This window comes from Kitasatospora sp. NPDC059827, from assembly GCF_042731675.1.
GTDB lineage: Bacteria > Actinomycetota > Actinomycetes > Streptomycetales > Streptomycetaceae > Kitasatospora.
On sequence record NZ_JBHWIV010000002.1, the window covers coordinates 1 to 51434 of the forward strand.

General features: G+C 74.5%; 46 protein-coding genes and 2 pseudogenes. 20 read left to right on the top strand and 28 right to left on the bottom strand.

The features are described 5' to 3' along the window. Positions 1–91: 91 nt before the first annotated feature. On the bottom strand, positions 92–916 hold the full coding sequence (locus tag ACFV8H_RS01215) for an MOSC domain-containing protein (protein ID WP_380395988.1): 825 nt from the start codon (positions 914–916) through the stop codon (positions 92–94). A 135-nt stretch (positions 917–1051) separates the two neighbouring features. Between ACFV8H_RS01215 and ACFV8H_RS01220 the strand changes: the two genes are divergently transcribed. Both ACFV8H_RS01220 and ACFV8H_RS01225 read left to right on the top strand, forming a co-directional pair. Then, entirely contained in the window at positions 1052–1723 is a 672-nt protein-coding gene (locus ACFV8H_RS01220) for a TetR/AcrR family transcriptional regulator (protein WP_380395989.1), read from the top strand. Positions 1724–1896: 173 nt separating this feature from the next. After that, positions 1897–2421: a universal stress protein gene (locus ACFV8H_RS01225; RefSeq protein WP_380395990.1), complete on the top strand. Its 525-nt coding sequence runs from the start codon at positions 1897–1899 to the stop codon at positions 2419–2421. Positions 2422–2466: 45 nt separating this feature from the next. Here ACFV8H_RS01225 and ACFV8H_RS01230 read toward each other — a convergent pair whose 3' ends face one another. Then, positions 2467–3177: an alpha/beta hydrolase gene (locus ACFV8H_RS01230; protein ID WP_380395991.1), complete on the bottom strand. Its 711-nt coding sequence runs from the start codon at positions 3175–3177 to the stop codon at positions 2467–2469. 227 nt (positions 3178–3404) lie between these two features. Continuing rightward, entirely contained in the window at positions 3405–4241 is an 837-nt protein-coding gene (locus ACFV8H_RS01235; RefSeq protein ID WP_380395992.1) for an IclR family transcriptional regulator, read from the bottom strand. Between the two features lie 330 nt (positions 4242–4571). Here ACFV8H_RS01235 and ACFV8H_RS01240 point away from each other — a divergent pair, with 330 nt between their 5' ends. From ACFV8H_RS01240 to ACFV8H_RS01250, 3 genes are read left to right on the top strand one after another with little or no spacing between them, the layout of a single operon-like run. Further along, positions 4572–5879 carry an extracellular solute-binding protein gene (locus ACFV8H_RS01240; RefSeq protein WP_380395993.1) on the top strand — a complete coding sequence of 436 codons (1308 nt, stop codon included), beginning with the start codon at positions 4572–4574 and terminating at the stop codon, positions 5877–5879. Between the two features lie 28 nt (positions 5880–5907). After that, complete coding sequence (locus ACFV8H_RS01245; protein ID WP_380395994.1) at positions 5908–6888, top strand: carbohydrate ABC transporter permease; 981 nt, start codon at positions 5908–5910, stop codon at positions 6886–6888. Between the two features lie 5 nt (positions 6889–6893). Then, a complete protein-coding gene (locus ACFV8H_RS01250) occupies positions 6894–7745 on the top strand; it encodes a carbohydrate ABC transporter permease (RefSeq protein WP_380396156.1) in 852 nt (283 codons plus the stop codon). 18 nt (positions 7746–7763) lie between these two features. Here ACFV8H_RS01250 and ACFV8H_RS01255 read toward each other — a convergent pair whose 3' ends face one another. Continuing rightward, positions 7764–8399: an alpha-ketoglutarate-dependent dioxygenase AlkB gene (locus ACFV8H_RS01255; protein WP_380395995.1), complete on the bottom strand. Its 636-nt coding sequence runs from the start codon at positions 8397–8399 to the stop codon at positions 7764–7766. Positions 8400–8583: 184 nt separating this feature from the next. Between ACFV8H_RS01255 and ACFV8H_RS01260 the strand changes: the two genes are divergently transcribed. Continuing rightward, the gene (locus ACFV8H_RS01260) at positions 8584–9105 is read left to right on the top strand and encodes a universal stress protein (protein WP_380395996.1); all 522 of its coding nucleotides are present in this window, start codon (positions 8584–8586) and stop codon (positions 9103–9105) included. Positions 9106–9137: 32 nt separating this feature from the next. Here ACFV8H_RS01260 and ACFV8H_RS01265 read toward each other — a convergent pair whose 3' ends face one another. From ACFV8H_RS01265 to ACFV8H_RS01320, 12 genes and pseudogenes are all read right to left on the bottom strand, one after another. Beyond that, the gene (locus tag ACFV8H_RS01265) at positions 9138–10805 is read right to left on the bottom strand and encodes an amidohydrolase (RefSeq protein ID WP_380395997.1); all 1668 of its coding nucleotides are present in this window, start codon (positions 10803–10805) and stop codon (positions 9138–9140) included. Beyond that, positions 10802–11644, bottom strand: coding sequence for a PaaX family transcriptional regulator C-terminal domain-containing protein (locus ACFV8H_RS01270; protein WP_380395998.1), 843 nt, complete (start codon positions 11642–11644; stop codon positions 10802–10804). The genes ACFV8H_RS01265 and ACFV8H_RS01270 overlap by 4 nt, the downstream gene beginning before the upstream one ends. Before the next feature lie 135 nt (positions 11645–11779). Further along, positions 11780–12532 carry an Asp/Glu racemase gene (locus tag ACFV8H_RS01275; RefSeq protein WP_380395999.1) on the bottom strand — a complete coding sequence of 251 codons (753 nt, stop codon included), beginning with the start codon at positions 12530–12532 and terminating at the stop codon, positions 11780–11782. Between the two features lie 16 nt (positions 12533–12548). Then, the gene (locus ACFV8H_RS01280; RefSeq protein WP_380396000.1) at positions 12549–13472 is read right to left on the bottom strand and encodes a fumarylacetoacetate hydrolase family protein; all 924 of its coding nucleotides are present in this window, start codon (positions 13470–13472) and stop codon (positions 12549–12551) included. A 14-nt stretch (positions 13473–13486) separates the two neighbouring features. Further along, on the bottom strand, positions 13487–14620 hold the full coding sequence (locus ACFV8H_RS01285; RefSeq protein WP_380396001.1) for a cupin domain-containing protein: 1134 nt from the start codon (positions 14618–14620) through the stop codon (positions 13487–13489). 13 nt (positions 14621–14633) lie between these two features. Further along, on the bottom strand, positions 14634–15602 hold the full coding sequence (locus ACFV8H_RS01290; protein WP_380396002.1) for a carbon-nitrogen hydrolase family protein: 969 nt from the start codon (positions 15600–15602) through the stop codon (positions 14634–14636). 9 nt (positions 15603–15611) lie between these two features. Next, a complete protein-coding gene (locus tag ACFV8H_RS01295; RefSeq protein WP_380396003.1) occupies positions 15612–17990 on the bottom strand; it encodes an FAD-dependent monooxygenase in 2379 nt (792 codons plus the stop codon). Then, the gene (locus ACFV8H_RS01300) at positions 17987–18427 is read right to left on the bottom strand and encodes an acyl-CoA thioesterase (protein ID WP_375886190.1); all 441 of its coding nucleotides are present in this window, start codon (positions 18425–18427) and stop codon (positions 17987–17989) included. The genes ACFV8H_RS01295 and ACFV8H_RS01300 overlap by 4 nt, the downstream gene beginning before the upstream one ends. Positions 18428–18439: 12 nt before the next feature. Next, positions 18440–20038 (bottom strand): annotated as a pseudogene (locus ACFV8H_RS01305) (AMP-binding protein); the annotation flags it as partial. Between the two features lie 254 nt (positions 20039–20292). Continuing rightward, on the bottom strand, positions 20293–21441 hold the full coding sequence (locus tag ACFV8H_RS01310) for a hypothetical protein (protein ID WP_380396004.1): 1149 nt from the start codon (positions 21439–21441) through the stop codon (positions 20293–20295). A gap of 378 nt (positions 21442–21819) precedes the next feature. Further along, positions 21820–22317 (bottom strand): GNAT family N-acetyltransferase, encoded by a 498-nt coding sequence (locus ACFV8H_RS01315; RefSeq protein ID WP_375885858.1) that lies wholly within the window; start codon positions 22315–22317, stop codon positions 21820–21822. Beyond that, the gene (locus tag ACFV8H_RS01320) at positions 22314–23678 is read right to left on the bottom strand and encodes a DUF6271 family protein (protein WP_380396005.1); all 1365 of its coding nucleotides are present in this window, start codon (positions 23676–23678) and stop codon (positions 22314–22316) included. Before ACFV8H_RS01320 ends, ACFV8H_RS01315 begins: the two co-directional genes overlap by 4 nt. Before the next feature lie 437 nt (positions 23679–24115). Between ACFV8H_RS01320 and ACFV8H_RS01325 the strand changes: the two genes are divergently transcribed. From ACFV8H_RS01325 to ACFV8H_RS01355, 7 genes are all read left to right on the top strand, one after another. Then, positions 24116–25315, top strand: coding sequence for a peptidoglycan-binding protein (locus ACFV8H_RS01325; RefSeq protein WP_380396006.1), 1200 nt, complete (start codon positions 24116–24118; stop codon positions 25313–25315). 226 nt (positions 25316–25541) lie between these two features. After that, on the top strand, positions 25542–26168 hold the full coding sequence (locus ACFV8H_RS01330; RefSeq protein ID WP_380396007.1) for a DUF2269 domain-containing protein: 627 nt from the start codon (positions 25542–25544) through the stop codon (positions 26166–26168). Between the two features lie 70 nt (positions 26169–26238). Beyond that, a complete protein-coding gene (locus tag ACFV8H_RS01335) occupies positions 26239–27246 on the top strand; it encodes an MsnO8 family LLM class oxidoreductase (RefSeq protein WP_380396008.1) in 1008 nt (335 codons plus the stop codon). A gap of 652 nt (positions 27247–27898) precedes the next feature. Then, positions 27899–28282, top strand: a complete 384-nt coding sequence (locus tag ACFV8H_RS01340; protein WP_375886195.1) for a hypothetical protein — start codon at positions 27899–27901, stop codon at positions 28280–28282. 44 nt (positions 28283–28326) lie between these two features. Then, positions 28327–29418, top strand: a complete 1092-nt coding sequence (locus tag ACFV8H_RS01345) for a hypothetical protein (protein WP_380396009.1) — start codon at positions 28327–28329, stop codon at positions 29416–29418. Positions 29419–29500: 82 nt separating this feature from the next. Further along, entirely contained in the window at positions 29501–29896 is a 396-nt protein-coding gene (locus tag ACFV8H_RS01350; protein ID WP_375885869.1) for a roadblock/LC7 domain-containing protein, read from the top strand. Between the two features lie 130 nt (positions 29897–30026). After that, positions 30027–30401 carry a hypothetical protein gene (locus tag ACFV8H_RS01355; protein ID WP_375885872.1) on the top strand — a complete coding sequence of 125 codons (375 nt, stop codon included), beginning with the start codon at positions 30027–30029 and terminating at the stop codon, positions 30399–30401. A gap of 29 nt (positions 30402–30430) precedes the next feature. On the opposite strand, the gene ACFV8H_RS01360 is transcribed toward ACFV8H_RS01355, so the two are convergent. The 7 genes from ACFV8H_RS01360 to ACFV8H_RS01390 all read right to left on the bottom strand — a co-directional run bounded on the left by ACFV8H_RS01360 (position 30431) and on the right by ACFV8H_RS01390 (position 36943). Next, positions 30431–30892, bottom strand: a complete 462-nt coding sequence (locus ACFV8H_RS01360) for a DUF6188 family protein (RefSeq protein WP_380396010.1) — start codon at positions 30890–30892, stop codon at positions 30431–30433. After that, positions 30873–32111, bottom strand: coding sequence for an NUDIX domain-containing protein (locus ACFV8H_RS01365; protein ID WP_380396011.1), 1239 nt, complete (start codon positions 32109–32111; stop codon positions 30873–30875). Before ACFV8H_RS01365 ends, ACFV8H_RS01360 begins: the two co-directional genes overlap by 20 nt. A gap of 200 nt (positions 32112–32311) precedes the next feature. Then, positions 32312–33196, bottom strand: a complete 885-nt coding sequence (locus tag ACFV8H_RS01370; protein ID WP_380396012.1) for an SGNH/GDSL hydrolase family protein — start codon at positions 33194–33196, stop codon at positions 32312–32314. Next, complete coding sequence (locus ACFV8H_RS01375; RefSeq protein ID WP_380396013.1) at positions 33171–34367, bottom strand: glycosyltransferase; 1197 nt, start codon at positions 34365–34367, stop codon at positions 33171–33173. Before ACFV8H_RS01375 ends, ACFV8H_RS01370 begins: the two co-directional genes overlap by 26 nt. After that, positions 34364–35689, bottom strand: coding sequence for a glycosyltransferase family 4 protein (locus ACFV8H_RS01380; protein ID WP_380396014.1), 1326 nt, complete (start codon positions 35687–35689; stop codon positions 34364–34366). Before ACFV8H_RS01380 ends, ACFV8H_RS01375 begins: the two co-directional genes overlap by 4 nt. 108 nt (positions 35690–35797) lie before the next feature. Continuing rightward, positions 35798–35986 carry a YegP family protein gene (locus ACFV8H_RS01385; RefSeq protein ID WP_375885888.1) on the bottom strand — a complete coding sequence of 63 codons (189 nt, stop codon included), beginning with the start codon at positions 35984–35986 and terminating at the stop codon, positions 35798–35800. 123 nt (positions 35987–36109) lie between these two features. Further along, entirely contained in the window at positions 36110–36943 is an 834-nt protein-coding gene (locus ACFV8H_RS01390; RefSeq protein WP_380396015.1) for a helix-turn-helix transcriptional regulator, read from the bottom strand. 160 nt (positions 36944–37103) lie between these two features. Between ACFV8H_RS01390 and ACFV8H_RS01395 the strand changes: the two genes are divergently transcribed. The 3 genes and pseudogenes from ACFV8H_RS01395 to ACFV8H_RS01405 all read left to right on the top strand — a co-directional run. Beyond that, complete coding sequence (locus ACFV8H_RS01395) at positions 37104–37838, top strand: SDR family oxidoreductase (protein ID WP_380396016.1); 735 nt, start codon at positions 37104–37106, stop codon at positions 37836–37838. A 206-nt stretch (positions 37839–38044) separates the two neighbouring features. Further along, on the top strand, positions 38045–39451 hold the full coding sequence (locus tag ACFV8H_RS01400) for a hypothetical protein (RefSeq protein ID WP_380396017.1): 1407 nt from the start codon (positions 38045–38047) through the stop codon (positions 39449–39451). A gap of 14 nt (positions 39452–39465) precedes the next feature. Then, positions 39466–40683: pseudogene (locus ACFV8H_RS01405) on the top strand (MFS transporter); the annotation flags it as partial. Positions 40684–40791: 108 nt separating this feature from the next. Here the strand turns inward: ACFV8H_RS01405 and ACFV8H_RS01410 are convergent. Further along, complete coding sequence (locus ACFV8H_RS01410) at positions 40792–41460, bottom strand: TetR family transcriptional regulator (protein ID WP_380396018.1); 669 nt, start codon at positions 41458–41460, stop codon at positions 40792–40794. Between the two features lie 130 nt (positions 41461–41590). Between ACFV8H_RS01410 and ACFV8H_RS01415 the strand changes: the two genes are divergently transcribed. Then, positions 41591–42499, top strand: coding sequence for an SDR family NAD(P)-dependent oxidoreductase (locus tag ACFV8H_RS01415; protein WP_380396019.1), 909 nt, complete (start codon positions 41591–41593; stop codon positions 42497–42499). A gap of 81 nt (positions 42500–42580) precedes the next feature. Here ACFV8H_RS01415 and ACFV8H_RS01420 read toward each other — a convergent pair whose 3' ends face one another. Both ACFV8H_RS01420 and ACFV8H_RS01425 read right to left on the bottom strand, forming a co-directional pair. Continuing rightward, the gene (locus ACFV8H_RS01420; protein ID WP_380396020.1) at positions 42581–43228 is read right to left on the bottom strand and encodes an HNH endonuclease family protein; all 648 of its coding nucleotides are present in this window, start codon (positions 43226–43228) and stop codon (positions 42581–42583) included. A 249-nt stretch (positions 43229–43477) separates the two neighbouring features. Then, a complete protein-coding gene (locus ACFV8H_RS01425; protein WP_380396157.1) occupies positions 43478–44941 on the bottom strand; it encodes an amino acid permease in 1464 nt (487 codons plus the stop codon). 401 nt (positions 44942–45342) lie between these two features. On the opposite strand from ACFV8H_RS01425, the gene ACFV8H_RS01430 reads away from it, so the two are divergent. Continuing rightward, positions 45343–45567, top strand: a complete 225-nt coding sequence (locus ACFV8H_RS01430; RefSeq protein WP_380396021.1) for a hypothetical protein — start codon at positions 45343–45345, stop codon at positions 45565–45567. A 51-nt stretch (positions 45568–45618) separates the two neighbouring features. Here ACFV8H_RS01430 and ACFV8H_RS01435 read toward each other — a convergent pair whose 3' ends face one another. After that, complete coding sequence (locus tag ACFV8H_RS01435) at positions 45619–47724, bottom strand: MMPL family transporter (protein ID WP_380396022.1); 2106 nt, start codon at positions 47722–47724, stop codon at positions 45619–45621. Positions 47725–47837: 113 nt separating this feature from the next. Continuing rightward, the gene (locus ACFV8H_RS01440) at positions 47838–48782 is read right to left on the bottom strand and encodes a deoxyribonuclease IV (protein ID WP_380396023.1); all 945 of its coding nucleotides are present in this window, start codon (positions 48780–48782) and stop codon (positions 47838–47840) included. Between the two features lie 305 nt (positions 48783–49087). On the opposite strand from ACFV8H_RS01440, the gene ACFV8H_RS01445 reads away from it, so the two are divergent. Both ACFV8H_RS01445 and ACFV8H_RS01450 read left to right on the top strand, forming a co-directional pair. After that, positions 49088–50167, top strand: coding sequence for a nitrous oxide reductase family maturation protein NosD (locus ACFV8H_RS01445; protein WP_380396024.1), 1080 nt, complete (start codon positions 49088–49090; stop codon positions 50165–50167). Between the two features lie 87 nt (positions 50168–50254). Beyond that, positions 50255–51289, top strand: coding sequence for a methyltransferase (locus ACFV8H_RS01450; RefSeq protein ID WP_375885920.1), 1035 nt, complete (start codon positions 50255–50257; stop codon positions 51287–51289). Positions 51290–51434: the final 145 nt, after the last annotated feature.

Here is a 51434-nt window from a genome sequence, read left to right on the forward strand (position 1 = left end):
GGTATGGGCTGAGTCCACGTGGGGCTGTGCCCGGTTCCGCCGGGGCCCGGGGGTATCCTTCCGCCGGGCCACCGTCGTACCGGGACCCGCGTCACAGCTCGGACGGCCCCCAGTCGCCCACCGCCAGCTCGTCCCCCACCTGCACGGTGCCCGGGCGCAGTACGGCGAACTTGCTGCCGAGCGCCACCCCGCCGACCGCCGCCCGGCGGTACCGCGCCAGGGTGCGCAGCGGTTCCGGGCCCGCCTTGGCGCCGGTCGACTGGTCCACCAGCGTCACCGCGCAGCGGATCGCCAGCTTGGTGTAGCCGAACTCGGCGCCGCCGACGCGGAAGCGGCGCAGCAGGTCCTCGGTGTGCGGATCCGGCCAGCCGTCCACCACCAGGTTCGGGCGGAACCGCTCCACCGGCAGCGGGGCGACGCCTTCGCCGGTGCGCGCGTTGAAGTCGTCCAGGGTCGCCCGGGAGAGCAGGTGCATCGCGCTGCTGTCGGCGAAGCCCGAGGTCCCCGGGGTCAGCCCGTCGGTCGCCCGGTCGTGCTCCGGCGGCACCCGGACCAGCCGGCTGGGCGCGCCCAGCACCCGGGACAGCCAGGCGGCCACCTTCCCGCCCTGGTCGACGGCCGGGTACGGCACGCCGAACAGTTCGACCTTGCGGCGCGGGCCCGCGGTGTCCACGGCGAAGGCCACCGGCTCCACCCCGGGCGCGGCCAGCGACAGCCGGGCGCCGCCCTCCGCCACCGCCGGGCGGACCGTCGCCAGCAGCGGATCCCGCCGCTGGGAGCGGAACACGCCGTCCTGGTCCACCACCATGAACTCCCGGTCGTGCGCGAGCCCCGCCGCGGTGACCTCCGCCCGCTCCGTGCGCACCCCGGCGCAGCCCTTCACCGGGTAGTACCGGAGTTCCGTCACCGTCGCCATGTCGCCCCCGTGGTCCGCGGCCGCTCGGGCCGCTCTTCTCCTCGCCCCCGTAGGGTAGTTGCAGGGCGGGCGCGGAACGGACCGGCCGTCGTGCCGGTGAACACCCGGCGGCCGTGCGGTTGCTAGGGTCTGCCCATGGCACCGAGCAGCGCGAACCCCCCGGGACGGCTCCGGCGCGACGCGCAGCGAAACCGGGACCAGCTGCTCGCCGCCGCCCGCGAGATGTTCTCCCGGCACGGCCTCGACGTCCCGCTGGACCAGATCGCCAAGGAGGCCGGCGTCGGCAACGCCACCCTCTACCGGCACTTCCCGACCCGCGAGGCGCTGATCGCCGAGGTCTTCGCGGACGCCGGAACCGGACTCGCCGAAGCCGGGCGGGAGGCGCTCGCCGCCGAGGACGCCTGGACCGGCCTGGAGGGCTACTTCGAGCGGATCTTCGCCCTCGTCGCCGCCGACCGCGGCATCAACGACCTGGTCACCCAGGCCATCCCGGTCATCCCCGGCATGATCGAGATCAGCCGCGGGCACGCCGCCACCGTCACCGCGCTGATCGCCCGCGCCCAGGAGCAGGGCACCATGCGGCGCGACGTGGTCACCATGGACCTGCTCTTCCTGCTCGGCCCGCTCTGCCGCGCCCTGCCCGCCGCCACCGAGCTGCGCCCCGACCTCTGGCGCCGCTACCTCGCCCTGCTGCTGGACGGCTTCCGCGCGCGGGCCGCCCACCCGCTGCCGGTCCCGCCGATCGGCGAGGAGCACCTGGACCGGATGTTCGCGGACCTGTGGGAGGCCGGGGCCCCGGAGGCCTGACCGCCCCCGCCCTCCCCCCGCCTCCCTGCCCTCCTGTCGGCATCAGGGACGCGTACGGAACGCCGGGTGGGGCGTCAGGACCGTGTCAACGGGTACGGGCGGGCTCGGGTGCGCCGGTTAGCTGGGGTGATCCGCCCGGGGGCGGCGGCGCGGACGGAGAGGCGGGGCGGGGGATGGCGGACACGGGTGCGGGCGACGGCCGGATCGTGGTCGGCGTCAGTGGGTCGCTCGGCAGCCTCGCGGCCCTGCACCACGCGGTGGCCGAGGCCCGGCGGACGGACGCCGAGGTGCTCGCGGTGCTGTGCTGGACCCCGCCGGGGGAGGAGCTCGGGTACCGCCGCTCGGTCTGCCCGCCGGTGGTCGGCGCCGGCCGGGACGCGGCCGTCACCCGGCTGCGGCAGGCGCTCGACGAGGCCTTCGCCGGGCGGTACGCCGGAGCCCGGCTGCGCTGCCAGGCCGTGCGCGGCGAGACCGCCCACACGCTGCTGCGCTGCGCGGACCGGCCGGGCGACGTCCTGGTGCTCGGCGCCGGACGGGAGCGGGGCTGCCTCTCCCGGCTGATCCGGCCGTCGGTCACCGCCTACTGCGTCCGGCACGCGGCCTGCCCGGTGCTCACCGTGCCGCGCCCGCCCCTGCAGCGGGACCTGGAGGCGCTGGAGCGCGGCTACGGCCTGCGGGACCTGGTGGCGGGCAACTAGCGGGCAACTGGCGCGCGGAGTAGGGCTGTTGGGCAGCGCCAGGCCCTACCGGAGCCCGGCCGCCCGGGCGAGGAGTGCGGCGGTCTGCCGGCCGGCCGCCAGGGTGGCGGGGTCGGTGGCGGGCAGGCAGCGGTTGGCCCCGGGGTCGTAGGCGGTCATCACCACGCCGGCGTGGTCGGTGGGGAGTTCGAGCAGTTCGGCGGTCGGCACGACCGCGTGCAGCTGATGGGTCAGCCAGCCGGGCACCACCTCGTCCGCCGTGCCCAGCACCAGCAGGACCGGCACCGGGGACGGGCCCGCCGCCAGGTGGTCGAGCGGGACGTCCCCGGTGGTGGCCGCCGGGCGGCCGTACGCGGAGGCGATGCCGACGGCGGCGGTGGGGCGCAGCTCGGCCGGGGTGTCCGGGTGGGTGGCCACCGCCACGGCCTCCCGGCCGCCGAGCGACCAGCCGGCGAGCACGAAGCGGTCCGGATCCCCGCCGTACGCCGCCGCGTTGCGCCGGGCGAAGGCCAGCGAGGCGAGCAGTTCGGCGCGGCCGCCGTCCGCCCGGTCGGAGCGCCAGTCCGGGACGAGGACCAGCAGGCCGAGTCCGGCGGCCTCCTGGGCGAGGGTGTGCAGCACGTCGCGCTCGTCGGGGCCCGAGCCGTGCCAGAGCAGGACGACGGGGGCGGGCCCGGAGTCGGTGGCGGTGGGGCGGTGGACGTCCAACAGCCGTCCGTCCGCGTACGGAACGGCCTCCGGTCGCGCGGTCGTCATGCCGGGTTCGCCTCCGATTCGATGGGTGGTCACGGAGCTGCTACTGTACTTCCTGTCGCGAGGGAGATGATCTCTCGTCAGGCGTCAGCGGTGCTACCAGAGCACGTCCTACTTTCAGTAGGAAGAGTCCGTGCGATCCGGGCCTGGCGCTCCACGGTTCGGACGGGGTCCGGCACCTTCACGGGTGCCGGGCCCCGTTCGCGTTTCCGCCCGCGGGGAGCGGGAGTTCAGGACGGCTGGCGGTCGGAGCCCAGTTCGCGGGAGATCCGCAGGCCGGCCTGGGCGACGACCGGGCCGAGGGCGCGGACCCGGGCGGCCGTCATCCGGGAGGTGAGGCCGGAGACGGACAGGGCCGCCGTGACCTCGCCGGTGTGGTCGAAGATCGGCGCGGCCACGCAGCGCACCTCGGGTTCGTTCTCCCGGTCGTCGATCGAGTAGCCGCGGGCGCGGATCCGGGCGAGGTCGGCGCGCAGCCGGGTCTCGTCCGCGATGGTCCAGGCGGTGACCGGGCGCAGGCCGGCCGCGACCACCTCGGTGACCGCCTCCTCGGGCAGCCAGGCGAGGATCGCCTTTCCGGTGGCGGTGCAGTAGGCGGGCGCCCGGCTGCCGACCCGGGAGGCCATCCGGACGTTGGTCTCGTCCTCGACCTTGTCCAGGTAGACGATCCCGGGTGCCTGCCAGACGGTCAGGTGGACGGTCTCGCCGGCCTCGCGCTGGAGCCGGCGCAGGTGTTCGGCGGCGACGCTGCGCAGGTCGAGGGTGGTCAGGTAGGCCTGGCCGAGCCGGAGCGAGCCGTGGCCGAGGCGGAACCAGCCGGTCTCGCGGTCCCGTTCGAGCAGGTGCTCGTCGAGCAGCGGGCCGGCCAGTCGGAGCACGGTGCTCTTGTTGAGGCCCAGGGCGTCGGCGAGTTGGGCTAGCGGTACGCCGCGCCCGTCGCCGTGGTCGCGGACGTGGCCGAGGACGGCGAGTGCGCGGCGCAGCGAGGAGGACTGGTTGCGCTCGGTCGTGGGCTTCGACGCGGGCGCGGCCGCCGTCGTGGGCTGCTGGGGCGACGTCTCCGTCATGGGTCCGTTCCCTGGTCCGGGTTCTGCTGGCGTGGCCCCCGCACGTCGGCGGGGGTGGTCAGAACGTACCCCTTCGGGCCCGGGTCGGCGCATCCTCGATACAACGTTGTGCAGTGCAAAACTTCGTGAACCACCTCTTGTTGGGCCCGATCGCCCACGCCTAACGTCCCTGCCATCGAGCAGGCGGCGTCGCCCACCCGAGGCGCTGCGCCCTGCCGTCACCCCCACCACTTCACCCACCATCGGCCCCGGTCAGGGCCTGCTTCGACGCGCCCGTCCCCCGGCGGGGAGCGTCTCGGCGGCAGCTGTCGGGAGGGGAGGTCTCCACCCATGCGACTCACCAGTCGGGCCGCCGCGGCCGTCGCGCTCGCCGCCTGCTGCCTCGCCGCCACCGCCTGCGCCCCGGGCACCGCGGTGCCGGCCGGCGACAAGGCCGACGACCGCACCGGCACCCTCCAGGTGTGGCTGTACAACGAGGCGGGCAACGCGGCCAAGGAGGCCGTGGTGGCCAAGGCCGTCAACGAGTTCCAGGCCTCCCACCAGGGCGTCACGGTGAAGGTCGGTTACATCGACACCGACGCCTCGGCCCGCGCGGCCAAGATGAAGGGCGCCTTCAACGACCCCAACAGCGCCCCCGACCTGGTCGAGTTCGGCAACACCGACCTGCCCGGCTACGTCGCCGCCGGCGGACTGGCCGAGATCGGCGCCGAGTTGGACACGTGGCAGGCCAAGGGCGACCTCGACCCGGCGATCGCGGGGACGGCGGTGGTCGACGGCAAGACCTACGGCCTGCCGTGGTGGGTCGGCGTGCGTGCCCTGTACTACCGCACCGACCTGTTCACCGAGGCCGGGCTCAACCCGCCCACGTCGTACGCCGAACTGGTCGCGGCCGGTGCGAAGATCCACGCCGCGGACCCGGACACCTTCGGCATCGCGGTCGGCGGCAAGTACACCTTCGGCGCGCTGCCCTTCGTCTGGGACGCGGGCGGCGACATCGCCGCCAAGAACGGCACGGCCTTCAAGGCCGCCATCGACTCGCCCGCCGCGCAGGCCGGGATCAAGCGCTACACCGACCTGTTCGGCCCGGACGGCTGCCCCGCCCAGCAGTGCGCGGACCTGACCGGCGGCAAGACCGTCGACCTGTTCGCGGCCGGGAAGTCGGCGATGGCGATCCTGGTCAACTCCAACCGCGGCAAGGTGGAGGCGGGCGCGGTCAAGGGCAAGTACGGCGTGGTGCCGCTGCCCGGGGAGAAGGCCGGCTCGATCGCCCCCGCCTTCGCGGGCGGCAACAACCTCGGGGTGATGAAGGCGGCCAAGCACCGCACGCTGGCGGTGGAGTTCGCGAAGCTGCTGGCGAGCCCGGCCTACCAGGCGCAGATGTACGACGCGATGGGCAACCTGCCGACGCTCAAGTCGGTCAGCGCCGAGGTCGGGGCGAAGGACGCCTTCCTCAAGCCGTTCACCGACACCATCGCCGCCGGCACCCGCTTCGTGCCGCTGGACCAGGCGTGGGCGCAGATCGACGCCCAGGCGGTGATCCCGACCATGCTGCAGCAGGTGGTCACGGGCAAGGCGGACGTGGCCAAGGCCTCCGCCGACGCCGCGGCGCAGATCAACTCGGCCTTCGCCGCGCACTGACCCGCCGAGCAGAGAGCAGGTCCCGCACGTGTCCGCATCCACCACGACCGCCCCGTCGGCGCCGGCCTCCCCGCGGCGGCGCCGTGGGGGCAGGGCGCCGGCCGCACCCCCGGGCGGCCGGCGCCGACGGCCCCCGCTGCTGCTGCTCCTGCCGGCCGCGGTCATCCTGGTCCCGCTGGTGGCCTACCCGATCTACCAGCTCGGGCTGTTGTCCGTACTGGACTTCGGGCAGGCCCAGGCCTCCGGCGGCGTCCCGACCTCCTTCGTCGGCCTCGGCAACTACGCGAAGATCCTGGCGGACGGCCAGTTCTGGACGGTGCTGGTGCAGACCGTCGGCTTCGCCGCCTTCTGCGTGGTCGCCACCCTGGCCGTCGGCGCGACCCTCGCGGTGCTGCTGACCAGGGTCGGCCGCTGGCCGCGGCTGGTGCTGACCACGGCGGCGATGGCCGCCTGGGCGGCGCCCGCGATGACCGGTTCGACGGTGTGGAGCTTCCTGTTCGACACCAACCTCGGGCTGGTCAACCACACCCTGGTGCGGCTCGGACTGAGCGGCTTCCACGAGTTCAACTGGTTCTACGACAAGTGGACGGCGTTCCTGATCGTCGGCGCCGTGGTGGTGTGGCACTCCTACCCGTTCGTCATGGTCACCCTCTACGCGGGCATCCGGGCCATCCCGGAGGAGGTCATGGAGGCCGCCGCCCTGGACGGCGCCGGCACCTGGACCACCTTCCGCCGGATCACCGCGCCGATGCTGCGGCCGATCCTGACCATCGTGGTGATCCAGTCGGTGATCTGGGACTTCAAGGTCTTCACCCAGATCTACGTGATGACCGAGGGCGGCGGCATCGCCGGCCAGAGCCTGGTGCTCAACGTGTACGCGTACCAGAAGGCCTTCGCCTCCTCGCAGTACGGGCTGGGCGCGGCGATCGGCGTGATCATGCTGCTGATCCTGGTGGTCCCGACGGTCCTGTACATCCGCAGCCTGCGACGGACGGGGAACGAGCTGTGAACGCCCTGCGCAACCCCCGCGGCCGGTGGCGGCTCGCGGCGAACAGCGGTGCCGTGGTGCTGGCGGTGGTCACCGCCTTCCCGATCTTCTGGATGGTGCTCTCGGCCTTCAAGCCCAAGGGCGAGGTGCAGTCGCTGGACCCGAGGCCGTGGACCGCCCACCCGACGCTGGACAGCTTCCGGCAGGTGCTCAGCGTGGACGGCTTCGGCCGGTACTTCGTGAACAGCCTGGTGGTCGCGCTGTCGGTGGTGGTGCTGTCGGCGGTGGTGGTCTTCCTGGCCGCCGTGGCGGTGACCCGGTTCAGGTTCCGGTTCCGCACCACGATCATGGTGATGTTCCTGATCGCCCAGATGATCCCGGTCGAGGCGCTGACCATCCCGCTGTTCTTCATGTTCCGCGACGCCGGCCGGTTCGCCCCGGGCGTCGGCCTGAACACCCTGGCCTCGCTGGTGCTGGTGCAGCTGGCGTTCTCGCTGCCGTTCGGGATCTGGATGATGCGCGGCTTCGTCGCGGCCGTGCCGGTCTCGATCGAGGAGGCCGCGCAGATCGACGGGGCGAGCCGGACCCGCATCCTGTGGCGGATCCTGCTGCCGCTGGTGGCCCCGGGCCTGGCCGCGACCAGCGTGTTCTCCTTCATCGCGGCGTGGAACGACTTCGTCTTCGCGAAGACCTTCATCATCAGCGCCAGCCAGAACCAGACGCTGCCCTCCGCGCTGCTGGTGTTCTTCAAGCCGGACGAGAACGACTGGGGCGGGATCATGGCGGCGTCCACGCTGATGACGGTGCCGGTGCTGGTGTTCTTCATCGCGGTGCAGCGCAGGCTGGTGTCCGGGCTGGCCGGCGCGGTCAAGGACTGATGAGCGAGGGGGTGGCCCTCAGGCGACCCCGTACGGGCGGAACTGGATGCTGATCCGCGGGCCGACCGGGCGGGCGGTCTTCGGGATCGCGTGCTCCCAGGTGCGCTGGCAGGAGCCGCCCATCACCACCAGGTCCCCGTGGCCGAGCGGCCGGCGGACGACGGCGCCGCCGCCGTACCGGGGCCGCAGCGCGAGGACGCGCGGCTCGCCCACGGAGAGGATCGCCACCATGGTGTCCTCCCGGGCGCCGCGCCCGATCCGGTCGCCGTGCCAGGCCACGCTGTCCCGGCCGTCCCGGTAGTAGCAGAGCCCGAGGGTGCGGAAGGGCTCGCCCAGCTCCGCCGCGTAGTGCCGGCTCAGCGCCGACCGGGCCAGGCCGAGGACGGGGTGCGGCGGTTCGGCGTCGGCGCCGTAGGAGGCGAGCAGCCGGGGGACGTCGACGGTCCGCTCGTACATCTCGCGCCGTTCGGCCCGCCAGGGGACGTCGGCGGCCAGCTGTTCGAACAGCCGGTCGGCGCCGTGCAGCCAGCCGGGCAGCACGTCCAGCCAGGCGCCGTCGCCGAGGAGCAGGCGCTGGACGCCGTCGAGCGGGCCGAGCCGGGGGTCGGCGGCTTCTTCGAACAGCGAGGGCTGGAGGTGGACGGTGCCGGGCATGGGGCCAGCGTACGCCGTGAATCGAACAGGTGCTCGAATTATCTGGACAGGGCCGACCTGGGCGTCCAGTCAGGGCGATTGCAAGGCGATATTCAGTGAATGCCTTTGATTTGTAGGTTCGTGCGACGCTGTGGCAGCATAATCGCAGACACTGGATAGGCTTCACATCGGAAAGCGAAGGATCATGTCGGACGGCGCCCGCGTCATCGTCGGAGTCAGCGGCTCCCTGCACAGCCTGACCGCCCTGCACCGGGCGGCGGAGGAGGCCCGGGCCCGAGGAGCCGTCCTCGTCCCGGTGCTGGCCTGGACCCCGGTCGGCGGCGAGCGCAGCTACCGCGCCCGGCCCTGCCCGCCGCTGCTCCGTGCCTGGCAGGACGCCGCCGGGGCCCGGCTGGAGAGCGCCCTCGGCCAGGCCTTCGGCGGCCTGCCGATCGGCCTGTCGGTGCAGCCGCTGGTGATGCGTGGCGAGCCCGGCCCGGTGCTGACCGCACTGGCCGACCGGCCCGGCGACCTGCTGGTGATCAGCGCCGGCCGGCACGGCTCGCTGCGCGGCCGCCTGCGCCGACTGCTGCGCGGCTCGGTCGCCCGCCACTGCCTCGACCACGCACGCGGCGGCGTGCTCGTCGTCCCGCCGTCCACCCTGCACGAGGACCTGCGCGCCCTGCACCGCGGCGACATCGACCTGCGGGAGCTCATCGCGGCCTGACGGTCCATCAACTGCCGTGCACGGTCGGGCCGTCATCCCCCGTGCACGGTTCGGCCCCCGATCACCGTACGGAGCGGCAGCAGCCCGCGCAGTTCCGCCGTCGGGCAGTGCAGCGGGTCGACCGGCCACAGCGTCAGGTCGGCGAGCGCCCCCGGCCGCAGGCTGCCCCGCTCGGCCTCCTCGCCGGTCAGCCGGGCGGCGTTCACGGTGTGCAGCGCGATCGCCTCGGCCCGTCCGATCGCGTGCTCGGGGCCGACCACCCCGGCCGTGGTGCCGCGGGTCGTCATGCCCCACACCGACACCATCGCGCCGTACGGGCCGACCGGGAAGTCCGATCCGGCCGACAGCTGCGCTCCCTCGTCCAGCCACTCGCGCAGCGGGAACAGCGCGGCGGTGCGCTCCTCGCCCCAGGCCCGCTGCTGGGTGAGCGCGCCGTCGTGCAGCAGCGGGTGCTGCACCGTCACCGGGATGCCCAGCGCGACCGCCCGGGCCCGCTGGTCGGCCCGGGCCAGTCCGCCGTGCTCGACCACGAGCGTTCCCGGCGGCAGCCCCGGGTGGCGCTTCACCACCTGCTCGAAGACGTCCAGCAGCACCCGCAGCCCGCGGTCGCCCCAGGCGTGCACACCCACCCGCCAGCCGCGCCCGACCACCCGCTCCACCGCGGCGAGCAGCTCGGCCGGCTCCCAGAGCAGCCGCCCGTGGTAGCAGGGCTGCCCCTGGTACGGCTGCTCCAGGGCGCCCGCCTCGAAGCCGCCGTCGATGCCGAACTTGACGCCCCACAGCCGCAGTCGGGCATCGTCCCGGCCGTCCGCGCGCCAGGCGTCCATCCGGTCCAGCAGGGCGTCCACCTGTGCGGGGGTGCGCGCCGCGAAGCCGGAGACCAGGGCCCGGACCCGGACGGCGAGCGCCCCCGCGGCCCGGGCCGCGTCCAGCACGTCGAGGTCCTCGACCGGGACGAGGCAGTCGCGCACCGTCCCGATCCCGGTGGCCGCGTAGTCGGCGGAGGCCGCGCGCAGCCCCTCGATCCGCTCGGCGAGCGTCGGCCGCGGCAGCACCCGCTCCACCGCCTCGACTGCCCGGTTGATCAGCCGGCCGGTCAGCCGCCCCCGCTCGTCCCGCTCGATCACCCCGCCGTCCGGGACCTCGGTGGACTCGTCGATCCCGGCCAGCCGCAGCGCGGCCGAGTTGAGCACCATGTTGTACGCGCCGCGGCGCACCAGCACCGGGTGATCGGTGGTGACGGCGTCCAACTCGGCGGTGGTCGGCAGGCGTTGCTCGGCGAGCAGCACCTCCTGCCAGTTGACGGTGGTGGCGATCCACTCCCCGGCGGGGGTGCGGGCGGCCCGTTCGCGGATCAGCGCGAGGAAGCCGTCGAGGTCCCGGGCCCGGTGCACCGGGACGCCGTGGACGCTGTGCCCGGCCAGGATCAGGTGGGTGTGGGTGTCGTCGAAGGCGGGCAGCACGGTCGCGTCCGGGGCGTCCACCACCTCGGTGCCCGGCCCGACCAGGGCGTCCAGGCCGCTCGGTTCGGCGGCGAGGGCGGTGATCCGGCCACCGGTGACGGCGACCGCCCGCTGCGGCGCCCCGCCCGGGACGAGGGTGTGCACGGCGGCGGCGCGGATCAGCAGATCGGCGGGGGGCGTGCTGGTGGCCGGGGCGGGGGTGCGGTCCAGGGCGGGGGTGCGGTCCGGGGCGGTCATGGCAGCTCCTGGGGGTGGGACAGTCCGGTGACCTTCTCGACGTAGCGCAGGCTCGGCTCGGCGAACAGCCCGTGCACCTCGGTGAACACCGCGCGGGCCGGCACGGCGTTCCAGTGGTCGGGCAGCAGCGGCGCGGGCAGCCCGGGGTCGAGGTACGGCAGCCGGCGCCACTGGGTGAGCATCGGCACGTAGTCCCGGAAGGCCTCGACCGGGTCGATCCGCTCCCGCCCGCGCGCCTGCTCGGCGACCGGCCGCCAGGCGTCGGTGAAGGCCGAGTACTGCGCCTCGATCGCCGGGAGGTCCCACCACGTCGCCACCGCCGTACGGAGTTCGGCGAAGCCGGCGTACTCGGCGGAGAGGAACAGGTGGACGTAGGCGCTCAGGCCGAGGCGCTCCAGCAGTCGGCGGGCGTCCGGCAGCAGCCGGGCGGGGGCCAGCCAGACGCCGGGGGCGGCGTTGCCGAAGCCGAGCCAGCTCAGCCGGGAGCGCAGCTGGTGGCGGTGGGCGCGTTCGGACTCCGGTACCGAGAAGACCGCCACCACCCAGCCGTCGGCGAGCTCGGCGGGCTCCAGGCTGTGGAAGATCCGGCGGTCGCCCTCGTCGAACACCGGGCCCATCGCCGGGGCCAGCCGGTAGCCGGTGCCCGAACGGCGCTCCTGGAGCAGGGTGCCGGCCTTCTTCAAGCGGGAGATGGCCGAGCGGACGGCCGGGCCGTCGACGTCCAGCTCGGCCATCAGCGCGATCAGGTCGGCGATCGATATCCAGCCGCCGAGGCGGCGGACGAACTCTCCGTAGACGGTGTTGATCAGGGAGCTGGGCCGGGTGGTGCTCTCCGGCATCTGCGGGCCCTCCTCCCCGACGGCTGGTGGTGATCATAGCGACGGCACCGCGGGTCGGGCGCGGGCCGGTGGCGGGTTGGTGCGGGTCGGCCTCGGGACGGGTGGGGGCCGGGCGTGGCTCAGGCCGGGCGTGGCTCAGGCGTACGCGCCGGAGAGCAGGTGCCCGGCGCCGGGGGCGACGGCGGGCAGGCCGAGCGCCCGGAGCAACTGGTGGGTGGTGCAGATCGCCGCCGAGACCACCGGCTTGCCGAGCTGCTGCTCGGCCTCCTCGACGGCGGACAGCGAGGGCATCTGCACGCAGGCGGAGAGCACCACCGCGTCCGCGTCGCCGTGCGCCAGGCCCTTGGCGATCCCGGGCAGCCGGGCCGGGTCGTGGGCGGCCACGTCGAGGTTGTCGGCGATCTCCAGCGCGGCGTGGTCGAGCACCTCGATGCCCTCCCCGGCGAGGTAGTCGACCACCGTCGCGGCCAGCGGTCGCAGGTACGGGGTGACCATCGCGACCTTCCGCGCGCCGAGCGCCTGCAGCCCGGCGACCAGGGCGCCGGCACTGGTCACCACGGGCGCGGGCGCGCCGTTCTCGACGGTGCGGCGGTGCAGCCGCTGCTCGGCCTCGCGGTGGTAGCCGGGGCCGGTGGCCATCACCGCGACCAGGCAGGCGTAGCCGATCACGTCGACCCGGGCGTCCGAGAGCTCGGCGGCGCAGCGGTCGGACTCGCCGTCCATGGCGCGCAGTTGCTCGGGGGTGACCCTGGTCATCCGCATCCGGCTGGAGTGGAAGGTGAACCGTTCCGGGGCGACCGCCTCGCGGGCCCGCAGCAGGGCCGGGACTTCGGTCTCCATGGTGACGTTGGAGCTCGGGACGATCTGGCCGATCCGGTAGGTGGTCATCTGCGCCGGACTCCTCTCAGCGGGCGTCGATCACGGGGTTGGCGAGGGTGCCGATCCGCTCGATGGTGGCCTCGACCAGGTCGCCGGGCTGCAGGAACTGCGGCGGGACCATGCCGGCGCCGACCCCGGAGGGGGAGCCGGTGGAGATGACGTCGCCGGGTTCCAGGGTCATCCCGGCGGAGATGTCGGCGATCAGCCGGGCGATGCCGAACAGCATGTGGCGGGTGTTGGAGTCCTGCCGCAGTTCGCCGTTGACCCGCAGTGAGAGGTCGAGCCGCTGCGGGTCGGGGATCTCGTCGGCGGTGACCACGACCGGGCCGAACGGCGCGTAGCTGTCCTGGCCCTTGGAGAAGAACCACTGCCCGCTCCGGCGCTGGTCGCGGGCGCTGATGTCGTTGACGATGCTGTAGCCGAACACGTGCCGCCAGGCGTCCGCCTCGCTCACCCGGAACGCGGGCTCGCCGATCACCACGGCGAGTTCGCACTCCCAGTCGAGCTGCTTGGTGAGGTCGGCGTTGTGCAGGATCGGCCCGCCGGGGCCGGTGACGGCGGTGGTGGGCTTGCCGAACAGCACCGGGCGGTCCGGGAGTTCGCGCTCGGTGTCCAGGGTGCGGTGGGACTCGGCCACGTGCTCCACGTAGTTGAGGCCGACCCCGACGATCTTGCCGGGGCGCAGCGGGGCGCACAGCGTGACCTCGGCGAGCGGCCGGGTGGCCGGCGCGCCGGCGGTCAGGGCGCCAGGGGTCAGGGCGCGGGCGGTCAGGGCACGGGCGGTGGCCAGGGCCGGTTCGCCCGCCCGGATCAACCCCAGCAGGTCGGGCGGGAGTTCGGCCCCGGCGGCGGTGGCCAGGGCGGTCAGGTCGACGACCCGGTCGCCGTCGGTGCGGGCGCCGAGCCGGGGGGTGGGGTCGCCGTCGGCGCGGAAGGTCAGCAGCTGCATCGGGTGGACTCCTGTTACGGGGCGGTGGGCTCGGGGGTGTCCTGGTGCCCGTCGTGGGCCGGGTGGGCCTCCTCGCGGTAGAGGCCGAGGGAGTGCATCACCGGGAAGTCGTTGAAGGAGAACAGGCAGGCGTCCTCGCCCTGGTCGAGGTTCTCGTGCTCGTGCCAGGCCCAGGACGGGACGACGAAGATGTCGCCCTGCTGCCACTCGAAGCGCTGCCCGGCGATCACCGAGACGCCCCGGCCCTTGGCGGCGGTGTAGACCACCGAGCCGGTGTGCCGGTGGGCGCGGGTGGCCTGGCCGGGGCGGAGCAGCTGGAGGTGGGCGGCCATGGTGGGCATCACCGAGCCGCCGGTGACCGGGTTGGTGTACTCCATGATCACGCCGTCGTACGGGGATCCCTCGGTGGCGCGGGCCAGTCGGCACAGCGCGTGGTAGCTGGGCTCCCAGGGCCAGCCGAGCAGCGGCGAGTACGGGCGGGTCCACTTCTCGATGCCGTACGGGAGCAGGTTGCCGCCGTAGCTGAGCAGGGAGGAGTTCGGGACCGGGCCGGGGCGCTGGTAGAGGTCCGGGTGGACTTCGTAGAAGTTGGCGTCCAGGGTGTTGACCAGCGGGATGTCCAGGCCGTCCTGCCAGATCACCGGGTTGTCCTCGGCCTCGTTGCCGTGCTCGTGCCAGGTGCTGTTGGGGGTGATCGCGAAGTCGCGGGGGCCGACCCGGAGCTTCTGGCCGTCGACGATCGTCCAGGCGCCGGTGCCCTCGTGGACGAAGCGCAGGGCGGAGGCCTGGTGGCGGTGTGCGGTCATCGCCTCGCCGGGGCCCATGATCTGCAGGCCGGTGTACAACAGGCCGACGGCGGCGCTGAGTTCGCGGCGCCCGGGGTTGACCAGCATCACCACCCGGCGGCCCGCGTCGTCGGCCTTCACCAGGGGGAGGGCCTTGCGGACCAGCGGGCGCAGGTCGGCGTAGCGCCAGAGCACCGGGACGGACTTCGGCTGCGGGTACCAGGGTTCGATCTCGTTCGCCACCGTCCACAGGGCGCCGGCCTCGTGTTTGGCCAACTCCTCGTAGTAGGCGAGCAGTTCGGGGCTGTCGTTGACGCGGGCCCGGCCGATCCGGCCGTCGTCGTAGGTGCCTTCGGTGCTCATGACTCCTCCTCGGTCACGATTCCTCGTCGGGCAGTGTCAGGGGCCGCAGCGGGCGGTCGTCCACGTGCAGCCGGAAGACGTCGAAGCGGTTGTAGTGGCCGACGATGTCGTGCATCTGCTTGGGCTGGATGCAGCGGCCGAGGTCGATCTCGGCGTAGACGATGCCCTCCTCGTCGACCAGCGGTTCGGTGACCGCCCGGCCGTCCGGTCCGAAGATCCCGGACAACGCGCTGTGCGGGCGGGCGAGTTGGCTGCGCAGTTGGCGGTCGTCGCCGGCGATCAGGTCGACCATCTCGGGCGACACGGTCGAGCAGGAGACCACGGTGAACAGCTTGCCCTCGAAGCAGTGGGCGGCGGCGCGCAGTGCGATCGCCTCCGCCATGTCGTAGTCCTCGGGGCCGACCGGCAGGGCGATGTAGGCGGCGGCGTGGACGAGTTCGCCCTGGGCCAGCAGGGTGAAGCGGGCCAGGGTGTTGGTGTTCTCCCCGCAGGCCAGGGCGCCGAGCGGGCCGACGGCGGTGCGGTGCACCTTCAACGAGCTGCCGTCGCCCTGGGTCCAGGTCAGCTTCTCGGCCCAGGTGGGGACCAGTTTGCGGTGCACGCCGAGGAGTTCACCGTCCGAGCCGATGATCAGCAGGCTGTTGTACAGCACCCCGAGGCTGTGCCGGCCGCGCTCGTTGACGCCGATCACCAGCACCACCCCGGCCTGCCGGGCGGCCGAGCACAGGGTGTCCACGTACGGTCCGGGGACGTCCACAGCGGCGCGGTACAGCCGTTCGTACCAGGGGGATCCCTGCACGGGGGTCATCGTCCAGTTCCAGTACGGGTAGCCGGGCACGAAGACCTCGGGGAAGACCACGAGTTCGGCGCCGCGGCCGGCCGCCTCCCGGATCAGGGCGACGGCCTTGTCCACGGTGGCGGCCGGGTCCAGGTAGACCGGGGCGGCCTGGACGGCGGCGGCGGTGAAGCGCGGCAGGTCCATGGGTCCTCCTCACTGCCCGGCCGGAGCCGGCCGCCAGCGGCGGTGGACGGGCGGGGCGGCCTCCCGCAGCAGGTGCAGGCGCGGGGCGACCTTGTCGGCGCCCGGGCCCGGCGGCCTGCGGCGCCCGGCCAGCCAGGGCGCGGGCCAGGGGGCGCCCGGGCCGGTGTACGCCTGGTCGGCGGCGGCGTGCAGGGTCCAGAACGGGTCGTGCAGCTGGGCCCGGCCGACCGCGACCAGGTCGGCGCGGCCCGCCAGCAGGACGGAGTTGGCGTCGTCGTGGCCGGAGATCGCGCCGACCGCGACGGTCGGCAGGCCGGTGGCGGCGCGGACCAGTTCGGCGAAGGGCGTCTGGAAGCCGCGCCCGTACGGCGGCCGCTGGTGCGCCACCACCTCGCCGGTGGAGACGTCCACCGCGTCCGCCCCGGCCTCGCCCAGCGCCCGGCAGATCGCCACCGCCTCGTCCTCGGTGGTGCCGCCGGGGGCCCAGTCGGCGGCCGAGATCCGGACCAGCAGCGGCCGCCCGGCGGGCCAGACGGCGCGGACGGCGGACAGCACCTCGACCGGCAGTCGCAGTCGGTGGGCGAGCGGGCCGCCGTAGCCGTCGGTGCGGTGGTTGGTGAGCGGGGAGAGGAAGGCGGAGAGCAGGTGGCCGTGGCCGAACTGGAGCTCCAGCACGTCGAACCCGGCCCGGGCGGCGCGCTCGGCGGCGGCCGCGAAGTCGGCGGTGACGACGGCCAGGTGGACGTCGTTCGCCTCGTGCGGGACGGCGCTGCCGGCGTCCCAGGGCAGCGGCGAGGGGGCGAGCAGCGGCCAGCCGTCGGCGAGCGGGCGGCCGATGCCGTCCGGTCCGGGCGCGGCGGTGGCGCCCCGGCGGCCGGCGTGGGTGAGCTGGAGGCCGACCGGGGTGTCGCTCACCGCCGCGACGGCGCGCCGCAGTTCCGCCCAGGCGCCCTCCTGGCGGTCGGTCCACAGCCCGGGGCAGCGGTCGGTGGCCCGGCCCTCGGGGCTGACCGCCGTCATCCCGGCGATCACCAGCCCGGCGCCGCCGAGCGCGTGGGCGGTCAGCTGGGCCCGGTCGAAGGCGCTGGGCAGTCCGTCGGGGGAGGTGAAGGTCGCCAGCGGGGGCACCACGATCCGGTTGCGCAGCTCCAGGGCGCCGAGTTTCAGCGGCCGGAACATCGGCGGCACCCCGGGGGAGCCGCCGGTGGCGGCGTCCACGGCGGCGGTGAACTCCGGGTCGCGGGCCCGCAGGTTGCCGTAGGTGACCCGGCGGCTGCGGGTGAGCAGGTCGAAGGCGAACCGGTCCGGGTCCCGCCCGGTGCGGCGCCCCACCGTCTCGAACCACTCCAGGCTGGCCTGCGCGGCCCGCTGGGTGGACTCCACCACCGGCCGCCGCTCGGCCTCGTAGGCGGCCAGCGCGCCGTCCGGGGTGGGGTGTTCGCTCAGCGCGGCGGCCAGGGCGAGGGCGTCCTCCAGGGCCAGCTTGGTGCCCGAGCCGATCGAGAAGTGCGCGGAGTGCGCGGCGTCGCCGAGCAGCACGGTGTTGCCGTGGCGCCAACTGGCGTTGCGGACGGTGGTGAAGCGGATCCAGCGGGAGGCGTTGGGGATCAGCCGGTGGCCGTCCAGGTGCCCGGCGAGCAGTTCCGCGCAGCGCTCCACGCTCGCCAGGTCGCTCTCGCCGCGCGCGAACTCCCGTGCCGCGAGGGCCTCGAAGCCCGCCCGGCGCCAGGCGTCGGCGGCGATCTCGACGATGAAGGTCGAGCGGGTGGCGCTGTACGGGTAGGCGTGCACCTGCACGGTGCCGAAGTCGAACTCCTCGACGATGAAGGTGAAGGCCTCGAAGACCTTGTCGGTGGCGAGCCAGATGTAGCGGCAGTGCCGCTCGTCCAGTTCGGTGCGGAACGCCTCCGGGCGGGCGGCCCGGGTGCCGGAGTGGATGCCGTCGGCGGCCACCACCAGGTCGTACTCGGCGGCGAGCCGGTCGGCCGGCGGGGCGGGCGTGCGGTAGCGCACGTCCACCGCCAGCTCGGCGCAGCGGTCCTGGAGGACGGCGCGCAGCCGGTTGCGGTCCAGGGCGGCGAAGCCGTGCCCGCCGCTGGTGCGGACCTGCCCGGCGTAGCGGATGTCGATGTCGCTCCAGCGGGCGAACTCGGCGCTGATCGCGGCGAAGACCTTCGGGTCGGCCTGGGCGATGCCGTCCAGGGTCTCGTCGGAGAACACCACGCCGAAGCCGAAGGCGTCCTCCCGGCCGTCCCGTTCGAACACGGTGATCTCGCGGGCGGGGTCCAACTGCTTGGCCAGGGCGGCGAAGTAGAGCCCGCCGGGGCCGGCGCCGATCACCGCGATCCGGCGCGGTCCGCCCGTCGAGTTCTGCTGCCCGCCCGTCACGCGACCACCTCGGGCTGTTGCGGACCGGCCTCGGTGAGCGCCCGGCGGACCGGGTCGGGCCAGGGCTCGGCGCCCTTGACCCGCGGCGCGGCGTGCACCACCGACATCCGGCCGCTGGCGGCCAGCCCCTGCGGGCCGTGCACCTCGAAGGCGTAGTGCAGCGAGGAGCCGCCGACCCGGACCACCCGCAGCTCGGTGCGGACCACGTCCCCGAACCAGAGCCGCTCCCGGTAGTCGGCCTCGAAGTGTACCCGGGGGATCCGTCCGAACAGCTCGGCCAGGCCGAGCCGGCGCAGCAGCGCCGCCTCCGCGGCCTCGGCCCAGCGCTGGACGGCGGAGAAGTGGTAGTGCCCGGCGGCGTCGGTGTCCGACCACTCGACCCGGCGCTCGATGGTGATGGCGGCCGGGGCGGGCTCCGGCTCGGATCGGTGTGTCACGGCGGCCCTTCTGCGCAGCTCGGCGCGGAGCAGCTTGCCGGTCGCGGTGCGCGGCAGCTCGGGGACGAACTCGACGGCGCGCGGGTACTTGTACGGCGCGATGGTGCGTTTGACGTGCTCCTGGAGCTCCTTGACGGTCCCGTCGCCGGCCGGGGTGCCCCCGGTCAGCACCACGTACGCCTTGACCACGGTGCCGCGCCGTTCGTCCGGCGCGGCCACCACGGCGCAGTCGGCGACCGCCGGGTGGGCGGCCAGGGCCTGTTCCACCTCGGGGCCGGCGATGTTGTACCCGGCCGAGACGATCATGTCGTCGTTGCGGGCCTGGTACCGGAAGTAGCCGTCCCGGTCGCGGAGGTAGGTGTCGCCGGTGAGGTTCCAGCCGTCGCGGACGTACTCGCGCTGGCGCTCGTCGTCCAGGTAGCGGCAGCCGGTGGGGCCCTTGACGGCGAGCAGTCCGGGTTGGCCGTCCGGCACCGGGTTGCCCTGCCGGTCGAGTATCGCCGCCCGGTAGCCGGGGACGGGACGGCCGGTGGCGCCGGGCCGGGCGTCGTCGTCGGCGGCCGAGATGAACACGTGCAGCAGCTCGGTGGCGCCGATCCCGTCGATCAGCCGTCGGCCGGTGGCGGCGTGGAAGGCCTCCCAGACGGCGGCGGGCAGCGGCTCGCCGGCCGACACGCAGCGCCGTACGCCGGACAGCCGGTCGGCGAGCCCGGCGGCCAGGATCGCCCGGTAGGCGGTGGGCGCGGTGAACAGCACGCTCACCCCGTGCCGGGCGACCTCCTCGGCGAGCTGTTCGGGGGTGGCCCGCTCCAGCAGCAGGCTGGCGGCGCCGACCCGCAGCGGGAAGACCAGCAGGCCGCCGAGGCCGAAGGTGAAGCCGAACGGCGGGGTGCCGGTGAAGAGGTCGTCGGGGGTGGGGCGGAGCAGGTGGCGGGAGAAGGTGTCGGCGTTGGCCAGCACGTCCCGGTGGAAGTGCAGGGTGGCCTTGGGCCGGCCGGTGGTGCCGGAGGTGAAGGCGATCAGCGCGACGTCGTCGGCGGCGGTCGGTACGGCGGTGAAGCCGGGCCGCTGGGTGGCACTGCGGGCGGTGAGGTCCTCGGGGCCGGGGCCGCCGAAGGAGAGGACCCGCAGCCCGGGGGCGTCGGCGAGGTCGAGCTCGGTGCGGAAGCGGTGGTCGCACAGGGCGAGGGTGGGGCGGGCGATCCGGGCCAGTTCGGTCAGCTCGGCCGCCCGGAGCAGCGGCACGGTGGTCACGACCACCCCGCCGGCTTTCAGGACCCCGAGCCAACAGGCCGCCAGCCAGGGGGTGTTGGGGCCGCGCAGCAGGACGCGGTTGCCGGGGACCAGGCCCAGTTCCTCGGTGAGCAGGCGGGCTGTCCGGTCGGCGTGGTCGCGCAGTTCGCCGTAGCTCCACCGGGTGGTGGGGGTGAGTAGGCAGCGGCGGTCGGGGCCCAGGCGGGCGATGGTGTCGTCGAGCAGGGCGGACGCGCAGTTCAGTCGGTCGGGGTAGGCCAACTCCGGGAGTTCGAAGAGGAGTTCTGGCCACTGGTCGAAGGGCGGGAGATGGTCTCGGCAGAACGTGTCCATGTGCGCCGAGGGGGAGAGCTCCATGGGCGGCACCTCGTCGGGCGAGCGGGAGTGAAGCCAGTATGGCGCGCTCGTGACGCCAGTCAAGAGAGCGATACATGCATTCGGGCGACGGGGGCGGTCGGCGCAGGTCGGGGACGGGGCGGGGCAAGCGGAACGCCCCGCCGGCCGATGGGGCCTGCGGGGCGCAGGGGTGGTGCGGTGCGGGTGGGCTTCCTGGTACGGATAGGCCTTGTGGGGCGGCCGGGCTTGGTGGGGTGGCTGGGGAACGCCGGCGTTCAGCCCCCGGTGGCGTGGAAGACGGCGTCCGGGGTCCGGCCGTCCTCGGCCTGCCGGGCGCGCTCGGCGAGCAGTCGGGCGAACGGGGTGAGGCCGGGCAGTGCGACCGCCGCCCCCGGGCCGGCGTAGTGCAGGTAGAGCAGCGTCGAGCCGACCCGGACCACCGTCTCCGCCGTCGAGTCGCCCCGGGTGCGGGCTGCGCTCCGGTCGCCGACCGCCTGGACGGCCGCCGGGGCCGCGTCGCCCCGGGCGTCGAGGAGGTCGAGTCGGGTGTCGAAGGCCCGGTCGGCCGCCTCGGCGGAGCCGAAGGTGACCACGGTGAACTGCACGGACGGCAGCGGCGCGGCACTGAACGACACCGTCGCGTAGGCGAGTTGCTGGTCGCAGGCGCCCGGCAGCAGGCAGGGCGCGCCCGGCCCGCTGCCCGTCCCCGAACGCGGCGCCCCCTGCTGCTGCCAGCCGCCCGGCATCGCGGCGGCGTCCGGCAGCACGCCCTGCACCCGCGCGGGGTCGCGGATGGTCCGGGCGGCGTGGGCGAAGTCGGGCCCGTTGGGTTGCAGCAGCGGGCGCGAGCCGAGGTTGATCCCGAGTGCGACCAGCGCGGCGATCAGGACCAGGGCCAGGACGGTGAGGACGGCGGCGTTGCTGCGCCGGGCCGCCAGAGCCCGGGCGGCGCCGGCGGCCGCCGGGTCGACCCTCAGCTGGACGGTGCTCGGGCCGCCGGCCGGGGCGTCCGGGTCCACCCCCGGCCGGACGGTGCGAGGGTCCGGTCCCGCGTCCGGCCCCCCGGTGCGCAGCTGGACGGTGCTCGGGCCGGTCCGCAGTTGGACCGTGCTGGGGCTCGCGTCCGTCCGCAGCTGGACGGTGTTCGGATCGGCCGTCCCGCCGAGGTCGGTGGTGGTCAGGTACTGCGCGAACCCCTGGTCGGTGGCGAGCAGTCGGGCGACGGCCGCGGCCAGCCCGGCCCGCGCCGCCGGATCGTCCGGGTCCGCCTCGATCGCCGACAGTGCCCGGGCCCCCTCGGGCAGCAGCCGCAGCCGGGCCCGGACCACCTCGGCCACCGCCCGCCCCCGCCCGCCGGGCGTGCCCCGGGCCAGTCGCACCAGCGCCCCCACCACACCCGCCACCAGCCCGCGGCCGTCCCCCATGGCAACTCCCCCCGCCGTACGAGTCGTTGCCCCCAGGCTCCCGGACCGGCCGCCGGGGCACACCCCCCTCCGGTTGAACGGAGACGCAACTGCAACCGCGCGCGGACCTCGCGGAGACCCGGCGGCCCACCGGTCCCGGGTTCCGGCCGTTCCGCGAGCGCGCACGCCAACTCCTCGTCCGCGTCGGGGAGTCGGTCGAGCAGCTGCCCGAGCAGCTCGGGTGGCAGGGCGGGGTTGCGGGCGACGGCGTACAGCAGGGTGGGCATCCGCGCATTCTGCCCGCCGCCCGGTCGGGCCCGCCGCCGGTTTTCGTGCGGGCCCGACCGGTTGTCGTCGTCCGCCCGGTTGCCGTCGTCCGCCCGCCGGGGGCGGCCCGGGTCAGCGTACGGGCGCCGACATGTAGACGGCCCGCCGCCCGTAGTACTCCGGCACCGTGACCTCGCGGTGCGCCCGGTAGCCGAGCAGTCGCAGCAGGATGTCCGCGCCGCGCACCGCGACCATCGAGATCCGTTCGAAGCCCGACTCCTCGGCCCGCTCGCGGAAGTGCCGCATGAACCCCAGGGCGACCTCCCGGCCGCGCAGGTCCTCGGCGATCACCAGGTCGTGCACGTGCAGGTTGGCCGAGGTGTACGCCGTCTCCTCCGGCCGGGTGAGGTCCGGGCAGCGCAGCGGCGGGTACGGCAGGCTCAGCAGGTAGCCGCGGACGACGCCCTGCTGCTCCAGCACGTAGCAGGTGTCCGGTGAGCTGCGGGCCCGGGACTGCAGCGCCTCCCGGCCCTCGGACAGGCCGTCGGCGGCGTAGGCGTCGTGTTCGAGCGCGACCACGGCGTCCCAGTCCCCGTCGGCCAGCCGCCGGATCCGGAGGTCCTCGCTCACCGGGTCGCCCCCTCCGCACCGGCGTTCGGGCCTTCCGCGCCTTCCGCACCTTCGGGACCGGCGTCCAGCCCGTGGGCGCGGGCGGCGGACACCATCGCGGCCCAGGCCTCGACCAGCACCGCCCAGCGCTCGGCGTCCTGCCGGGCCTCGTCCAGGAGCTGTCCGCGCCGCTCGGCCACCACGTCCGCGAGCTCGGTGTACTTGCCGCCGAGCTTGCGGTAGGAGCGGTCCAGGACGTCCAGGCAGTGCTCGTTCCCGGCCTGGTCCCAGTCGACGCTGCCGCGCACCAGGTCGACGATCGGCTCGACCTTCAGCCCGTGCCGCTCGTCCAGCAGCCCGCGGCCCAGGTCGATCATGCCGCCGTAGACCGGGTACAGGTACAGCATCGAGAGCAGGAACTTGACGAACCGCAGCTGGTAGTTGACGAAGCCGGCGCCGATGCGGCGCTCGGGCGTGTAGTAGTTGACGATGTGCCGGTTGTGGACGACGCCGGGCAGCCGGGAGTGGACCAGGGCGTGCAGCAGGGCGTAGTCGCTGCCGATGGTCTCGATCGAGGGCAGCAGCGGCAGCACCTCGTAGGCCCGGTGGTCCAGGGCGATGTTGCACATGTAGACGTCCCAGATGTCGGGGACGCCGAGGACGGACTCGTCGGCGGTGAACGGTTCCGAGCCGGCGCCCTTGAACGAGACGTCGACCATCGCGTCCCGGTCCTCCTCCGGCCAGACCGGCGGGGTCCAGAGGCGGACGATCTCGCGGTAGACGGCCGGGTCCAGTTCGTGGATCTCGCTGATGTCCACGTTGAGTTCGCCGATGAAGGAGCCGCTGACCAGCATCACCGGCTTGTCCGCGTCGGCCGGGTCGAGCTCGGAGCGGGTCACCCCGGCCACCGCCTCGCCGGCCGGTCGGCCGATCGAGAGCAGCTCGTGGTGGATCGGGAAGACCTTCCGGCCGTCGACGACCTGGAAGTCGGCGTCGTCGTTGCGCAGGTGCGCCGAGGTGCAGCCGAGGGCGGCCGCGCCGAGGAAGAGCCGGTTGACGCAGGAGCCGTACGCGACGGCCGGCGGGAGCATCAGGTCGAGCAGCAGGTCGGGGTCGGCGGCGCCGGAGCGCTCGGCCACCCGGCGCAGGAACTCCCGCTGCCGCGCCTCGCCCAGGTGGTGGACGGCCACGCCGGGGGTCGGCTCCAGCGCGGCCACGGCGTCCGCGTTCTGCGCGAAGGCGGCGGCGTCGGTGGTGTCGAGGATGAGCAGGTGCACCTCGACGCCGAAGGTCGCGACGGCGTAGGCCGCCTCCTCGGCGAGTTCCGCGATGGTCTCGGGGCAGGAACGCATGGTGGGCAGGGCGAGGCAGACTCTCTGCATGGCGGTGGTTCTCCGTCGGTTCGTCAGAACGGTTGCGGCGGTGGCGCCGTGAGGGCTTCGAGCGCACCACCGTGGACTAGACCACTTCCCAAGTCAACGATTGACAGCGGGGCTGCGGCGGGGTGGAATGCGCCCCCGCCCGGCGGCTCCGGAGGGCCTTCGGAGGCCGTCCGGGGGCCGTGCGGACGCCTTCCGGACGCCTTCCGGAGGGTCTCCGGACCCCGCCCGGACCCGCTTCCGGACAGGGCGGAGCACGGAACCGGCGGCGCGCCCTGTCGCCGCCGGGTCCGCACGTGAGGGCGAATTCCCCTCGTTGATCCGAACGGCCGTGCGGCCCCGGGTGGTTCAACCCCGCCGATCCCACCGCCGGGGTCAATCCGCGACCCGGACCTGCCGATACCGGCAACGACGTCATTACGCCGTTCGGAGGAGCCAGCATGCCCGAACCGTGGCTGCCCGGTGCCGAGATCCACGACCTCGGCGACCACGCGCCGACCGACCACCAGTACCCCCCGAAGGCCATCGCCCACATCACCTGGGACCGCAACGCCACCGCCGCCGCGCCGCAGGACTGGTGCACCTACGAGGACCTCGTCGGGTACTTCACCGGCGCCGGGGCCGGCGACGCCCCGCACCTGGTCTGGGACCCGTTCAGCGGCCGCACGGCGCAGCTGTTCCCCGCCGACTCCCGCTCCAAGAGCCTGCTCAGCCCGACCCAGAGCCCCACCCGCACCAACCGGGCCGGGCTGGTGGTGATCCAGATCGAGGCGGTGTTCTTCCCCTACTGCCGCCACCAGGGCACCGTCTACCCCCGGCTGGTCGACACCCCGTGCGCGGGCTGGGACCGGATCCACGCCTGGATCACCTCCTGGGGCGTGCCCGACGTCTGGCCGATGGGGCGGCCGACCGACTTCACCGAGCACCGCGACGAGCGGGTCTGGGAGACCGCGGGCGGCTGGTACGCGCACGCCCACGTGCCGTACAACGACCACGTCGACCCCGGTTCCTGGCCCGCCTTCGCCGCCGGCCCCGGCTCGCCCACCGGCCCGCCCTCCCAGCAGCACCCCGCCCCGCCCGCCGACCCGACCCCCGCCCGCTACCAGGTCACCGTCAACGGCCTGGCGTACGGCTACGGCGCCCAGGGCTGCCAGGTGACCACCGTCGGACGGGCGCTGGTCACGGCCGGCTTCGGCACCCACTACCACTCCGGGCCCGGACCGACCTGGACGGACGCCGACACCGAGAACTACGCGGACTACCAGGCGAGCCTGGGGTACTCCGGGCAGGCGGCGGACGGCGTCCCGGGCGAGGCCTCGCTGCGCCGGCTGCTCGGCTACCTGCCCGGCCCGCGCACCGTCTCGCTCGCCCACGTCGCCGCGGCGGCGCGCAGCGACCCGGGGGCGGAGCAGGGGCACCGGACGTACGGGGCCGAGGTGGCGATCGTCGAACAGGCGCTGGCGGACGAGGGGTTGCTCGAACAGCGCTGGGTGGACGGGTCCTACGGCAGCCTCACGGTGACGGCGTACGCGGGCTGGCAGCGGCGCTGCGGGTACTCGGCGGGTGCCGCGGACGGGATCCCCGGGCGGGACTCGCTGCACCGGCTGGGGGCGGCGCGGGGGTTCGCGGTGACGGACTGACGGACTGGCGGGCCGACGGGTTGGGCGCTGCGGGTCGGCAGGTCGGTAGGTCGGCGGGGCTGCGGGTCGGTGTGGGTACTCCCCGGGGAGTCGGTCGGTCGCGGCGACGGCCGGGCACGTACTCGCCGGGGAGTAGCCGAGGTTACTTCCGCCGTCAGATGCCCGATGAGGGGCGGGCGGGGGAGTCTGGGCGCGTCCTCGTGACCCCGACTCGAAGGAGGTACCTGTGCGCCCGTCCACCGAAGCCGTCGCGGCCCCCGGCGCGGGGCGGCGGCCCGCCGGCCGCCGACTGTCGCCGGGAGCGCGCAAACGCCTGGTGGTGCTGCACGTCGTCGTCTCGGTGAGCTGGCTGGCCCTGATGCTCTGCCTGCTCACCCTGGCGGTGACGGCCCTCACCACCGACGACGCCGACCGGCTGAGAACGGCCTACCGGGCGATGGGCCTGCTCGGCGACGCGCTCATCCTGCCGCTGAGCCTGCTCACCTTCCTGAGCGGGGTGGCGCTGGGGCTCGGCACGTCCTGGGGCCTGTTCCGGTACTACTGGGTGAGTACCAAGTTCTGGCTGACGCTCGGTGCGATGGCGGCCTCGGTCTTCGCCCTCACCGCCCGGCTGCACGACGCGGTCCGGGTGGCGGACGCCCACCCGACCGGCCCCATCCCGGTGGCGGACCTCGGCTTCGTCCGCTACAACACGGTGATCGTCCCGGCGGTGGCCCTGGCGCTCTACCTGTTCAACGTGATCCTCTCGGTGTACAAGCCCTGGGGCCGCCGCAAGGCCGCGGGCACGCGTCCGGGCCGAATACCGCGGGCCTCCGGCGCGGCCGGGACCGGGCCGGGGCCCGAGGGCCGGTGACGGTGGTGACGGCGTGCCCGGGCGTACCGGCGGGGAATGCCCGTACGTCGGGTGGGTGTTGTCCACCCACGTGACCAGCGCTACGCCCGCGACCAGGCTCTCCGTCCTCGACCGCTCCCGGACCAGGCAGGGCGAGGAGCCGGCGCAGGCACTGCGCGACACCGTGGCCTTCGCGCGTGAGATCGAGCGGCTGGGCTACCACCGCTTCTGGGTCTCCGAGCACCACGGCGTCCCCGGGGTGGCCGGGTCGGCGCCCACCGTCCTCGCCGCGGCGGTCGCGGCGGCCACCAGCCGGATCCGGGTCGGCACCGGCGGGGTGATGCTGCCCAACCACCGGCCCATGGTGGTGGCTGAGCAGTTCGGGGTGCTGGCGGCGCTGTTCCCGGGCCGGATCGACATGGGGCTCGGCCGCTCGGTGGGCTTCACCGACGGCGTCCGGCGGGCGCTCGGGCGGGAGAAGGACGCGGCCGACGACTTCGGCGGCCAGCTGACCGAGCTGCTCGGGTACTTCGACGGCTCCCAGCAGGTGCACCGGGGCGTCCACGCCCGCCCGGCCGAGGGACTGCACGTGCCGGCCTTCGTGCTGGCCACCGGCGCGGGCGCCGAGCTGGCCGCCGAGGCCGGGCTGCCGCTGGTCATCGCCGCCGCACGTGGGGAGGAGCGGATGCTCGCCGCGCTCGACGGCTACCGCAGCCGCTTCCGCCCCTCCGCGCAGGCCGCCGAACCGTACGTGGTGGTCTCGGGCACGGTCGCGGTGGCCGAGACCGAGGAGCGGGCCCATGACCTCCTCCTCCCGGAGGCCTGGGCCGGCGCCTACTCCCGTACCCACGGGGAGTTCCCGCCACTGTCCCCGGCCGCCGAGATCCGGGCGCGCACGATGAGCCCGCGCGAACGGGCGGCCTTCGAGCAGTCGCTCAAGGGCCACATCGCGGGCACCCCGGAGCAGGCGGCCGCCGAGCTGTCCGCCCTGGTGGCACGCACCGGTGCGGACGAGGTCCTGATCGCCACCAGTACCTACGACCGGACGGCCCTGCTCGACTCGTACCGGCTGCTCGCCGAGGCCGTCGGCCTGCTCTGACCGGCTGCGGCCCGCCGCCTGCCGCGCCGCCTGCCGCGCTGCCCGTTCCGCAGCCCGCGTGACCGCCCACTCCACCGCTCCCCGGCCGTCCGGGCGGATTTCTGACCAGGCCCGATGGCCTGCTACTGTTCTTCTCGTCGAGGGGAAATGATCTTCCGAAACGGAGATCCCGGAACCCTTGAACGTGCGTCAGTGGTGCTACCAGAGCACGTCCTACTTTCAGTAGGAAGAGTCCGTGCGATCCGGGCCTGGCGCTCCATTCGAAGGGGCTCGTTCCGTCAAGGGAACGGGCCCCTTCGTCATGTCCGGCTGTGCGCCGCCCTCGGCCCTGGTGCTCGCCGAGTCCTCTTATCGCACTTTCGCTGGCGAAACTCCGGGCGGCGATCCGGTATCGGCCAAGGTCCCGTACCAGGTGGCCGACGAGTGACGGTCCGCGGCGGCCGAGCAGCCAGCAGTTTTGCCGCTCCGGGCGGGTCGGTGGACCGTCGCACCTTGGCCGGAAGTCGCCGTAGCTGGTGTGAATATGCCATTGGAATGTTCGTCATACGGAAACCGGCAGTAGCCTTCCGTGTCGAACCTGCCACTGCTGGTGGCGATCCGGCCGGATCTGCGCTGCGCCCGGCCACCCCCAGACCCCCTCGAAGGAGCCGGTGTGCCGGGTATCGACGAATGTCTCTCCGGAGCGATGGCGATCGCCGGAGCCCGCTCGGCGAGCCTGGTCGACTGGAGCAGCGGACTCGCCCTCGGGAGCCTGGGCGAAAGCCCGGTCGGAGAACACGAGACCGCCGCCGCCGAGGCAACCGACTTGGTGCGCGCGGCCGTTGAGAGCCAGACCTTCACCGCGGCGGAGGACCGGCGCTCCCCGTTGGAGGACATCATCGTCACTGCGGGCCGCAGTTACCACCTGATCCGCTTCATCGACACCGTCTTCGACAGCCGGCTCGTCCTGCACCTCTGGCTCGACCGCGAGTCGGGCAACCTGGCCGCGGCCCGGTTCCGCCTCCAGGCCCTCGCCGAGGAACTGGTGCTGGGGTGAACACGAGGCCCGCACCGACCGTCGCATTCCGGCCAGCCGACCGCGTGACCGCCCCGTACGCGCCCCTGGTGGAGGCCGCCGACCACCACGTCCAACCCGCCGCGCCGAGGACCCCGGGCGAGGCCGTCGCCCTGCTCGCCGCCCGCCGTGCCACCGGGGCCCTGCACGGCCCGCTCGGCATCCTGTGGCTGGTCGACGGTCAGGTGGCCGCCGCGGAGTCCCCCCGCGCGCCCGGCCTGGCCGACCTGCTCACCGGCTGCGGTCGGCTCACCCCCGAGGAGTGGGCCAACCTCCTGCACCGCCACGGCCCGCAGGGGCGGGTCGGCGAGGCACTGGTCGACCGGCAGCTGCTCACCCGCGGCGAACTCGAACTCGGCCACCTGGGAACGCTGTTCGACGCCGCCTACTTCGTCCTCGCCGACCGGGCCGGCGGCACCTGGCGGTTCGAGTCCGAGGCCCGGCACTGGCTCGGCACGGTGACGCCGGTCGACCCGGCGCGGCTCGGTCGCGAGGTCGAGCGCCGGCACCAACTCCTCGACCGGATCTGGCCCTGGCCGCAGCTCGACACCGCGCCGGTCCGGCCGGTCGAGCACAGCCGACGCCCCTCCCACCGCCCGCCCGGCCGTCGGCGGCGCGAACTGCTGGACCACGCCGACGGCCGAAGAACCCCGGCGGACCTGGCCCGGCTGCTCGGCCGCTCCGGCTTCGGCGTGACGGCGGACATCCGCCGCCTGGCCGCCGCCGGGCTGCTCGACACCCCCCGGCACGCCGCGCCAGCCGCCGCACCCTCCCGCCCGGCCGCCGCACCCTCCCGCCCGGCCGCCACACCCTCCCGCCCGGCCGCCGAACCCGTCCGCCCGGCTGTCGAACCCGTCCTTTCGGTCGCCGCACCCGCCCGGCCTGGCAGTGGCCTGCACCGCAGGGTCCCCGGAGCCACCCTCCGCGGCCTCCCGGGCACCGGCCCCGCAGCAACGACCAGCCCCGCGGTCCCCGCGGTCCCCGCAGTCCCCGTAGCCCCCGCCCCCACGCGCTCCGACCGACCGCCCACCACGGCAGCGGCCCACCCGCTGACCGTCCCCGACCCGGACATCGCGCTGCTGACCCGGGTCCGAGACCTTCTGGAGGCCCGACTTTGAGTCACTCCCCGCCCGCGACCCCGCCGTACCGGCCATGAGGCGGGCACTCAAGCAGCGTGTCGGAAGGAGACAACTGATCGCCTTGGAGACCGAGCTGCTCGCCGAACTCCGCGCCGTCAAACGTCGCGTCCCGCACCTCGCGGGCGGGCTGGTGGCCAGCGTGGACGGCCTGTTGGTCGCGCACGACACCCACGGGACCGAACCCTCGGGCCTGGCCGCGATGACGGCGGCCTCGCTCTCGCTCGCCCAGCGGCTCGCCGACACCACCGGGCAGGGGGAGTTCCGCGAGTCCGTGGTGCGCGGTGAACACGGCTACGTCGCCACCTACGCGGCCGGCGGCAGCTGCGTGCTGACCCTGCTGGCGCTCCCGGACGTCAACGTCGGCCGGCTCCACCTGGAGGGCCGCCGCAGTGCCCGGCACATCGCCGAACTGCTCAACGACGCCCTGGTGCCGAAGGATCCGCGCGACGCGCTCTGACCCGTCCCGGACCGAACGCCCCGCCCGCCCCCGTACTGCCCGACCCCCGTACCGACGCACCGACCCACCCACTGACCAACCTGTCGACTTACCGACCCACCGACCAACCAACCCACAGGAGTTGATCAGAATGACCGACGCAGCCGGCGCGCTCAAGCAGGCCATGACCGTCATCGAGGGCGCCATCGGCGCGGCCCTGGTGGACTACAACAGCGGCATGGCGCTCGCCACCCTCGACGGCCCCGGCGGCCTGGACCTCAACGTCGCCGCAGCCGGGAACACCGACGTGATGCGCGCCAAGATGCGCACCATGGACATGCTCGGCCTCCAGGACGGCATCGAGGACATCCTCATCACGCTGAGCACCCAGTACCACCTGATCCGCCCGCTCACCGGCCGCACCGGCAAGGGCCTGTTCCTCTACCTGGCACTGGACAAGGGCCGCGCCAACCTGGCGATGGCCCGCCACCAGCTGGTCAAGATCGAGGCCGACCTGGAGGTCTGACCGGGCACCGGCACGGCCCCGGCGGCGGCTCACGCCCCGCCGGGCCCCGCCCCGCCGGGCCCGGCCCCGTCCGGCCCGGCCCCGTCCGGCCCTGCGCCGTCCGGTGGTGCCCACTGGACCTCCCCGCCGGCCAGCCCCGCGCAGACCGCCCCCTCGGCGCTCAGCACGCTCCACGGCGCGAGCACCGCGTGCGGCGGGACGGACAGCTCCCCGCCCTCCGTGAAGCCCAGCTCCAGGCCGCCGGCCAGGGTGATCCGGGCGGTGCCGACGGTCCGGCCGACCAGGGCCAGCAGGGTGGGCGTCGGCCGGAAGGTGAGCGCGGGGAAGAAGTGCCCGACCTCCTCCGGCGTGGTGAAGGACGGCGCCGCGAAGCGGAACTCGTGCACCACCCGTACGGTCACCGGCCCGTCGAGCCGCAGGTCCAGCCGGTCGCCTCCGCTGACCGCCTCGACCGTCCGGCCGGCCAGCACCTCAGTGATCGTGTTCTGCATGCTCCCAGTCTTCACCGGCCGACGCGTTCCCAACCACGGGACCGACCGGCCGTCCGCGCACCAGCTCGACCGGTCCGCCCGCCCGCTCCCGGGCCGCGAGGGCCGCGGCCACCCGGTCCCAGGACGGCCCGGAGAGCAGCGTCCGCGCCTCGGCCGGGTCGCACAGCCGCCACTCCACCAGTTCCTGCTCCTGGAGGGTGATCGTGCCGAGCGACTCCTCCGTCACCGCGCCGCCGTCGTAGACGTACACCAGCACGGCGGTGTCCTGACCGGTCGCGGGACCGGCCCCGGGTTCGGCTCCGGGTTCGGCTCCGGTAACGGCCGCCGCCCCCGGCAGCCAGTCCAAGGCCAGCAGTCGCCCGGGCTCGACCTCCCAGCCCAGTTCCTCGCGGATCTCCCGCCCCGCCGCCGTGCGGGGCGTCTCGCGGTCCGCCTCCACCCCGCCGCCCGGCAGTGTCCAGTACGGCACCCGCCCGCGCGGCCCGTCCCACGGCCGCAGCCGCACCAGCAGCACCCGTCCGTCACCGTCCGTGAACAGGGCCCGTGCCTTCGCCCGGATCCGCGGCCTGGTGGCGTAGTAGGTGTCCCGGTCCATCGGCGGCTCCAGCGGCTCCGGCGCCTCCGACGACTGCCCTGCGGCTGACCCCGGCCCCGACCCCAGCCCCGGCGCGGCGGCCAGCCCGGTGTACTCCGGCACGGGCCCCTCGGCGGGCAGTGCCCCCAGGGTGTGCCCCACCGGCCGGCTGTCCTCCAGCTCCAGGGGCCCGGCCTCCCGCGGCGCCCGCAGACAGGCCGCCACCCGGCGGGACAACCGCGGCGGCAGGGCGTGCCCGGCCTCCTCCGCCGTCAGCCAGACCCAGCCGCCGACCTCCGCCGCGTCCGGCCGGATCGCCGACACCTGCTCCGGCGTCAACGCCTCGGCCCAGTACAGGTACGCCACGATCGGCGGCCGGCTCGGGGACATCGCCCAGTCGACGCACGCCAACGCTCCCAGTCGGGGCGTGAACCCCAGCTCCTCGGCGATCTCCCGCGACGCCGTCTCCCGCGGCGACCGGTCGCCGGGCTCCCACCCGCCGCCCGGGATCGCCACCGGGTGCTTCCGGTCGTACGGCAGCCGCACCACCAGCACCCGCCCCCGCCCGTCCGGGAACAGCACCCCGGCGGCCGCCATCATCTCTCGTCCCGTCGCGCCCGACGCCTCCACCCCGACTCCTTCCACCCCGACTCCTTCCACCTGCTCATCTCCCGGGGGACGACATCCCCACGCGCCCGATGGTTCCCGCCCGCCCCGACCACCACCCGGAAGGGACACGCCCCGCCGGGCCGCACCAACGAGCAGCCCCAGCAGCCGTTTCACTCGGCATCAGCACCCCCGGCACCGCCGCCCGACCTGCCACCCCGACCCCACCCGGCGGGCCGTCACCCCAGGGAGGCCAGGGCCTGGGCGGCCGCTCGGGCCATCTGTTCGTCGTGGCGGGCGCTCGATCCGCGGAGGCGGGCGGCGCCTTCGACGGCCGCGAGGGCGAGCAGGCCCGGTAGGAGGTCGGTGCTGCGGGCGGCGAGCCAGCGGGTGCCGCGGGTGGCCATCCACCACAGGTCGGCGGCGAGGCCGGGCGGGGGTTCGGCGGGTTCGGCGGCGGGTGGCGGGCCGAGGGGGTGGCCCTGGGTGGCGAGCAGTTCGTGGAAGCGGCGGGCGATCAGGTGGTGTCCTTCGGCGCTGGGGTGGAGGCGGTCGACGCTGAGCAGGCCTCGTTGCTCGCACCAGGGCAGTTCGGCGATGTGCAGGTGGACGGCCCGGTGCCGGGTGGTGAGGGCGTGGACGACGGTGTTGACGGCGCGCATCCGCCGGGCCAGTGGGCGGGCGAGCGGGGCGGGGAGCCGGAGGAGGGTGCCGGGGTCGGGCAGGCAGGCGGTGAGCAGGACGGCGCCGTGGCCGGAGAGTTCGCCGAGGGTGGCGTCGAGTTCCCGGGTGGTGCGGCGGATGTCGAAGCCGGCCCGCAGGGTGTCGTTGCCGCCGACCAGGACCGCCGCCAGCTGGGGCCGAAGGGCGAGTGCTGCCGGGAGTTGACGAGTCGTCAGATCGGTGGTCAGTGCGCCGCTGTACGCCAGGTTGGCGAATTCGACGTCCTGGCCCTCGGGTGCCAGTGACCGGGCGAGGACGGCGGCCCAGCCGCGCCACTGTTCGCCGACCTGGTCCCCGACGCCCTCCGTGAGCGAGTCGCCGAGCGCGACGAAGCGCAGCAGCTCGCCCGCGGTGGGCCGGTCGTCGGCGGTCCGGTCAGGCCCCGCGTCGAGCACGCTCATCCCCACTCCTCCCGGTGGCATCGGCGGTCCGGGCCCCGTGCGCGGCCAGGAAGGCGGCCACCGCCGCCGGCCAGCCGTACCGTTCGGCCTGGGCCCGGGCGGCGGCCCGCCGGGCCGGTTCCGGTCGGCGGAGCAACTCCGTGACGGCGGCGGCGAATCCGGCCCCGGTGTCGGCGGCGGCGATCCCGGCGGGCCCGATCAGGCCGGGCAGCGCGGAGGAGCGGCTGACCGCGACGGGGGTGCCGCAGGCCAGTGCCTCCAGGGCGGCCAGTCCGAAGGTCTCCACCGGTCCGGGGGCCAGCACCACGTCCGCGCTGCCCAGCAGTGCGGCCAGCTCCGCCCGCCCGTTCAGGTGCCCGAGGAAGCGTACGGGCAGCCGCAGCCGGGCGGCCCGGGCGGCGAGCCGGGGCCGCAGCGGTCCGGTCCCGGCCACCACCAGGACGGCGGGGAACCCCCGGGCCCGCAGCCGGGCCAGTGCCTCGACGGCGCGTTCTGGCCGCTTCTCGGCGGAGAGCCGGGAGCAGAGCACCAGCAGGACGTCCTCGGGCGCCGCGTACCGGGCCCGTTCCAGCGCCCGTACGGTCGGGGGCAGCGGGCGCATCGCCGCCAGGTCGACCCCGAGCGGGGCCCGGACCAGGTTGGGCACGCCGATCCGGCGGAACTCGGCCGCCGCCCAGTCGGTGGTGCAGAGCACCGAGTCGTAGCCGCGGGCGGTGGCCGCGTTGAGCCGGTCGGCGGCCGCGGTGGCGAGCGGGCCGGGCAGGCCCCAGGTCCGCAGCACTCCGGTGGCGCTCTCGTGCGAGACCATCACCGAGCGGACCCCGTGCCGACGGGCCCAGGCACCGGTCCAGCGCAGGGTGGTGCGGTCGGAGACCTCCAGCCGGTCGGGGCCGAGCCGGGTCAGTTCGGCGGCGACCGCCCGTCGGTCGGCGAGCAGCCGGTAGCCGCCGCTGGCCGGCAGCACCGGGCCGGGCAGGGTGATCACCAGACCCTGCTCGGTGTCCTCCTCGGTGCGCCGTTCGCCGGGCACGATCAGGACGGGCCGGTGTCCGGCGGCCCGGTACCCGGCGCCCAGGTGGCGCAGCGCCGTGCGCAGCCCGCCGGAGACCGGGGTGACGAAGTTGGCGAGCCGCACGATGGTCAGCGGCCCGCCGCGGGGCGGCGCAGTCATGCCGGCAACTCCTCCGGCAGTACGGGCAGTACGGGCAGTACCGGCAGCACCGGCACCACCGTCCCGGCCGACGCCCCCGGCGACCCGGGCTCGACCTCGACCTCAGTCCCGGCCCCGACCCCGACCTCGGCCCCGATCCCGGCCCCGGACGGAGCCGCCGAAGGAGCCACCCCCACCCCCCGGTGCTCCGCCAGCACCTCGGCGTAGTGCCGCAGCAGCAGGTCCCCGACCGCCTCCCAGGTCCGGGCGGTCACCTCGGCCCGTCCGGCCTGCCCGTACCGGGCCCGCCGGGCCGGGTCGGCGGCCAGTTCGGCGACGGCCCGGGCGACCGCCGCGCCGTCGCGGGGCGGCACCAGCAGTCCGGTGCGGTGGTGGGAGACCAGGTCGAGCGGGCCGCCGGCGGCCGGGCCGATCACGGGGACGCCGCTGGCCATCGCCTCCTGGATGGTCTGGCAGAAGGTCTCCAGCGGGCCGGTGTGGACGAACACGTCGAGGGTGGCGAAACATCGCGCGAGTTCCTCGCCGGTGCGGCGCCCGAGGAACACCGCGCCGGGCATGGCGGCCCTGAGGCCGGGCGCCGAGGGGCCGTCCCCGACCACTACCACCCGCACCCCGGGCAGGGCGGAGGCGGCGGCCAGCAGGTCGACCCGCTTCTCGGGCGCGAGCCGCCCGACGTACCCGACCAGCACCTCCCCGCCGGGGGCGAGGGCCCGGTGCAGCGCCTCGTCCCGGTGCCGGGGGTGGAAGCGCACCGAGTCCACCCCGCGCGGCCACAGCTGGACCCGGGGCACCCCGTGCGCGGTGAGGTCCTGGGCGGCGGGGGTGGACGGCGCCAGCGTGCGGGCGGCGGCCCGGTGCACGGCCCGGATGCGCCGCCAGGCGGCGGCCTCGCCGAGCCCGCGTCCGGCCCGGTAGGCGTGGGCGTACCCGGCGAGGTCGGTCTGGTAGACGGCGACGGCGGGTACGCCGAGCCGGGTCGCGACCTGCATGCCGCGCGCACCCAGGACGAACGGGCTGGCCAGGTGGACGATGTCGGGCCGGTGCCCGGCCAGTGCGGCCGCCAGCTGCCGGCTCGGCAGGGCGATCCGCACCTGCGGGTACCCGGGCAGCGGCACCGACGGGATCCGCACGACGGGGATCCGTTCCGCGTCGGCGCCGGAGCCGAAGGTCTGCGGCGGGCACTGGGCGCCCCGGGCCGGTGCGGGGGTGACGACGAGGGGCCGGTGGCCCCGACGGAGCAGGTGCTCGGCCGTCCGCAGCACGCTGTGGGCGACTCCGTTGACCTCGGGAGGGAAGGATTCGGTGACGATGGCGACGCGCATGCCTGTGTTGTCTCCGCGCACGGCGTGCACCCGGCCAAAGGGATCTGTCGTACAAGCGAACGCGGGTCGGCGATTTGCACCGCCGACCCGCGCCCCGACACCGCCGCGTCACATCGACCCGGCCGCCTCCTTGAGCTCCGCGTACGGCGCGAGCTTACGGATCGACTCGATGCTCTTCAGGCAGTCGTCCTTGCTCTCCTGCGGGTCACCGGTCACCACGACGGTCCCGTTGCTCGCCTTGAGCCGGAACCGGTGCATCCCGCTCTCGTCCGTGTACAGCTCGAACTTCCCAGCCATGCCGTCAACAGCCTTTCGCTCGATGGCCCCCTGGGACCGCACCGTAGGCCCAAATCCTTTGGAACGCTCGCCAGTTGACCCAGCCGGGTGGCGACCGTTCGAGTCGCGGAGCCGACGTCCGGCTCAGCCGGCGGCCCGGTGCGCGGTGGCGCGCAGGGACCCGAGCAGGGCGAGGGCCTGGGCGCTGGAACTGCCGGGCTCCGCCTGGTAGACGACCAGTTGCTGGCCGGGAGCGTCGCGCACGTCGAAGGCCTGGTAGGTGAGGGTCAGCGGGCCGACGTCCGGGTGGAGGAAGTGCTTGGCCTCCTGGGTCTTGCCGCGTACGGCGTGGGCGTTCCACAGCCGGGTGAAGTCGGTGCTGTGGTCGGTGAGGGTGCGGACGAGTTCGCGCAGCCGGGGGCTGTCCGGGTCGAGCCCGGCGGCCTGCCGCAGGTGGCCCACGACGGCTTGGGCCGTGTGGCCCCACCGTTCGTGGAACTGCCGGCCCGCCGGGTCGAGGAAGGCCATCCGGGCGAGGTTGTCCATCCGCTCGAAGGGCGAGTGCAGGGCCTCGGCCAGGGCGTTGGCGGCCAGGACGTCCAGGGTCCGGTTGATGACGAAGGCCGGGGCGGTCGGGTAGCCGTCCAGCAGCTGGCGCAGGGCGGGGCCGACCAGGTCGGTGGTGTGGGCGAACCGGCTGCCCGGCACCGTCCCCGCCAGCTGGTGCAGGTGCGCGTGCCCGTCCGGGTCGAGCCGCAGGGCGCGGCCGAGCGCGTCGAGGACCTGAGCCGACGGGTGGCGTTCCCGCCCCTGTTCCAGGCGGGTGTAGTAGTCCGCGTTCACCCCGGCCAGGACGGCGACCTCCTCCCGGCGCAGTCCGGCCACCCTGCGCACCCCGTGGCTCGCCACGCCGGCGTCCTGCGGCAGCAGGGCCGCGCGGCGCGCGCGCAGGAACTCTCCCAGATGGTTGTCGGTCACGTCCTCACCCTAGGTGGCGCCGCTCGGGCCCTGCCTGGGTGCACCGCACCCAGGCAGGACACGTCCTGGTCGGTCGCCCGCGCCCCGCCCAGACTCGGTCCGGCGGAACGGATCCGCATCCATCGACGAACCCCGTGCTCCACCAGGAGGAGAAGCAGGCATGACGCAGACATCCAAGGTCGTACTGGTCACCGGGGCGAGCAGCGGGATCGGGGAGGCCACCGCCCGCCGGCTCGCCGCCGACGGCCACCGGCTGTACCTCGGGGCCCGGCGCACCGACCGCCTCGACGCGCTCACCGGCGAGCTGACCGCCGCGGGCGCCACCGCGGCGTTCCGGCGCCTCGACGTCACGGACGCCGCCGACGTCCGGGCCTTCGTGGCCGCCGCCGGTGAGCGCTACGGCCGGGTCGACGTCCTGGTCAACAACGCCGGGGTGATGCCGCTGTCGCCCCTGGAGGCGCTGAGGACGGACGAGTGGGACCGCATGATCGACGTGAACGTGCGGGGAGTCCTGCACGGCATCGCCGCCGCGCTGCCCGTGATGCGGGCCCAGGGCGGCGGGCACGTCGTGAACATCGCGTCCGTCGGCGCGTACGAGGTCTCGCCCACCGCCGCCGTCTACTGCGCCACCAAGTTCGCCGTCCGCGCGATCTCCGAAGGGCTGCGCCAGGAGTCGGCCGGCGACATCCGGGTCACCCTCGTCTCTCCCGGCGTGACCGAGTCCGAACTCGCCGACGGCATCGCGGACCCCGCCGCGCGGGAGGCCATGAAGGCGTACCGCGCCGTGGCCATTCCCGCCTCCGCGGTGGCGGGGGCCATCGCCTACGCGGTGTCCCAGCCCCGGGAGGTCGACGTCAACGAGCTGGTCGTCCGCCCCGCGGCGAGCGCCCAGTGACCAGTCCGCGTCGGTGGGCGGGGCGACGCGGACCGACCGGTGCAGGCAGTCCTGTGCGGGTCCGGTCCCCTCACTCGATCTGACGAACCGCGCGCTGCGGTCCACCGAGTCGTCCGCGGCTGGCTGGATACTCCGGGATCACGTGTGTGCACCGGCCGTGGCGGGGCGCGGGCGCACGCCTCCCAACTGCGGAAGGACACCGGATCATGCAGTCGATTCCCGGCCCCGGCGGCCCCGGCGGCGAACAGGGCGCGGTCGGCGGGCCGACCGGCACGACCACGGTCATGCCGGCCCGCCCCCACGTGCCGTCCCCGGACGGGCCCAGGGCCGGCGGGTACACCTGGCCCGGGCTGGACGAGGAGTTCACCCGGGAGGTCGTCGCGATCGCGCGGACGGCCGAGGGACGCGAGCTGGCCGAGTCGCAGGTCTTCGAGATCGTCCGGGCGCAGCCGCAGCCGCAGGGCCTGCCGCTGCGGGTGCGCCCGCAGCTGCGCCGCGAGCTGGACGCGTTCGTCGCCTCGTACCACCGGGTGATCGAGACGCTGGTGGCCGCCTGGGACCACGACCGCGACCTGCGCGAGGTGCTGACGCTTCCCCAGGTGCTGCGCGAGCACGTGGACGCCGCCCGCGACACCCGGGTGCACCTGCTGCGGATCGACCTGCTGCCCCAGGCCGACGGCACGCTGCGGGTGCTGGAGACCAACGCCAACTGCCCCGGGGGCCTGCCCGGGGCCGGCCGGGGCCGGGCGGCCTGGCGGTCGCTGCTGGCCCGGCACGGCGTCGACGTGCCGGGCCCGCAGCCGGCCGACGACCCGCTCTGGCCGGGGAGTTGGCTGCTGCGTCTGGCGGAGCAGCACACCGGGACCCGTCCGGAGACCGTGGCCCTGCTCTGCCCGGACGGCAGCTACCGCGCCGACACCCGTGACTACGACACCGCCCTGACGGCCCTGGGCGTCCGGGTCCTGCACGCGGACCCGCGCGAGGTCTCGCTCGACGGGCGCCAGGGCGTCGTCGTCCGCGGGGAGGCGGTGCGGCACGCGTTCGCCAAGGTCGGCATCCAGGACCTGCTGCGGATGGGCGACGGCGCGGCGTCCTACCTGGAGGCCGTGCGCGAGGGCCGGCTGTTCGTGCAGAACGGGCTGCGCGGACGCCTGATCGGCGACAACAAGCTGTGCCTCGCCGTGCTCTCCGACCCGCGCTTCGCCCACCTCTTCGACGCCGCCGACTACCGCCGGGTCCGGCCGGCGATCCCGTGGTCGCGCAACCTCGCGCACTGCGACGCGGCGACGCTGCGCGCCGTCGTCCGCGACCGCGACCGCTACGTCCTCAAGCGCCCGCTGGACACCCGCGGCAACGGTGTGGTGATCGGCCGGGAGGCCGCCGACGCACCGAGCTGGGAGGCCGCCGTCGACCTCGCGGGCGCCGAGGGCTGGCTCGTCCAGGAGTACGTGACCAGCCCCCACCTCCTGGGGGTCGTGGACGGGCCGGCTCCCCGCCACGACGTCGCCCTGGGCGCCGTCGACGGCCGGCTGGTCTCGGCCTTCTCCCGCGCCGGCCACGGGGAGCGCCACAACGTCGCGGGCTCCGGACGGCCGCACCCGCTGTACCTGTGAACCGGCCGGTCGAGGTGGTCCCACCCCCGGGGCCGGCCGCTCCCGCCCGGCCCCGGTCCCGGCCCCGGCCGCGACCGCTGGTCAGCGTCTGGCGGCAGCGGAACTTCCAGGTCCTGTGGTCGGCGCACACCGTCAGCGAGTTCGGGACCCGGATCACGTTCTTCGTCATCCCCGTGCTCGCCCTGACGACCCTGTCCGCCTCGACCGGCCAGCTGGGACTCGTCTCGGCGATGGAGTCCCTGCCGTTCCTCCTGGTCGGCCTGCCGGCGGGCGCGCTGCTCGACCGGTGGGACCGCCGGCGGGTGATGGTCGTGGCGGACGTCGGCCGGGCCGTGACCATCGCCCTGCTGCCGGTGGCCCACCTCGCCGGGGTGCTGAGCGTGCCGCTGCTCTGCGCGGTCGGGTTCGCCATCGGGCTGTGCACGGTCTTCTTCGACATCGCCGACCAGGCGTTCCTGCCGACGGTCGTGGCGCGGGAGCAGACCCCGGACGGCAACAGCCGGCTGGAGTTCTCCCGCTCGACGGCGGAGCTGGCGGGCCCCAGCATCGGCGGCCTGCTGTTGCAGACCGTCGCCGCGCCCCTGGTCCTGGCCGTCAACTCGGTGAGCTACCTGGTGTCCGCGCTGCTCCTCTGCCTCATCCGGACGCCCCGGGTGCCGGTGCCGCGGACGAGGGAGAGGATGCGCACCCGGATCGCCGAGGGACTGCGGTTCGTCTTCGGCCACCGGACCCTGCGCTCGCTGACCCTGGCCACGGGCATCAGCAACCTCGTCGGCCTGAGCGGCGCGCTGGGGGCCGTCCTGACCGCGTACGCGCTGCGCGACCTGCGGCTCTCGCCGGGGGAGCTCGGGCTGGCCCTGAGCCTGGGCAACTGCGGTGCGCTGCTGGGGGCCACGCTCAGCGGCCGGGTCATCCGGCGCGTGGGCCTCGGCCCCGTCCTGGTCGCGGCCAAGTCCATGTCGGGGATCGCCGTGCTGGTGCTCGCGACCGCGGCGCCGGCCCGTGCCGTGCCGACCCTGGGCGTCGCGACCGGCATCATGGCCTGCGGCATCACCGTCTACAACATCGGCCAGGTGAGCCTGCGCCAGGCCATCACCCCCACCGGCCTGCAAGGCCGGATGAACGCCTCGGTGCGGTTCGCCATCTGGGGCACCCGCCCGCTCGGGGCCCTGGCCGGCGGCTACCTCGGCTCGGTCCTCGGCACCCGCCCCACGCTGTGGACGATCGCCGGGATCGGCCTGCTCTCCTGCCTGCCCCTGATCGCGACCGCGGACCTCCGGACGCTGCGGGCCTTCCCGTCCCGGCCCGAGCCGCAGGAGACCGGCTCGGCCGGACAGGGCCTAGCCCTCGGACTTCCCGGCCAGGCCGGTGATCGTCGCGGTGAGGATGCGGGCGAGCCGGGGTTCGACCTCGACGACGGCGTGGGCGAGGCGGGGGTCGCTGCGGTAGAGGGCGGCGACCTCGGGGCCCGGGTTGGCGATCTGCCACATGGCGCCGGCGAGGGAGACGGCGGTGGCGAACAGGTCGGTGACGTCCTGGTCGTCGAGAGTGGGGAGTTGTTCCCGTAGCGCGGCGGTGACGGGTTCGCGGGCGGCGACCGTGGCGAGCTTGAACTCGCGGACCGCGTCGACGGAGACGTGGCGTTCGAGGTTGAGCGGTGCGTGGGCGAGCAGGTCGCAGAAGCTCCCGCGCTCGGCGAGGGTGGTGGCGAAGGCCCGGGCGACGGTCGCCGGGCTCGGGTCCCCGGTCTCCCTCAGCCGTGCGGTGAGGGCCTGCGACCACTCGGCCCAGCCTTCGGCGGTGAGGCGCAGGAAGATCTCCTCGCGCGTCTCGAAGTACCGCAGCAGCGCCGACTTGTGCATGCCGACGGCGGAGGCGATGTCGGTCAGGGTGATCTCCCTGATGCCGCGCTCACGGCCGAGTGCCGCGGCCGCCTCCAGGATCGCGGCCTCGCGCTGCCGCTTGGCCTCGGGCGAGCGAGCGCGCTGGAACTCCGGTGCTTCTGCCATCCACCCATGGTAGAGCAACGGTGTTGCCGTAATACCGCAACGGCGTTGCACTATTAGCGCAACGGTGTTCTACTAATGGCACGGCGCAGCACGGCACGGCACAGCACGCCGGAGAACACGGAGGAGAGTCATGGAGAGCACGAAGAGCACGGAGAGCGCACGCCGCCCCGAGGCGCGGGTCTGGTTCGTCACCGGCAGCTCGCGCGGCTTCGGCCGGAGCCTGGTGCGCGCGGCGCTGGAGGCCGGTGACCTGGTGGTCGCGACGGCCCGGCGGCCGGAGCAACTGGCGGACCTCGTCGAGGAGTTCGGCGAGCGCGTCCGCCCGGTGGCGCTCGACGTCACCGATCCGGCGGCGGCCCGGGCGGCCGTCGCCCAGGCGCGGGAGGCCTTCGGCCGGATCGACGTGCTGGTCAACAACGCCGGGTACGCCAACGTCTCGCCGATCGAGACCACCGAGGAGGCCGACTTCCGGGCCCAGTTCGAGACGAACTTCTGGGGCGTCTACAACGTCACCAAGGCGGCGATCCCGCTGCTGCGCGAGCAGAAGGGGGGTCTGGTGATGCAGTTCTCCTCGATGGGCGGGCGGGTCGGCGGTTCGCCGGGCATCGCCTCGTACCAGGCGGCGAAGTTCGCCATCGACGGGTTCAGTCGCGTCCTGCGGGCCGAGCTCGCGCCGTTCGGCGTGAAGGTGCTGGTGGTCGAGCCGAGCGGCTTCCGCACCGACTGGGCGGGGGCGTCGATGGTGGTGCACGAGGTCCCGGAGGCGTACGCGGGAACGGTCGGCGCGGTCAACGAGCGGCTGCGCAAGGGTGTGGACGGCGCCGCCGGCGACCCGGACCGGGCTGCCGAGATCCTGGTGCGGATGGCCGGGCGCCGCGATGTCCCGGACCACCTGCCGCTGGGGGTCAACGCGGCGGAGGGTTCGATCGCCCTGGACCGCCGGCTGCTGGAGGAGGACAGCCGGTGGCGCGAGGTCTCCCGCTCGGCCGACTTCACCGAGCCCTACCCGGTGGCCTTCCCCGCGGACTCGGAGGGGTGAGCGAGGCCGGGGCCAGGGGCGGGTGGACCCGGCCCGGGGGCGGGCGCCCGGGTCCGGCACCCGTCCCCGACGTTCGGAGGGTCAGCAGTTGTCGAGGATGCCGGTGAGCGCGGTCTTTTCGGCGCTGTCCACGCCGAGCCCGTAGTACTGCTTCACCTGCACCCAGGCGCGGGCGTAGGTGCAGCGGTAGGAGGCCTGGGGGAGCCACTCGGCCGGGTCGCGGTCGCCCTTGGAGCGGTTGCTGCTCGCGGAGACCAGGATCAGCTGGGGGCGGGTGACGTCGTTGGCGAAGGCCTGGCGCTGGGGGGTGGTCCAGGCCCAGGCGCCGGAGGCCCAGGCCTCGGAGAGCGGCACCAGGTGGTCCACGTCGAAGGTGGACGGGTTGGTGGTGGTGGCGCCGTCGTACGGCGAGGCCCAACTGCCGCTGGTGGCCTTGCAGGAGGTGTCGGTGGTGACGTCGGTGCCGTCCCGCTTGACGATCCACTTGCGGGTGTCGCAGCTGCCGCTGATCTTGATCCAGGTGGGGAAGAGGGTTCTGTCGTAGCTGTCCGCGTGGGTCTCGGGGGTCGCGGTCATCCCGTCGAGATAGAGCCGGGCGGTGGCGGCGGAGATCGGGGTCGGCAGTGCGGCCTGGGCCGGGCTGCCGCCGGCGACCACGGTCGCGGCGACGAGGGCGGCGGCGGCCGGCAGGCAGGACAGGAACCGGCGTATGGATCCGGTGAGGGCCATGGCGAACGCTCCATCAGAAGATCGGATTGACTGATGAGTTGCGTGCGCCAGTGTGTCGGCTTCGCGGCTACGCGGGTAGACCCCGGGAGTGAAATCCTCGTGGACATCGGACGGGTACGGACAAGTCCGGCACTCCCAGGGGCCGTTCGCACCCGGCCCGGACGCGACGAGGGCCCGGGGCGCGGCTGTGCGTCCCGGACCCTCGGCCGTTCGTCGTGCCGACCTCGCCGACCTCGCCGAGGTCGGCGGTCAGTTCACCTGTTCCTGATCCTGCTGCTCCTGGCGGTGGCGGCGGCCGGCCAGCCAGACGTAGACCAGGATGCCGGCGAACAGGAACAACACGCCCTGGTAGACGGCGGCGTAGCCGGCCCCGGCCAGCAGCCAGATCGAGAAGGCGAAGGCGCCGAGGCCGAGCACCGCGTCGCGGACCAGGCGGGTGCCGTCGACCTTGTCGGTGGCGCCGCGGACCAGCCAGTACAACTGGGCGGCGGTGGACAGCAGGTAGGGCACGACGGCGGTGAAGGTGGTGATCAGGACGAGCACGTCGAAGGCGCCCTTGGCGCCGCTGGCGAAGTTGACGACGGTCAGCACCGAGGCGAGCGCCACGCTGACCAGCACGCCGAAGGTCGGTACGCCGCGCTTCTCCTTGCCGAAGGCGGCCGGGAACAGCCCGTCCCCGGCCGCCGCGTACGGCGCCTGGGCGGCCAGCAGGGTCCAGCCGTTGAGCGCGCCGGTCATCGAGACCAGTGCGGCGACCGCGATCGCCGCGCCGCCCCAGGTGCCGCCGAACATGGCGTTCACGGCGTCCGAGAACGGCGCGCTGGAGTCGACCAGTTGCTGGTGCGCGACGGTGCCGAACACCGCGAGGGTGCCCAGCAGGTAGACCACCGCGGCGCCGCTGGTGCCGAGCACGCTGGCCCGGCCGACATTGCGCTCCGGGTCGCGGACCTGGCCGGCGCTCATCGCGGCCGACTCGACGCCGACGTAGCTGAACATCAGGATCGCCGCGGCGGCCGTCATGCCGCCCATCCAGCCCTGGCCGCCAGCCTCGAAGGGGCCGACGTTCTTCGGGTCGAAGAAGAACAGTCCGCCCACCGAGATCAGCAGCAGCGGGATGAACTTGAGGACGGTGGAGACGAGTTGGACCGCGCCGACGTACCGGGTGCCGGCCAGGTTGGCCAGTGCGGGCAGCCACTGCAGGACCAGTGCGGCGGTGATCTCCAGCGCGATGTCGTGGTGCATCGGCAGCAGCACGTCCAGGTAGCCGACGGCCGCCACGGCGAGCGCGGCGTTGCTGACCACGGCGGTGATCCAGTACGACCACGCCGACAGGAAGCCGGCGAAGTCGCCGAAGGCCTCGCGGGCGTAGACGTACGGCCCGCCGGTGCGCGGATTGCGGCGGGCCAGCTGCCCGAAGACCAGCGCCAGCGCGATCGAGCCCACGGTGATGACGGCGAAGGCGAGCAGGCTGACCGTCCCGAAGGGCGCCACGGCGGCCGGGATCATGAAGATGCCGCCGCCGATGATGTTGCCCATCACCAGGGCGGTGGCGACGGGCAGCCCGAAGCGGCCGCTCTTCGCGGGAGCCGGAGCCGAACCAGGAGCCGAAGCCTGGTCCGGGGTCTCCGGGCTGCTCGGTCGGGTCTCCTGCGGGCTCGTCTGCGGGCTCGTCTGCGGGGTCGCCTGCCGGGTCGCGGCGGGGCTGGTCTGCATGAGGGTGGTGCGCCTTTCGTGGTCCTGCCTGCGCTCGGTGGAGCGACCGTTCATGCTCGGACCGGGCGGCACCTTGCACCAAATCGACGGTATTTGTTCATTTCGCCCGAGGGAACACCGCAAGACTTACGGTCGTACGCCTGTCGGACCGGCACTCGTCCGGTGCGCCCCGCGAGGGCGTTCGACCCGGAACGCGGGTGTACGACCGCGTTCGTCCGGCCGGGGGAGATGTGTCACCCGAATGACTCAGCGCGGCCGCGGCGCGCGCGCCGCCTGCGGGTTCGTGTGCCAACCTTGGCCCGGCGCTCCCCGGTGGAGCGCCGCCCGGCCTTTCGGACCGGCTCGAACTGGCCGTTCGGGGGCGCGGGTTGACGACCAGAGACCAACCAAGAGGACATCAGATGTCGCTTCGTGGGAACATCCGCAAGTTCGCCGTGATCACCGTGGTGACGGGTGCCGCGGCCCTTGCGGCGCCGGCGCCGGCGATGGCGGCGTGGCACGGGTCGCACTCGTCGACCGGGCAGAGCCTGGAGTCGGGCTCGGCGGGTGTCGGCCTGTTCGGCCCGCACGCCAGCTGGCTGAACGCCCACTCCAACACCGAGGACGACTGCATCGGCGACTGCTGATCCGGCTGATCCGCAGGTGAGCCCGGGGACCGCCCGTAGCGGTCCCCGGGCTCACTGCCGTCCGTCCGCCTCCGCCTCCGTCTCCGCAACCGCCCGGGGACGCCGGGACAGCCGCCCCGGCCACCACATGTGCCGGTCCAGGTCCATGGTCAGCGCGGTGACCAGCACCGAGCGCACCACCAGGGTGTCCAGCAGCACCCCCAGCGCCACCGCGAACCCGATCTCGGCCAGCCCCACCACCGGCAGCGTCCCCAGCACCGCGAAGGTGCTGGCCAGGATCAGCCCGGCCGAGGTGATCACCCCGCCGGTCGCGGACAGCCCGATCAGCGCGCCCTGCCGGGTGCCGTGGTGGGCGGACTCCTCCCGCACCCGGGTCATCAGGAAGATGTTGTAGTCGATCCCGAGTGCCACCAGGAAGACGAAGACGAACAGCGGGAACGCGTTGTCCTCGCCCTGGAAGTGGAAGACGTGGGCGAAGAACAGCGAGCTGATCCCGAGCGCCGCCGCGTACGACAGCACCACGGTCGCGATCAGCACCAGCGGCGCGGTGACGGCCCGCAGCAGCACGGCCAGGATCAGCAGCACCACCCCGAGCACCAGCGGGATGATCGCCCGGTTGTCGTCCCCGGCGGCCCGCCCGGCGTCCAGGACGACGGCGGTGTTCCCGCCGACCTTGGCGTCCGCCCCGGGTACGGCGTGCACGGCGGCGCGCACCCGGTCGACGGTGTCCTTGGCGGCCTGGCTGTCCGGGGGGTCGGCCAGGGTGGCCTGGAACAGCGCCCGCCCGTCCCGCACCACCGGCGGCGAGGTGGCCGCGATCCCGGCGGTGGACTGCGCGGCGGCCCGTACGGCCGGGGCACCGGCCGCGGCGGAGACCACGGTGAGCGGTGCGCCCGTCCCGCCCGGGAAGTGCTGCTCCAGCACCTGCTGGCCGACCACCGAGTCCGGCTTGCCGGTGAAGGAGGCGGCCGTGCTGAGCCCGTTGGCGTTCAGCGAGACCAGCCCCACGCAGCAGGCCGCGAGCGCCAGCGCCGTTCCGACCCACACCTTGCGCGGGCGCCGTCCGATCCAGGCGCCGACGTGCGCCCAGCGGCCGGTCCGGGTCGGCTCCGGGGTGCCGTAGTCCGGTCTGACGGGCCAGAACACCCAGCGGCTGACGATCACCAGCAGCGCGGGCAGCAGGGTCAGCATCGCGGCCAGGGCCACCACGACACCGATCGCCAGGACCGGGCCGAGGCCGCGGGTGGAGTTCATCCGGGCGATCAGCAGGCACAGCATCGAGGCGACCACGGTGGCCGAGGAGGCCAGCACGGCAGGCCCGGCCCGGTGCAGGGCGTACGCCATCGCCTCGTGCCGGTCCTCGTGCCGGCGCAGCTCCTCCCGGTAGCGGGCGGTGAGCAGCAGGGCGTAGTCGGTGCCCGCACCCAGCACCAGGACGATCAGGATCCCGGCGCTCTGCGCGTTGACGGTCAGCCCGGCGTGCTTCGCCAGCAGGTAGATGAAGGCCTGGGAGACGGTCAGCGCACCGGCGGCGGAGAGCAGCGGCAGCAGCCACAGCACCGGGCTGCGGTAGGTGAGCAGCAGCAGGACGATCACCACGCCGACGGTGGCGGCGAGCAGCGAGCCGTCGATGCCCGCGAAGGCCTTGGCCTGGTCGGCGGCGATCCCGCCGGGGCCGGTGACGTGGGTGGTCATGCCGTGGCTGTCGGCGGTCGCGGTCTGCCGCAGGGTGTCCACGGCGGGCTTGAGGTCGTTCCAGCCGTTGGTGCCGACGTCGATCGGCACGACGGTCTGCATCGCCTGCCCGTCGGCGGACACCACCGGGCCGATGACCGGCCCGACCACGTGCGGGACGGCGGCGAACCCGACGGCCTGCCGGGCGGCCTCGGCCCGGTCGGCGGGGGTGATGCCGGTGGTCCGCTGGTAGACGACGACGGCCTGGGCGGTGTCCACCGGCTGGAAGGCCCGCTGCTCGTTCAGCACCTGGGTGGACTCGGCGTTGCCCGGCAGCCAGCTGGAGGCCTGGTTGTCCTCGGCGCCCATCAGCTTCCCGGCCAGCGGGCCCAGCGCGATCAGCAGCACCAGCCACAGGGCCAGTACCACCCACTTGCCCCGGCGCCCGCAGGGCAGCGCGGCCAGTTTCCGAGTCGTGGACATCCGTCCACCCCCAGGTGGCGATGGATCGAGCAGGTGGCGTGACTCGTTCCAGCCTGCCACCGCACCGCCCGCCCGGCAGCTCCGGGCGAACGACGGGAGTCCGAAGACGGGCCCTAGGACACCGGCACGGCCGCCCGCTCGCGCAGCTCCCGAAGCACCGCGATGTCCATCGCGTGCCCGGTGCCGTCCCCGCCGTGCTTGCGGTCCGGGGTCTCCACCAGCAGCGGCACCCCGGCCGTCTCCGGGTGCTCGAACAGCTCGCGGAACGGCTCCGCGCCGATCATCCCGGCGCCGATGTTGGCGTGCCGGTCCTTGCGGGCGCCGACCACGTCCTCCGAGTCGTTGGCGTGGATCAGCCGCAGTCGGCCCGGACCGGCGGCCGAGGCCAGGGCGTCCAGCGCGGCCGTCACCCCGCCGGGGGCGGCCAGGTCGTGCCCGGCGGCGAAGGCGTGGCAGGTGTCAAGGCAGACGCCGACCTTGGGGTGCCCGTCCAGCGCCTCCACGTACTCGGCCAGCTGCTCCAGCCGCGAGCAGAGCGAGCTGCCCTGGCCGGCGGTGGGCTCCAGCAGTAGCCAGGGCGCGTCGTCGCCGAGCGCGTCCAGCTCGTCCAGCAGCGGCCGGACGTCGGCGCGCACCTGCGCCATCGCCTCGGCCCGGCGCGAGCCGCCGCCGGGTGCGGTGCCGACCGCCGAGCCGGTGTGCAGTACGACGCCGAGCGCGCCGATCGCGTGGCCGCGGTGCAGCGAGTGCCGCAGCGAGTCGGCCGAGCGCTCCCGGGTGGCGGGGTTGTCCGAGCCGAAGTTGATCAGGTACGGCGCGTGCACCCAGGCCGGGATGCCCTGCTCGGCGCAGGTCGTACGGAACTCCTCGTCCTGGGCCGGGTTGCCCGCGGGCGTGGCCCAGCCGCGCGGATTGGCCACGAACACCTGCACCGTCTCGGCGCCGACCCGGCTCGCGTACGCCAGGCCCGTCCCGGCCAGGCCCCGGCCGGCCACCGGGACGTGGGCGCCGATCGGGTTCCGGCGGGCGGCGGGGGTCGGTCCGGTCGCGGTGCTCATGCCCCCGAGGATGTCACGGGCCCGGGCGGCGACGGCGCGCGGGCCCGTCCCCGCGCCGGGTGCGCGCGCCACGCCGGGGCGCGCCCGGCGGGAACCGTCGGACCCGTCCCAACGGCCGACGGCCCGTCAGTCCGGCAGCCCAGCCCTGGTGGCGGGCCCCCGGGGGCGACCGTACCGTCGACTCGGCCGTACTCACCGAACGTCACCGCCCGCACACGCCGGGTCGGAGCGTCCCCTCCGCCCTCCCGCAGCCGACCAGCGCGCCCACCGCCCCACCGCGCGCGCCGAAAGACAGGTCACCACTCATGCCCACGCGCCGGGTCCACCACCTCGCCGCGGCGACCGCCGCCGCCACCGCCCTGACCACCGTCCTCGCCACCCTGGCCGCCGCCCCCGCGGCCCGCGCCGCCGACGGCGCCCTCCACCTCGTCCACCCCGGAGAATCGATCCAGCAGGCCGTCGACGCCGCCGCCCCGGGCGACACGGTCCAGGTCCTGCCCGGCAGCTACCGCGGCAGCGTCCGCATCGCCACCCCCGGCCTCACCCTGCGCGGCGCCGGAGCGGCCACCGAGATCACCCCCGGGGACGGCACCGAGAACGCCTGCGCCACCGCCGGGCACGGCGTCTGCGTGGTCGGCACCGAGCAGGCCCCGCTGCGCGGGGTCACCGTCGAGGCCCTCGCCGTCACCGGCTTCCGCAAGAACGGCATCGACGCCAGCGGCACCACCGGCCTGACCGTCCGCGCCACCTACGTCCACGACAACGCCCAGCAGGGCATCAGCCAGGAGATCTCGACCAAGGCCGCGATCGTCGGCAACCGCTCGGTCGACAACGGCCAGTCCGGCGTCTTCCTCGCCAACTACGCCTACCGCGAGGGCGGCGCGCCCGACACCGGGGGCACCCTCGTCGAGGGCAACGTGCTCACCGGGAACCGGGTCGGCGTGACCGTGCGCCGGCTGCGCGTGCTCACCGTCCAGGGCAACGAGATCAGCGGCAACTGCAGCGGTGTCTTCGTGGTCGGCGACGAGGGCGTGCCCCGCGCCGGGGACCTCGACGTCCGGAGGAACCGGGTGGTCGCCAACAACAAGTTCTGCGCGGCCAACCCGCGCCTCGGCGCCATCCAGGGCGCGGGCATCGTGCTGACCGGTACCGAGGACACCCGGGTGACCGACAACGAGGTCCGCGACAACGCCGGATCCACGGACTTCTCCGGCGGCATCGTCCTGTTCAAGAGCGTCGTCGGGATCCCCAACACCCGGGCCACCGTCACCGACAACCGGCTGAGCGGCAACGGCCCGGCCGACCTCGCCGACCGCGACACCGGCACCGACAACTCCTTCACCCGCAACACCTGCGCGGTCTCCGAGCCGTCCGGCCGCTGCTGACCCGCCCGTCGACACCCTGCTGACCCGCCCGTCGACCCGCCCGCCCGCCGAGACCCCGCCGAGCCCCCGACCGACAAGGACCAGCCCATGACCACCGCCCCCGTCAACCCCACCCCCCAGCCTGCGATGCGCCTGCGCGAACTCGTCTTCGGCGCCGCCTGCGCCGCCGCCGTCCGCGCCGCCGCCCGGCTCGGCGTCGCCGACGTGCTCGGCGACACCCCGACCACCGCCACCGAGCTCGCCGCGCAGCTCGACACCGAACCCCGCCAGCTGCGCCGCCTGCTGCGCGCGCTCACCTGCTACGGGATCTTCGCGGAGACCGGCGGCGACCGCTTCGAACACACCGAGATGTCCCGCCTGCTGCGCGACGACGCCCCCAACTCCCTTCGCCACATCGCCCTCTGGTGCACCGAGCCGTGGACCTGGGAGGCCTGGCCGAAGCTCGACGAGGCGGTGCGCTCCGGCCGCAACGTCTTCCCCGACCTGTTCGGCAAGGAGTTCTTCGACTACCTGCACAGCGACGCCGGCGACTCGGCGAAGGTCTTCGACAAGGCGATGACCACCTCCAGCCGGCAGTCCGCCCGGGACTTCGCCGAGTACCTGGACCTCACCGGCATCGACTCGGTCGCCGACATCGGCGGCGGCCAGGGCCACGTCCTCGCCAGCCTGCTGGAGAAGCACCCGGCCCTCCACGGCACCCTGCTCGACCTGCCCAAGGTGGTCGCCGGCGCCGACCCCCGCCTCCAGGACGGCGGCGCCTTCTCGGCCCGCGCCCGCCTCGTCCCCGGCGACTGCCGGGTGGAGATCCCGGTGCGCGCCGACCTCTACATCATCAAGAACATCCTGGAGTGGGACGACGACAGCACCCGCCGCACCCTCGCCAACGTGGTCGCCGTGGCCCGCCCCGGCGCCCGGGTCGTGGTGGTCGAGAACCTCGTCGACAACAGCCCCTCGATGCGCTTCACCACCGCGATGGACCTGATGCTGATGCTCAACGTCGGCGGCGCCAAGCACTCCGAGGAGAGCATGGTCCACCTCATGCAGGAGGCCGGCCTCGACGTCGCCGCCGTCCGCCCCGTCAACCCCTACCTCCACGCCTTCGAGTCCACCGTCCGCGGCTGACCCTCCTCCCGGAACCCCCGACCGGGGGCGGGGGCCCCCCCGGGGGGGGCGGGGGGCCCCGGGGGGTGGGGGGCGTGGTGGGGGGGAGCGGGGGGGGGGGGACACCCCCCATTTAACCGAGGGACCCCCCGGGGGGTTGGTGGTG

Bases quoted from the DNA above. Each gene is read 5' to 3' on its own strand.
- ACFV8H_RS01215 (WP_380395988.1), bottom strand. From the start codon at position 916: ATGGCGACGGTGACGGAACTCCGGTACTACCCGGTGAAGGGCTGCGCC.
- ACFV8H_RS01220 (WP_380395989.1), top strand. From the start codon at position 1,052: ATGGCACCGAGCAGCGCGAACCCCCCGGGACGGCTCCGGCGCGACGCG.
- ACFV8H_RS01225 (WP_380395990.1), top strand. From the start codon at position 1,897: ATGGCGGACACGGGTGCGGGCGACGGCCGGATCGTGGTCGGCGTCAGT.
- ACFV8H_RS01230 (WP_380395991.1), bottom strand. From the start codon at position 3,177: ATGACGACCGCGCGACCGGAGGCCGTTCCGTACGCGGACGGACGGCTG.
- ACFV8H_RS01235 (WP_380395992.1), bottom strand. From the start codon at position 4,241: ATGACGGAGACGTCGCCCCAGCAGCCCACGACGGCGGCCGCGCCCGCG.
- ACFV8H_RS01240 (WP_380395993.1), top strand. From the start codon at position 4,572: ATGCGACTCACCAGTCGGGCCGCCGCGGCCGTCGCGCTCGCCGCCTGC.
- ACFV8H_RS01255 (WP_380395995.1), bottom strand. From the start codon at position 8,399: ATGCCCGGCACCGTCCACCTCCAGCCCTCGCTGTTCGAAGAAGCCGCC.
- ACFV8H_RS01260 (WP_380395996.1), top strand. From the start codon at position 8,584: ATGTCGGACGGCGCCCGCGTCATCGTCGGAGTCAGCGGCTCCCTGCAC.
- ACFV8H_RS01265 (WP_380395997.1), bottom strand. From the start codon at position 10,805: ATGACCGCCCCGGACCGCACCCCCGCCCTGGACCGCACCCCCGCCCCG.
- ACFV8H_RS01270 (WP_380395998.1), bottom strand. From the start codon at position 11,644: ATGCCGGAGAGCACCACCCGGCCCAGCTCCCTGATCAACACCGTCTAC.
- ACFV8H_RS01275 (WP_380395999.1), bottom strand. From the start codon at position 12,532: ATGACCACCTACCGGATCGGCCAGATCGTCCCGAGCTCCAACGTCACC.
- ACFV8H_RS01280 (WP_380396000.1), bottom strand. From the start codon at position 13,472: ATGCAGCTGCTGACCTTCCGCGCCGACGGCGACCCCACCCCCCGGCTC.
- ACFV8H_RS01285 (WP_380396001.1), bottom strand. From the start codon at position 14,620: ATGAGCACCGAAGGCACCTACGACGACGGCCGGATCGGCCGGGCCCGC.
- ACFV8H_RS01290 (WP_380396002.1), bottom strand. From the start codon at position 15,602: ATGGACCTGCCGCGCTTCACCGCCGCCGCCGTCCAGGCCGCCCCGGTC.
- ACFV8H_RS01310 (WP_380396004.1), bottom strand. From the start codon at position 21,441: ATGGGGGACGGCCGCGGGCTGGTGGCGGGTGTGGTGGGGGCGCTGGTG.
- ACFV8H_RS01320 (WP_380396005.1), bottom strand. From the start codon at position 23,678: ATGCAGAGAGTCTGCCTCGCCCTGCCCACCATGCGTTCCTGCCCCGAG.
- ACFV8H_RS01325 (WP_380396006.1), top strand. From the start codon at position 24,116: ATGCCCGAACCGTGGCTGCCCGGTGCCGAGATCCACGACCTCGGCGAC.
- ACFV8H_RS01355 (WP_375885872.1), top strand. From the start codon at position 30,027: ATGACCGACGCAGCCGGCGCGCTCAAGCAGGCCATGACCGTCATCGAG.
- ACFV8H_RS01360 (WP_380396010.1), bottom strand. From the start codon at position 30,892: ATGCAGAACACGATCACTGAGGTGCTGGCCGGCCGGACGGTCGAGGCG.
- ACFV8H_RS01370 (WP_380396012.1), bottom strand. From the start codon at position 33,196: ATGAGCGTGCTCGACGCGGGGCCTGACCGGACCGCCGACGACCGGCCC.
- ACFV8H_RS01375 (WP_380396013.1), bottom strand. From the start codon at position 34,367: ATGACTGCGCCGCCCCGCGGCGGGCCGCTGACCATCGTGCGGCTCGCC.
- ACFV8H_RS01380 (WP_380396014.1), bottom strand. From the start codon at position 35,689: ATGCGCGTCGCCATCGTCACCGAATCCTTCCCTCCCGAGGTCAACGGA.
- ACFV8H_RS01385 (WP_375885888.1), bottom strand. From the start codon at position 35,986: ATGGCTGGGAAGTTCGAGCTGTACACGGACGAGAGCGGGATGCACCGG.
- ACFV8H_RS01395 (WP_380396016.1), top strand. From the start codon at position 37,104: ATGACGCAGACATCCAAGGTCGTACTGGTCACCGGGGCGAGCAGCGGG.
- ACFV8H_RS01400 (WP_380396017.1), top strand. From the start codon at position 38,045: ATGCAGTCGATTCCCGGCCCCGGCGGCCCCGGCGGCGAACAGGGCGCG.
- ACFV8H_RS01410 (WP_380396018.1), bottom strand. From the start codon at position 41,460: ATGGCAGAAGCACCGGAGTTCCAGCGCGCTCGCTCGCCCGAGGCCAAG.
- ACFV8H_RS01415 (WP_380396019.1), top strand. From the start codon at position 41,591: ATGGAGAGCACGAAGAGCACGGAGAGCGCACGCCGCCCCGAGGCGCGG.
- ACFV8H_RS01420 (WP_380396020.1), bottom strand. From the start codon at position 43,228: ATGGCCCTCACCGGATCCATACGCCGGTTCCTGTCCTGCCTGCCGGCC.
- ACFV8H_RS01425 (WP_380396157.1), bottom strand. From the start codon at position 44,941: ATGCAGACCAGCCCCGCCGCGACCCGGCAGGCGACCCCGCAGACGAGC.
- ACFV8H_RS01430 (WP_380396021.1), top strand. From the start codon at position 45,343: ATGTCGCTTCGTGGGAACATCCGCAAGTTCGCCGTGATCACCGTGGTG.
- ACFV8H_RS01435 (WP_380396022.1), bottom strand. From the start codon at position 47,724: ATGTCCACGACTCGGAAACTGGCCGCGCTGCCCTGCGGGCGCCGGGGC.
- ACFV8H_RS01440 (WP_380396023.1), bottom strand. From the start codon at position 48,782: ATGAGCACCGCGACCGGACCGACCCCCGCCGCCCGCCGGAACCCGATC.
- ACFV8H_RS01445 (WP_380396024.1), top strand. From the start codon at position 49,088: ATGCCCACGCGCCGGGTCCACCACCTCGCCGCGGCGACCGCCGCCGCC.
- ACFV8H_RS01450 (WP_375885920.1), top strand. From the start codon at position 50,255: ATGACCACCGCCCCCGTCAACCCCACCCCCCAGCCTGCGATGCGCCTG.